We start from the raw sequence: 57,544 nt of genomic DNA on the forward strand, positions 1-57,544 counted from the left end.
CCTGGCTTCGCCCTTTGCGGCTGCGGATCCCGACACAGCACCCGGATCGCATGCTTACGGTGATAGCCGGTCAATTCAATGAATTCGTCCAGGATCTGGCGTTTCTCCGTCCGGTCAGAACGTCGATGCCGCTCGCCAACCGCCTCAGTCAATTCCCGTCGTGTTGTCATGCTGAGCCGCCTCGTCATAAGTCGCCCCTGCCAGCCGTCTGACAGGTAGCAAAATACTTGAGGCAACGAGCCTAGCTCGGTAACAAAAAACCTGAGTCAATGCGCCTGAACGCGACGCCCATTACTGGAAGCGGAGCCGCGCCGGGCGTGTCCATCGACGTATCGCAACTCGGCGGCATGTACGCGAAGCGTATCACGCTGGTCGGTACGGAGAAGGGTGTCGGTGTGGCCAATGCAGGCACGATTGCCACGCAGGCGGGCGACCTCACACTGACGAGTTCGGGCCAGCTCGTGCAGTCCGGCACGATGAACGCAAGCGGCAGCATCGGCATCAGTGCGGCGAGCGTCGCGAATAGCGGCACGATCTACGGGCAGCGGAATACCACGATCGGCGCGACAGGCGCGCTAACGAATTCCGGAACACTTGCGGCGCAGCAAGACCTCATGGCGACGGCGGGCAGCGTCGCGTCGACGGGATTGCTCGGCGCGGGCGTCGATCCTGACGGCAGTCTGGGCAGCAATGGCAATCTGTCGGTGACCTCGGCGGGGCTGCTGTCCGCTACGGGCCAGAACGTCGCCTCCGGCATCGCGACGCTTTACGGCGTGTCGCTCGACCTGGCCAATGCGCAGACGTGGGCAGGTACGGCGCTCGCGCTGACAGCCACAGGCGGCAGTCTCGGTCTCGCTAACGCGACGACGGGCGCTGGTACGTCGATCACGGTCAACGCGGCAGGCACGCTCGACAACAGCGGCGGCACCCTCAACGCGCCGCAACTCGCGATCCGTGCAGGCAACCTCACGAACCGCAGCGGCACGATCACGCAGACCGGCACGGGGCCGACCACGGTTGCCGTCTCCGGCACGCTGGACAACACCCGCGGCTCGTTGCAGACGAACAGCGCCGATCTGGTGCTGAGCCCTGCCACGATCCTCAACGACGACGGCACGATCACCAGTTCGGGCGCCGGAAGGCTGTCCGTGCAGACAGGCGCGCTGTCGAACAATGGCGGCACGCTTGCCACCAATGGCTCGCTCGACGTGCAGGCAGGAGCGGTATCGAACCGGGGCGGCACGCTGGCGGCGCAGTCGTCGGCGGTATTCAGGGTCGGCTCGCTGGACAACAGTGCGGGTGGGCAGATCAGCGCCCGCGACGTATCGATTGCGGACACCGGGGCGTTCAGCAACGCCGGCGGCACCGTGCAGGCGAACGACACGTTAGGCATCAACGCACAGACGGTAGCGAACGACGGTGGCAGCGTTTCCAACGCTGGTACGGGTACGACTACCGTCAGTGCGTCGCGTGCACTGTCGAACACAGCGGGCGGCCTGATTGGTGGCAACGGCGACGTGTCGGTGTCGGGCGGTAGCATCGACAATGGCGGTGGTTCGCTGGTCGCGGGCGGCGCGCTGGCCGCGCAGTCGGGCGGCACACTGAACAACGCGGCGGGACTCATCCAGTCGGATGGTGATGCATCTGTCTCCGCACAAGGTGCGCTCACAAATGCGGGTGGGCAGATCGGCACGAACGGCAGTTCGGCTGCTCTGGAGATTGCCGGCGCATCGCTCGACAATTCTTCGGGCCGTATCGCCAATACCGGTACGGGCGCAACGACGGTCAGCGCTGGATCGATCAGGAACAGCAATGGGAGCGGCGTAGCGGGCGCAGGGGTCATCGGCGGGAACGGCGATGTCATGGTCTCAGGCGCGTCGCTGTCGAATACCCAAGGTGGCCAGATCGTCGCGGGCAACAACCTGACCGTTAACGAATCGCAGTCCGTAGACAATTCGGGCGGTACGCTATCGGGCGCAAACGACCTGACGCTCAACGGTGCAGGCGCGGCGGTTTCCAATGTGAACGGCTCGATCCATGGCAACGGCGTGGTCAGTCTCGATACCGCGTCGCTGGACAACACCTCGGGCAGGATCGGCAACGACCAGGGCAGCGGTGGCAGCGTCGCCATCACGACCGGCACCTTCACAAACCAGAACGGCGCGATCGGCAGCGATCAGAACCTCACGCTCACGACGAACCGGCTCGCGGGCGATGGCAGGATCATCGCGGGTCTCGATGGCGCGGTGACGGTCAATGGCGACTACGTGAACCATGCTGCCAACCAGATGCAGGCCAACCGCAATCTCAGCTTCACGGTCGCGGGCAACCTTACGAACCAGGGCACGCTGGGCGCGGTGAATGTGCTGACGGTGAATGCTGCGAACGTCGACAACCAGGCGGGCGCAGACCTGAACTCGGCCAGCACGACCGTCAATGCAACGAACGCAATCACCAACGAAGGCCGCATCGAGGGCGATACGGTCACGACGAACAGCACGACGCTGACCAATACGGCGACCATCATCGGCAACACGGTGACGCTGACCGGCAGCCAGTCCATCGCGAATACCGGCGCCGCTGCGATCATTGCCGCGGCGGCGCAAGTGAACCTTTATTCGCCCGGCGATATTTCGAACACGGGCGGCGCGAACGTCTTCAGCCTCGCAGACGTGAACCTCGCAGCGGATGGCACGCGCGACGCAAACGGCCTGCTGTCCAACCGCTCGAACACGGTCACGAACGACCAGTCGACGATCCAGGCACAGGGCAACCTCCAAATCGCCGCACAGACGCTGACCAACTCGCGGCCCGCGCCGACGGTTCAGACCGTGACTACCGACGTCGAGACGGTCCACCAGACCAAGCGCGGCAAATACATGGCCTGTGCAACAGGAAATGCCGTGAGCGGTTACTGCTCGCAGTCGATGTGGGATAACGGCTACATCGCGCCGATCGACACGACTTTTTCCGCTTCACAGATCGTTTCACAAACGGCGGGCCCCAATGCGACGGACAAGGTGCTCGTTGTGAACGTCAATGGCACGCAGCAGACGATCTGGTACAACTCGATCACGACCAACGGCGACGGCACGATCACCGTCAACTACTGGGACGACTACAACCCGAATATCAACTACCTGCCGTCGACCGAGTACGCAACCCGCAGCGACGGACACAAGGGCTACCAGCGCGTCGAGTACGCACGCGATACGACCACCACCACGCAGCAGGATCAGATAACGGGCGCGCAGGCACAGCGGGGCCAACTGCTTGCGGGCGGCGACATGACGCTCGCGAACATCGGCACGCTGAACAACAGCTACAGCGCGATTGCGGCGGGTGGCTCGATCCAGATTGGCAGTACCACGCAGGACGGCTCGCTCGATCCGTCGGGCAGCGGCAACTACGGCGGCACCCAGGTGAACAACACCGGGCAGACGCTGTACCAGTACCAGCGCCAGGACATCGTATCGACCTACGCATGGAACCAGAACATCACGCAGGACGTGGGTCAGGTGGTGGAACCGTCGGTCGTGCTCGCGCCGGTGGCGATCGGCGGAACGGGCGGCACGATCATCGCGAACAGGGCGGTGGTCATCAGTGGCACCGACATCAACAATACCAACGTCGCGGCAGCGAACTCGGCAACCGGAGCGACGGGCGGCACGCTCGGCGCCAACCAGGCGCTGGCGGCCCAGAAAGCGAATGCGCCACAGACGGTCGCGGACAGTTCAGGATCGCTGCATGTCACGCTGCCGACGAGCGGCCTGTATTCGCTACGTACGGCACCGAATGCCCCCTACCTCGTCGAAACCGATTCGCGCTTTACGAGCTACACGAAGTTCATCAGTAGCGACTACATGCTTGGGGCGTTGGGCCTGAATCCTCAGACGGTGGAAAAGCGCCTCGGCGACGGACTCTACGAGGCACAGCTGGTACAAAACCAGATTACGCAACTCACCGGTCGCGTCTACCTGCAAGGCTACAGCAGCAATCTCGACGAATACACGGCGCTGATGACGGCGGGCGTGAATGTCGCGCAGCAGTTTGGCCTGGCCGTTGGCGTCGCGCTGAGCGCGGCACAGATGGATGCGTTGACGAGCGATATCGTGTGGCTGGTCAGCCAGACAGTCACGCTGCCGGATGGCTCGACGCAGTCGGTGCTGGTTCCGCAGGTTTATCTGGCACAAATGCACTCCAACGATCTGCAACCTACGGGGGCGCTCATTGCCGCCGACGACGTTGAATTGCACGCGACGGGCAGCGTAAACAACAGCGGAACGATCAGGGGCGGTACGCAGACGGTCGTCACGGGTACCAATATCGTGAACCGCGCGGGCACGATTGCGAGCAGCGGCACTGATGGCACGACGGTCGTCTCGGCGACCAACGACGTGGTGAATGCATCGGGTCTGATCAGCGGCAACCGCGTCGCGGTTCTGACGGGCAATAACATCATCAATACGACGCTGGTCGACGCGACTCGAATCAGTTCGGCGGCCGGTGACAGCAAGGTCGGCCAGACGCTGCTCGGCGCGCTGGGCTCCATCGCCTCGACCGGCGACATGGTCATTGCCGCAGGCAATGACCTGACGGTGCACGGCGCGAACGTCAACGCGGGCGGCAATGCGTCGATCAGCGCCGGTCACGACATTGAAGTCGATGCCGTGCAGTCCACGACCACGCAATCGGTGGCGCTGAACGACCAGCATCACTGGGAGGCGAGCGATACAACGAACCAGACGAGCGCGATTTCGGCCGGTGGCGACCTCGCGATGCAGAGCGGCAACGATGCAACGTTCAGGGGTGCAACCGTGACGGCGGGCGGTGACATGGCGGTCGTCGCGGGTGGCAATCTGACAGCGACCACGGTCACGAACACCGCGAAATTCGACAACGTCGCGACCGACGACAAGACCCGCAAGGAAGTCGACCAGACGTACGACGAACACGCGGCCGGGACGACCTTCACGGCGGGCGGCAATGCGACGCTCGGCGCGGTCAGTACGGATGCTGGCAAGGGCAGTGTGACGCTGACCGGGTCCAGTCTGACCGCTGGCATGACAAACGGGGTGGATAACGGCACGGGTACGGCCACGATCGCGGCATCCGGCAACGTCACCATCAACGAAGCCCGCGAAGAACACGACAGCTATCAGGCCGTCGAGTCAAAGCGCGGCAGTTTCGTCAGCGGATCGACCACGGATACGATGCAGGCCACGCAGGCCAATATCGGTGTGGCGAGTACGGTCTCGGGCGATACCGTCACTGTGCAGGCGGGTCGCGATCTGACCATCCAGGGCAGTAACGTGGTCGGTACCAATGATGTGAAGCTGGGCGCCATCGGCAACGTCAGCATCACGACGTCGCAGGACACGCAGCAGTCGCAGAGTAGTTATCAGAAGAAGGAATATGGCTTCCTGTCGGGCCTCAATCCGCTGAAGCAGCTCGATGGCGGCCTGCAGGGCTACACGATCGGCACGCGCACCACGACCGACGTGCAGCAGGCCACCCAGGTCGCGAACGCCGGCAGCATGATCGGTTCGCTGAACGGCAGCGTAGCGATCTCGGCCGGTAATGATGTGCATGTGACGGGCAGTACACTACACGCCGCGAACAATCTGAATCTCGCGGGCAAGCGCCTGACGATCGATGCCGCGTACGACACCTCGACGCAGACCGAGCAGCAGTCGTTCAAACAGACCGCGATTTCCGCGGGCGTCAGCAACCCGGTCATTGCGGCAGTACAGACCGCGAACCAGATGCGCAAGGACGTCAAGCAAACTAACGGCGACGCGCGCCTGGATGCGCTCGCCGCCGCAACGACGGGACTGGCCGCGAAGAACGCCTACGATGCGGTCATGAGCGACCCGACGGCTGTCGGGGGCGTGGGCATCAACGTGTCGCTGGGCACGAGCCACAGCAACAGCAACTCGACGGCGTCGTCGACTACGGCGGTGGGCAGCACCGTGTCGGCGGGCCATAACCTGACGATCGCGGCAGCTGGCGCGGGAGCGGCCAGCAACATCGATGTCATTGGCAGCAACATCAAGGCAGGCAATGACGCGACGCTCAATGCCGAAGGCGACCTCAATCTTCAGGCAGCGCGGAACACCGATAGCCAGCAGAGCACGAACAGCGGATCGAGCGCAAGTATCGGCGTGACGTTCGGCGTCGGCAAGTCGAACGGCATTTCGTTCCAGGCGGGCGTGTCGGGCACCACGGGCAATGGCAATGGCAGCGATGCGACGTGGACCAGTACGCATGTCGGGGCAGGCAACACGCTGACGCTGCAATCGGGCAGCGACACTAACTTGAAGGGCGTGGTGGCCGATGGCCAGCAGGTGATCGCCAATGTCGGCGGCAACCTGAATATCGAAAGCCTGCAGGACACGAGTACCTACAACTCGAAGCAGCAGAGCGGCGGCGTGTCGGTGAACGTGTGCGTGCCGCCGCTCTGCTACGGCGTATCCAGCGTGGCGGGCAGCATCAGCGAGGAGAAGCTGAACAGCAACTATGCGAGCGTGACGGAGCAGTCGGGGATCAGTGCGGGCGACGGCGGCTTCCAGATCAATGTCAAGGGCAATACGGACCTGAGGGGGGCCGTAATTTCCAGCAGCGATGCGGCCGTGCTGCGCGGCGTGAACAGCCTGACTTCCGCGACGCTTACGCATAGCGACATCGAGAATCGGGCCGAATACAGCGGGCAGTCGGTGGGCATCAGTGGCGGTTACGGTGGCGACATCGGCAAGAGCCAGGCTGGTAAGGCCGACAACGTGAATCCGGTTCCCGGTACGACTCTGCCGAAGAGCGGCGGCCTTTCGATGGCGCCGCCGATCGTCATGAGTGCATCGGGCGATGCCAGCGGTACGACGAAGAGCGCGATCAGCGGCGCGACGATCACGATTACCGACGGCGCCGCACAGCAGCAACTGACCGGACAGACTGCCGATGAAGCAGTGGCAAGCATCAGCCGCGACACGTCGGATACGGTGGGGTCGATCGCACCGATCTTCGACAAGGACAAGATCGAGGCCGGGTTCGATATCACGAGCCAGTTCATCAATCAGGTCGGCACGTTCGTCAGCAACCGAGCGAAGGAAGCGGATGCGGCAAAGGCTGCAGCGAATGATCCGAACCTGACACCCGAGCAGCGTGCAGCGGCGCAGCAGCAGGCTGAACAGCTGAATGCCGAGTGGGGGCCTGGGGGCTCGTATCGGCAGGTGCTGAGCGCGTTGAGCGTGGCGGCGGGCGGGAACGTGACCGGCAGCATGGGGCAGTTCGCGCAGAGTGCGACGGTGGCGTACTTGCAGGAATTGGGCGCGAGCGGGGTCAAGCAGATTGCCGATAGCCTCGACAGTGAGACTGCGCGCGCTGCGCTGCATGCGATCGTCGGTTGCGCTGGTGCGGCGGCGAGCAGCCAGAGTTGTGGCGCGGGGGCGATGGGGGCGGCTACCAGTTCGGTGCTGGGCAGCCTGCTCGCGCCAACCGATGGGATGTCGGCAGAGGACCGTCAGGCACGGGAGAATCTGGTGACGAGCCTGGTGGCGGGGATTGCCGCGGCGTCAGGGGCCAATGCGGCGACCGCAACGGGTGCCGGACAGATCGAAGGGGAAAACAACCAGTTCTCCGTGGCGGTCCCGTCGACTTCGTTATTGCCCGGCTGGCTGGAGGCACTTGGCAAGCGGCCGGGCGTCAAGGGGGAAACGGCCAGAGGGCGATGGTGTGATCGCTGATCCGGCCACTGAGCTCGATCCGACCATCAAGGCAGGCACGCCAACGACGACGCCTTCGGGATCGGGTGTGATCGACGACATCTTCAAAGCGCCTCCGGTTGTGGACGTGGCTAAGGGGTTGGTTGACTATGTCATCACATCAATAAGCGGCAATCAAGGTACGGATTCAACCGGCGCTGTGCCGCCAAACTTGAGTCCGGACGGTGCCGGACGTAGCGGTGCCTTCAATGAGGCCAAGCGAGCTTCTGGCGTGCCTGTTAGTCAACAGCCGTCTGCTGTTCTCCCAAATACAGACAAACGAGGGAATCCACAACCGGGCTATATTTACGTATATGAAATTCCGCTTGAGGGCGGAGGCACGAAAATAGTTAAGATCCGGGACGATGCTTCAGGTCACTTCTTCGGCGAAGGAGATGCGCAAAACCGAGGCCCTCACTTTAATGATCCTGCGGGAAATCACTATGACTATTGAGATCAAAGCTCTGTCAACCCAAGACGTATTTCAGAAAAATGATGTTTTTCGACTTGAGCGTAATGCATTTTCTGAGAATATCTGCTTTGGTGCCATATGCTGGGAGATTTCGCGCGTTTCTTCAAAGGACCCGTTGGCGGAGGTGCTGAGTTTTGTCATGGAGCACACTCTAGGTCGACTAGCCGAGTACGAATTTTGGTTGCTCATAGGCAACTCTGCATGGCAACCCGACACGAGGGTTGTACGCTACAGAAAACTGTTCAATGCTCTCGGTGTTCGCGGAGTGGATTTGTCGGCACTGGACGACCGATCCGAATTTGTGATTGAGAAAGACGGTAAGCTCAAATTTTTTGGATCTGGTAGATTCGATGCAACTCAGACGAGCACAATAGCTTCAGCGATAAAAGAAGAGGATTGCTCATATTTGATCGCACTGCCGAAGCACGCCGAATTGGTATTTGATATCTTGACAGGATGGTCTGGGGACCTGAATAAAGATCGATCGTTAATTGAATCTGTGATCGGAAAAAGAGGGATTGTTTTTCGATGCAGTGGCTATTTCGATGATCCCGAAATCGGCCTGTTAGCTTTGGGGAGCCCAACTGTCTTGCGAAGATTGTGAACTACAGCGAAGGCCAGTGAGTGTCGAAGACGAAACAATGAGTGACATCGCTGTAGCACTTCTGTCGGGGCTGTTTGGACCGAACTTGGCGCGCTGGCTAGCAAGATTCCGATACCGTGTTTTTGTCGCAACGATCTTCGCGATTTACCTGGTGGTGTTCGCTTCACTCTGTACGACGGCGGACTGCGGTACGCGCTGACCGTGTTCCTATCGAAGACATTTTCGTTGGTCGGCGCTTTGGTGCCCGTCGGAATCGCATCGATGGTCCTACGTGAGTATTCATGGCATCCCACGGGTCACACGACGAGTAGGTCCAGGGCGACAACCGCCCGAGCCCTAGAACCAGTTCGATATGCCTATGCGGCCGAGCGGTCCACCGCAGTTGAGTGCCGATTGGCATCAGGATTTGAAGAACAATGACAATCAAGAAAAGGCTGGCGGCGTTGCCGCTTACAGCCGTAATATCTCTCGCCCACGCGCAGCAGACCATCACCGCCGCCGACGAAGCCGTAGCAGGTCGCGCCGACGCCGAGCAGAACCGCCAGGTGCAGCAGCAACGGGATGTCAAGCAACGCGAGGCAACCGTTGCTGCGCCCTCGGTGCGCTCGACGGTACCTGCGAGGGAAGGCTGGCCTCCATTGCCAACCGAAACGCCCTGTTTCCGCATTGATACGTTCGCGCTGGACGTGCCGGCAACACTGCCGGAAGCCGTCCGCTCGCAAGGCGCATCCGCGCTGCCGCAGGACCGCTTCGCGTTCGCGCGCGAATGGCTCGATCACTTCCAGGGCCAATGCGTCGGCCCGAAAGGTCTCGACGTGCTCACGAAGGGGCTGCAGGCAGAGATTCTGAGCCGGGGCTACATCACCACGCGCGTGATGCTGCCAACGCAGGATCTTTCAACGGGCACGCTAAAACTCTCCCTCGTCCCCGGCGTCGTCCGTCATCTTAAGTTCGCCGACGAGTCCACACGCGGCACCTGGAAGACAGCCTTCCCCGCGCGCGACGGCGACGTGCTCCAGCTTCGTGATCTCGAACAGGGACTCGAGCAGATGAAGCGCGTGCCGAATCAGGACACGACCATGCAGATCGTCCCCGGCGACGCGCCCGGAGAAAGCGACGTGGCAATTGCCGTCGAGCGTTCCAAGCCATGGTCGCTTGCCGTGTCGGCCGACAACTCAGGCACGAACGAAACGGGTCGATATATCGGCAATGTGACGCTTGGACTATATAACCTGCTCGGCCTGAACGACATTCTCTCGGCCGGTTACAACCAGGACTTGCAGTTCGGCAATCACGACCTCGGTACACACGGCTGGAACGCTTCTTATTCGGTGCCGTGGGGCTACTGGACCGGCACGCTGTATGGCTACACGAACACCTACTACCAGCAGATCGCGGCGGTCAACGGCACGTTCGTGGCAAGCGGCAATGCGCAGACGGCCGGTCTAAAGCTCGAACGCATCTTTCACCGCAGCCAGAACGATGTGTCGAGTGTCGAATTCCAGCTGATCAAGCGCTTCGGGGCGAGCTTTATCGAGGGCACCGAAATCCCGCAGCAGCAGCGCAACAACACCTTCATCGAGGCGGGCCTCACTAACCGGCATTACCTCGGCGCGGCGCAGTTCGATGGAACACTGGCCTACCGCCAAGGTACCGGTGGGTTCGGCGCGCAGCCCGACACGCCGGGTGGCCCAACTTACCGCTTCCACATGGCGACGCTCGACGCGAATCTCTCAGTGCCGTTCCAGGCGGCAGGCCAGTCGCTGCGCTACGTGGGAACCGTACACGGCCAATTCACCAACGACGAACTGAACTACATCGACGACCTGACGATCGGCAGCCGCTACACGGTGCGCGGTTTCAGTGGCCAGACGATGCTGGCGGCGGAAAAGGGCTTCTACTGGCGCAATGAACTTCAGTATCCGCTCGGGCAGTGGGCACAGGTGCTGTATGCCGGTCTCGACTATGGCCACCTATGGGGACCGTCGGCGGCGAACCTCGCGGGCACGCAACTCGCGGGCGCGGCCATTGGCATGAAAGGCTCTGTGCCGTCGCGTTTCGGCGCATACAGCTATAACGTGTTCGCGGCCACGCCGATCTACAAGCCGGCCGGATTCGATGCCGCAGGCGTCGTATTGGGCTTCCAGGCAACCGCGCAATTCTGAAATTTTCCCCGCCGACGCTATCGGGGTTTCTGTCGTTTCAACAAAGAGGAAAAACAAAATGAAGTCATCAAAAACATATGCGCTTGGAACCGTGGCTGTTGCCGTCGTGGTGGCGTTTGGCGGATGTGCAACCGAGTCCTCACGCTCACTGCCGGTGCCGCCCGTCGCCAGCGCGCAGAAGCCAGCGGTGGGCCAAGCCATCGGCATTTCAGTCGGCAAGTTCGACAACCGCTCGAGCTATATGCGCGGGATCTTCTCGGACGGCGTTGACCGTCTCGGTGGTCAGGCCAAAACGATCCTGAAGACGTCTCTCCAGCAGAGCGGCCGCTTCAATGTGCTCGATCGCGACAACCTCGACGAAATCCGCCAGGAAGCGGGCTTCCTCAAAAAGGCGCAGTCGATCAAGGGTGCCCGCTTCGTCGTCACCGGCGATGTCACGGAATTCGGTCGCAAAGAGGTCGGCGACCGGCAGCTGTTCGGCATCCTCGGCCGCGGCAAGAGTCAGGTGGCCTATGCAAAGGTCAGCCTGAACGTCGTCGATACGACGACATCGGAAGTCGTCGCGTCGAGCCAGGGCGCGGGTGAGTTCAGCCTTTCGAACCGCGAAGTCATCGGTTTCGGCGGCACGGCCAGCTACGACTCCACACTGAACGGCAAGGTGCTCGATCTGGCGATCCAGGAGGCCGTCAATCACCTCGTCGAGCAGGTCGATGCAGGCACGCTCAAGGCCGCACAGTAAGTGCGTGCAGGTCTATTGCGTTCGATCCACTTCCAACCGCACCTGCAATCAACATGATGACGCGATTCACGATGAAACATAACCGCATGATGCGTGGAATCTATTTGCCAGTAACGACGGCAGCCGTGCTCCTCGCGGGATGCGCGGCGAACAGTCCCCAGCCGCTTTATCAATGGACCGGCTACCAGCCGGCCGTGTACGACTATCTGAAGGGAGAAAAGGCACCGCAGGAGCAGATCGAGGCGCTTGAGAAATCCCTCCAGGACATCCGCGGCAAGGGGCACACGCCACCGCCCGGATTTCATGCACAACTGGGCATGTTGTACGCGAGTGTCGGCAACGACACTCAGGCCATGCAGGAGTTCGAGTCCGAAAAGCAGCTGTTTCCGGAATCCTCGACCTACATGGACTTCCTGATGAAGAAACCGAAACAGCCCTGAGCGAGCCACCATGTCCAAGATCCTTTCCTTCAAGCTCGGCTTTGCGCTGTCGACGGTCGCACTGCTGGCCGCGTGCGCGCAACCTGTGAAGCACGCCGACTACACGGCGTTCAAAAACAGCCGGCCGCACTCGATCCTGTTGCTGCCACCGACCAACGAAACGGCGGACGTACAGGCGACCAACAGCATGCTCTCGCAGATGACGATGCCGCTCGCCGAATCGGGCTACTACGTGATACCGGTGGCGGTGATGGATGAAACGTTCAGGCAGAACGGCCTGACCATGGCGGCGGAGATCGAAGCGACCTCGCCTGCGAAGCTGCGCGAAATCTTCGGTGCCGACGCGGCCCTGTATTCGAAGATCACGCAGTACGGCACCGTATATCACGTCGTCGACAGTGCGACAGTCGTCACGGCATCCGCCCGGCTGGTCGATCTCAAGAGCGGTGACGTGCTATGGCAGGGTAGTGCCAGCGCCAACAGCAACGAGGGCAACAACTATGCTGGGGGTGGCCTGATCGGCATGCTCGTCACGGCTGCAGTCAAGCAGATTGCGAATTCGCTGACGGACAGGGGACACGAGATCGCCGGCGTGACGAGCTATCGGCTTCTGCATGCCGGGCCGCCGAACGGACTGCTGTACGGGCCACGGTCACCCAAATACGGCACGGATTGAACGCTGCCAGGTCAGCAAAAAACGGCTTGCGCTTTCTATTGCTTCAATGCAAATGCGCCCGCGAAGCCACTTCGCGGGCGCATAACGGCGAGTGCCGTGAACGACAGAAAGCCAACACTCAATGCTGTACCGGGCGATACGGCGTCCACACGGGCGTATCGGTATCCCAGTTATCGAGTTCCGATGGTGTCATGATGTGCTCCTTGATGAAGAGGCGCGCTTCTCGTGCGGCAGGCGCGCCGGTTTCCGAATCAACCTCTGCCAACTCGTTACTGGCCCTTCGCGACGCGCGTCACTTCGCCGTTGGTCCCTTCCTGCAACGCGATGCGCGCGGCCTGCGTCTGGCCGATCAGGCCTTTGTTCGGATACGAGGTGCGATTCAGCGAGGGCAGCGAGCCGTCGCGATACGCGGCGACCAGTTCGGCCTTGACCTCGGCGCGCGTCTTCGTGCTCGCGCTCGGCGCCGGTTGCGTGTCATAGGTTCCTGCACGGCCGATACCGCCGCCGCCTTCCGCAAATGCCGGAACGCTGACGAGCAGCGACAGGGCGAGGCCTGCCAACAGATTACGTTTCATGATTCACTCCTGTCGATTCATTGGCAGCGTGATGGCGCTGCGACAGGATGAAATGTAGACGTTGACGCGTTGCGGATAAATCGCGGTTTTGCGAAATGAATTGTCGCGATTCAGGAACAATCGCGAGCGAGCCTTGCAGCAACAGTGCAATTGCACGGTTGCCGCGGCATTGGCGCCGCGGCTGGAATTCACTGTTTCAATTAACGTACTTCAGGCGACCCATTCGGACATCACCGGTGTGTCGAGCGCCGGCGCGGACTCGCGCTGCTCGAACGTGCGCTTCGTGCAGGTGGCGTCGAGACTGCCGCGTCCGCTGAGCAATGGGCAACGATCGAACAGCTCCGCAATCCAGTCTACGAAAACGCGGACTTTCGGCGACAGATGACGACTGTGCGGATAGACTGCCGAAATCGGCATCGGCAAAGGTTTCAGTTCCGGCAGTACTTCGACGAGCTGGCCCGAGCGCAGATGTGGCAGCACCATGAAGAGCGCCGGCTGAATCAGGCCGAAGCCTTCGAGTCCGCAGGTCACGTAAGCATCGGCGTCGTTGACCGACACGATGCTCTTCATCTTCACCTCCACCTCGTCGCCGTTCACCAGGAACGCCCAATCAAGCGTGCGTCCCGTGCGGCTCGAGAAGTAATTGACGGCTTTGTGATTTTCGAGATCTTCGAGCGAAGTGGGAATCCCCGCGCGCTTGATGTATTCGGGTGCCGCGCACGTCACGCCCTCGAACAGACCGATGCGGCGTGCGACCAGTGACGAATCCTGCAGCGCGCCGACGCGTACCACGCAATCGACGCCTTCCTGCAGCAGATCGACGGGCCGGTCGGTCAGGCCCAGTTGCAGATCGATGTCCGGATAGCGCGTGTGGAATTCGCACAACGCCGGAATCACGAGCAGACGGCCAATCGAGCCCGGCATGTCGATGCGCAGCTTGCCGTGCGGCTTCTTGTTGCCGCTCTGGAAACTCGCCTCGGTCTCTTCGACGTCAGCGAGGATGCGCACGCAGCGCTCGTAGTACGCGGCGCCATCGGGCGTCAGCGACAGACGGCGGGTGGTCCGGTGCATCAGCCGCGTGCCGAGAAACGCTTCGAGGTTCTGAATAATCGTAGTAACCGATGCGCGCGGCAGGTCGAGCGTCTCCGCTGCGCGGGTAAAGCTGTTGGTGTCGACGACACGTGTGAACACTTGCATGGCCTGAAGCCGGTCCATTGCAAACCTCCAGTAGGGGCAGGTGCGCAGGCGGGAATGGAGTCCGCAAAAACAATCGCAACCGGATTGTTCAAAAGCACCGAATTGTGTTGCCGGATTATAGGCATTTATTTGCGAGTCTGCTGAACCCACAATTCGCACCATTGAAGTTCTATGCGCATTTTGCGCGGCTCGACATGGATGCATTCAAATCGCCGTACCCGTCCGTTTCCATCGGCGTTTCCGCCGAAGACACCGACGCTGAGGCCAGTGACGCAACACTTGAAGTCACCGACGTGGGTATCGATGGGTACGCTCAGCCCATTACGTTACGCCTGTATCGGCTGACGAAAAAAACCGCATTGCCGGTATTGCTTTATTTTCACGGCGGCGGCTTTACGAAAGGTTCGATCGAATGCGCGGACTTCGCCGCACGGTATTTCGCAGAACACTTACCGGCGCTCGTGGTGTCGGTGGGCTATTCGCTCGCGCCGCGGTTTCCGTTTCCAGCCGCGCCGGAAGATGCGCATCGCGCGGCGCTGTGGGTGCAGACGCGGGCGCGAGCGTTTGGTGGCAATAGCAGAAAGATCGGTGTGGCGGGGCATGACGCGGGCGGCCAACTCGCCAATTGTCTCGCGTTCATTGCGCGCGATCGCGGCGACGTGCAGATCAACGCGCAGGCGCTGTTCGGTCCGATGCTCGACCCGAGCCTGACGCGGCTTGGCGACGAGAAGCGGCTCGGTTCGGACATCACCGCGCGCGAGTGCGCCGCGTGTTATCGCGCGTATCTGCCGCAAGCGTCGCAGCGCATGCATCCGTATGCGGCGCCGCTCGAATCGTCGCGGCTCGCCGGCTTACCGGCCACGCTGATCGCGACTGCGCAGAACGACGTGCTGCATGTCGAGGCCGAAAAGTATGCAAGCAATCTGATCGACGCGGGCGTGCAGACCCAGGTGGTGCGCTTTCCGAGCGTGTCGCACGCGGCGCTCGCCGATCATCCGCCCGCTTTGCAGGAAGCGGTGCGCTTTTTCCAGTGGCGCTTCGATGCGCGCGCTCATCGATAAACAGAAATTCAATCAACGATACCGGGAGCTACATATGACTATCCTTCCTCTTTCCCGCCGCCGCGTGGCGCTTGCCGCGCTAGTGGTCGTCGTTCTTGCCGGGCTCGGCACGTTCGGCGCGATCCGCGTGGATGCAAGCTCGCCGGCCGCGCCGACCATCGTGCCGGAAGTCGACGTGGCGACCGTCGTGCAGAAGACGATCACCGACTGGCAATCCTATTCGGGCCGTCTCGAAGCCGTCCAGAAAGTGGACGTGCGTTCGCAGGTGCCAGGCACGATCGTGTCGGTCAACTTCAAGGACGGCGCGCTGGTCAAGCAGGGCGACACGCTGTTCGTCATCGATCCGCGTCCGTACGCGGCCGAAGTCGATCGCGCGGAAGCGCAGCTCGCGGCCGCGCAGGCGCGTACCGGTTACACGCAGAGCGACTGGGAACGCGCGCAACGGCTGATCGTCGACAACGCGATCGCCAAGCGCGACTACGACGAGAAGCAGAACGCCGCGCGCGAGGCGAGCGCGAACCTGAAGGCCGCGCAAGCCGCGCTCGAAACGGCGCGCATCAATCTCGGCTATACGAAGATCGTCGCGCCGGTATCGGGCCGCGTGTCGCGCGCGGAGATTACGGTCGGCAACGTCGTGTCGGCCGGCGCCAGCTCGGCGCCGCTCACCACGCTTGTGTCGGTGTCGCCGATCTACGCATCGTTCGACGCGGACGAACAGACCTATCTGCAATACCTGAGCCGCGCGAAGGACGGCGGCAAGGTGCCGGTGGAACTCGGTCTCGCCGATGAATCCGGCTATTCGCGCAGCGGCACGATCGAGTCGGTCGACAACCGGCTCGACACGTCGTCGGGCACGATCCGCGTGCGCGCGAAGTTCGACAACGCGGACGGGGCGCTGATTCCGGGCCTCTACGCGCGCGTCAAGGTGGGCGGCAGCGCCCCGCATCCGGCGCTACTGATCGACGATGCCGCGGTCGGCACTGACCAGGACAAGAAGTTCGTGCTGGTCGTCGATCAAGGCAACCACGTGGTTTATCGCGAGATCACGACGGGTTCGATGCAGGGCAATCTGCGCGTCGTCAAGGACGGTTTGAAGGCGGGCGACCGCATCGTCGTCAACGGCGTTCAGCGTGTGCGCCCCGGCGATGCGGTGCGCGCGCACATGGTGCCGATGACGACCGACGATGACCCGAACAGCGCCGCGCTCGCACAGTCGCACGGCAAGGCGGCGGACACCGGCGCGAAAGGCAATTCGTGAGCCGCGTGTTCCAACGCGCATGTTCCAAAGTTAAGAGCTTCCAATGAACATATCCAAATTCTTCATCGATCGCCCGATCTTTGCAGGCGTGCTATCGGTATTGATCCTGCTCGGGGGCATCATCTCGCTGTTCAAGCTGCCCATCTCCGAATACCCGGAAGTCGTGCCGCCTTCGGTCGTGGTGCACGCGCAGTATCCGGGCGCGAATCCGAAGGTGATCGCCGAGGCGGTCGCAGCTCCACTCGAAGAACAGATCAATGGCGTCGAGAACATGCTGTACATGCAGTCGCAGGCGAATAGCGACGGCAATCTGACGCTGACGGTCACCTTCAAGCTCGGCACCGATCCCGACCTCGCGACGCAGCTCGTGCAGAACCGCGTCAATCAGGCGCTGCCGCGTCTGCCTGAAGACGTGCAGCGACTCGGCGTGACGACGATCAAGAGTTCGCCGACGCTGACGATGGTCGTGCACCTGATCTCGCCGAACGATCGTTACGACATGACGTATCTGCGCAACTACGCGCTGCTGAACGTGAAGGATCGGCTCGCGCGGATTCAGGGCGTCGGTGAAGTGCAACTGTGGGGCTCGGGCGACTACGCGATGCGGATCTGGCTCGATCCGCAGAAGGTCGCGCAGCGCGGTCTCACCGCGACTGAAGTCGTCAACGCGATTCGCGAGCAGAACATCCAGGTGGCGGCCGGTGTGATCGGTGCATCGCCGTCGGTGCCCGGCACGCAGTTGCAGTTGTCGGTGAACGCGCGCGGCCGGTTGAAGACCGAGAGCGAATTCGGCGACATCATCGTGAAGACCGCGCCCGATGGCGGCGTGACCTATTTGCGCGATATCGCGCGGATCGAGCTCGCGGCGTCGGAATACGGCCTGCGTTCGCTGCTCGACAACAAGCCCGCGGTTGCGCTCGCGATCAATCAGGCGCCAGGCGCAAACTCGCTCGCGATTTCGGAGCAAGTGCGCGCGGCGATGAAGGAACTCGCCCTAGACATGCCGGCCGGCGTCGAATACCGGATCGTCTACGACCCGACGCAGTTCGTGCGTTCGAGCATCGAGGCGGTGATCCATACGCTGCTCGAAGCGATCGCGCTGGTCGTGATCGTCGTGATCGTGTTCCTGCAGACGTGGCGCGCGTCGATCATTCCGTTGATCGCGGTGCCGGTGTCGATCGTCGGTACGTTCTCGCTGCTGCTGGCATTCGGCTTTTCGATCAATGCGTTGTCCTTGTTCGGCATGGTGCTCGCGATCGGTATCGTCGTCGACGATGCGATCGTCGTGGTGGAGAACGTCGAGCGCAACATCGAAAGCGGGCTCAATGCGCGCGATGCGACCTACAAGGCGATGCGCGAAGTGAGCGGGCCGATCATCGCGATTGCGCTGACGCTCGTCGCCGTGTTCGTGCCGCTCGCGTTCATGACGGGTCTCACGGGCCAGTTCTACAAGCAATTCGCGATGACCATCGCGATCTCGACGGTGATCTCGGCGTTCAATTCGCTGACGCTGTCGCCGGCGTTGTCCGCGTTGCTGTTGCGCAGCCACGGCGAGAAGGAGGACTGGCTGACGCGGGTGATGAACCGTGTGCTCGGCGGCTTCTTCAAGCGTTTCAACAAGGTCTTTCATCGTGGTTCGGAAGCCTATGGCCGCGGCGTGACCGGCGTGCTGCGTCGCAAGGGCGCGATGCTCGCGGTGTACGCGATCCTCGTCGGTGCGACCGTATTGATGGCGCGGATCGTGCCGGGCGGCTTCGTACCCGCGCAGGACAAGGAGTATCTGATCGCGTTCGCGCAGTTGCCGAACGGTGCGTCGCTCGATCGCACGGAGAAGGTGATCCGCGATATGAGTGCGATCGCGCTGAAGCAGCCTGGCGTCGAAAGCGCGGTGGCGTTCCCGGGTCTGTCGGTGAATGGCTTTACGAATAGTTCGAGCGCGGGCATCGTGTTCGTCACGCTGAAGCCGTTCAAGGAGCGCGGCGACAAGAAGCTGTCGGCGGGCGCGATTGCCGGTGCATTGAACCAGCAGTACGGCGCGATCAAGGACTCGTTCGTCGCGGTGTTCCCGCCGCCGCCGGTGCTCGGGCTCGGCACGCTCGGCGGCTTCAAGTTGCAGCTCGAGGATCACGACGCGGTCGGCTACGCCGAACTGAACAAGGCAGCGGAAGCCTTCGTGAAGCGCGCGGCGCAAACGCGCGAACTCGGGCCGACCTTCTCCAGCTATCAGATCAACGTGCCGCAACTGAATGTCGATCTCGATCGCGTGAAGGCGAAGCAGCTCGGCGTGCCGGTCACGGACGTGTTCGACACGATGCAGATCTACCTGGGCTCGCTGTACGTGAACGACTTCAACCGCTTCGGCCGCGTGTATCAGGTGCGTGTGCAGGCGGATGCGCCATTCCGTCAGCGCGCCGACGACATCCTGCAATTGAAGACGCGCAACGCGGCGGGCGAGATGGTGCCGTTGTCGTCGCTCGTCACGGTGACGCCGACCTATGGGCCGGAGATGGTGGTGCGCTACAACGGCTACACGGCGGCCGACATCAACGGCGGCCCGGCGCCGGGCTTCTCGTCGGGACAGGCGCAGGCCGCGGCCGAACGCGTGGCTGCCGAAGTGCTGCCGCGCGGCGTGAAGCTCGAGTGGACCGACCTCACCTATCAGCAGATCCTCGCCGGCAACGCGGGCCTGTGGGTGTTCCCGATCAGCGTGCTGCTCGTGTTCCTCGTGCTCGCGGCGTTGTACGAAAGCCTGACGCTGCCGCTCGCGGTGATCCTGATCGTGCCGATGAGCGTGCTGTCGGCGCTGACCGGCGTATGGCTCACCGGTGGCGACAACAACATCTTCACGCAGATCGGTTTGATGGTGCTGGTGGGCTTGTCGGCGAAGAACGCGATTCTGATCGTCGAGTTCGCGCGTGAGCTCGAACACGATGGACGCAGTCCGTTGCAGGCGGCAATCGAAGCGAGCCGTCTGCGTCTACGGCCGATTCTGATGACGTCGATCGCCTTCATCATGGGCGTGGTGCCGCTGGTGCTGTCGAGCGGCGCGGGCTCGGAAATGCGTCACGCGATGGGCGTCGCGGTGTTCTTCGGCATGCTGGGCGTCACGCTGTTCGGCCTGATGCTGACGCCGGTGTTCTATGTGGTGCTGCGTTCGCTCGCGGGCGGGACGATACACGTCGCGCAGAAGGATGCGCCGCGCTATGGGGCGGCCGTTACGGACGCCTGAGGAGAAAACAACAATGAAACGCTTTGAATCTCGCTTTGTATCCTTGCGCGGATGGGGCCGCGCCGCCGCGAGCGGTTTGCTGATTGCGCTGCTGGCCGCTTGCTCGGTGGAGCCGACGTACAAGCGTCCCGATGTCGATACGCCGGCGGCGTTCAAGGAAGCGCCAGCGGTGAAGACGTCGGCTGCGGCGGCGTCGGGCGCGGCGGCTGGTTCGGCCGGGGCGACACAAAACAACGGCACGTGGAAGCCGGCCGAGCCCGCCGACAACGCGCTGCGCGGCGAATGGTGGAAGGTGTTCGGCGACCCGCAACTCGACGCGCTCGAAGAGCAGGCCGCTGCTGCGAACCAGGACCTGAAGGCCGCGGCCGCGCGCGTGCAGCAGGCACGCGCGGTCACGCAGGCCGCGAAGTCCGACTGGTTCCCGAAGCTCGACGCGGGCTTCGGCCCGACGCGCGAACGCGCGTCGGCGGCATCGCAATTCCAGCCGGACAGCGCGGGCGGCACGACCGGCACGATCTGGCGCGCGCAGGTCGGCGCGTCGTATGAAGCGGATCTGTTCGGGCGCGTCAGCTCGAACGTGAACGCGGCGCGCTCGGACGAGCAGCAGAGCGAAGCGCTGTTCCGTTCAGTGCAGCTGTCGTTGCAGGCCGACGTCGCGCAGAACTACTTCCAGTTGCGCGAGCTCGACGCGGACCAGGATCTGTACCGTCGCACCGTCGCGTTGCGCGAGGACACGCTGAAGCTCGTCCAGCAGCGCTTCAAGGAAGGCGATATCAGCGAGCTGGATCTGTCGCGTTCGCGTAACGAGCTCGCCAGCGCGCGTGCCGATGCGGTCGGCGTCGCGCGGCAGCGGGCGGCCTCCGAGCATAGCCTCGCGATTCTGCTCGGCAAGCCGCCCGCGGATTTCACGTTCGCGGAACAGCCGCTCGCGCTGGTGACGGTGCGCGTGCCGGCCGGTTTGCCGTCGGCGCTGCTCGAACGCAGGCCTGACATCGCGGCAGCCGAGCGCGCGATGCAGGCAGCGAATGCGCGCGTCGGGCTCGCGAAGTCGGCGTTCTTCCCGAAGCTCGATATCACCGGTGCGTTCGGCTTTGAATCGGCGACACTCGGCGATCTGTTCATGTGGTCGAGCCGCGCGTTCATCCTCGGTCCAGCCGTGGGTACCGCGCTGACGATGCCGATCTTCGACGGCGGCCGTCGTAAGGCTAATCTCGCGCAGGCGCGTTCGAAGTACGACGAGGACGTCGCGCAATATCGCCAGCAGGTGCTCGTGGCGTTCCGTGAAGTCGAAGACAATCTCGCCGATCTGCGTTTGCTCGACGATCAGATGCGCGAGCAGAACGACGCGGTCGATGCGTCGCAGCGCGCCGCGCATCTGTCGCGCACGCAGTACACGGAGGGCGCGGTCAGCTATCTCGACGTGATCGATGGCGAGCGGCAGGTGCTGCAGTCGCAATTGCAGGCGAGCCATCTGGCGGGCACGCAGGCGGTCGCGACCGTGAATCTGATTCGCGCGCTCGGCGGCGGTTGGGGCGATCTGACGGCGGGGGGTACGGCGGTGGGGGCGGTGCCGGTGCCGATTGGTGCTTCCGGTTCCGCGGCTGAAGCTGCGGCCGTTTCGGCGCAACAGCAAGTGGCGAAGCGCTGAATACCTAACCCTGTAGCAAGCGTTTCATCAGCCTCATCAACCACGCCGGGCCGCGCGCAAGCGCCGCCCGGCGTTTTTCATGCAAATCGTTTTTCGCGCTTTCCTTGTGCAAATCGCTTCGTAGACCACGTGCACGCGGCTCCCTATCATCGTCCGATCCAGCCAATGACGACCCTAGGGCAAACCAGTGACTTTCGTGCATGACGGCATCGAGCAGATTAGCGAGCAGCAGCATATGGATTGCGCGCGCGACCTCACCACACTGCTAGCCGCTCTGCGCGCGAGCGCCGCACAGCGCGATCGCGAAGGCGGTCATGCCGCTCAGCAAAAGCAGTGGATCGCCGACGCGGGCCTGCTGACGCTCGCCGTGCCGCGCGAATTCGGCGGCGCTGGCGCGCGCTGGTCCGCGATCTACGATGTGGTGCGTGAACTCGCGCGCGTCGATAGCGCGCTCGCGCATCTGGTCGGCTTCACCTGTCTGCAGGTGGTCAGCATCGACCTGTGGGGCAATTCACGGCAGCGCGAGAAATATCTGCGCGGCACCGTCGAGCATCGCTGGTGGTGGGGCAATGCGGTGAATCCGCTGGATACGCGCCTCATCGCTACTTCGACGCACGACGGCGGCTACCTGCTCGATGGCCAGAAAGGCTTCTGTTCCGGTACGCGCGGCTCGCAGATGATGACCGTGTCCGCTCACGATCCATCGACCGGCAAACCCCTATTTGCGGCGGTGCCGACCGCGCGCGAAGGCATCACGGTTCACGACGACTGGGATCCGATCGGCCAGCGGCAGACCGACAGCGGCAGCGTGTCGTTCGCGCGCGTCAGGGTCGAGCCGCACGAGGTGCTCGAACGACCCGACACGCCACACGCGAGCTTGCGCACACTGATCTCGCAACAGGTGCTGACCAATCTGTTCGTCGGGATCGCACAGGGTGCACTGGAAGAGGCGCGAGCCTACGTGCACGAACATGGCCGGCCGTGGATCGCGTCCGGCGTCGCCAAAGCGACCGACGACCCCTACCTGATCCAGCGCTTCGGCGAGATGCATATCCAGACGGTCAGCGCCGCGGCGCTGGCCGCGCGCGCCGCGAACGCGCTCGACCAAGCGTGGCAGCAACGCGCAACGCTCGATGCCGAGAGCCGTGCGCGGGTCGCGCTCGCGACCTCGGAAGCGAAGATCGTCGCGCATCGGGCGGCGCTCGACATCGGCGAAAAACTCTTCGACGCCTGCGGCGCGCGCGCGACTCATGCGCCGCTCGCGCTCGATCGATTCTGGCGTAACGCGCGCGTGCACACGCTGCACGATCCGCTCGACTATCGCGTGCGCGACGTCGGCCGCTACGCGCTCAGCGGGACATTGCCGGAAGTTTCTCTGTACACTTGAGGCCGTTTGCGACGCCCGCCCGAGGCGTCGCGTCGATTCCTCCCGAGAGATTTCCGGCTTGCTGTTCAAACTACCTACAACCGCCACAGCGCCGTTCTGCCCGTCCGAGGTACAGGGTTCGGTGGCCGTCTCCGCGGGCGCGCCGTTCTGGAAGAAGATCCTGCAATTCGCGGGGCCCGGCCTGCTGGTATCGATCGGCTATATGGACCCGGGCAACTGGGCCACCGCGATCGAAGCCGGTTCGCGCTTCGGCTACAGTCTGCTGTTCGTCGTGCTGCTGTCGAGCCTCGCGGCGATGGCGCTGCAATGCCTGAGCATGCGGCTCGGCATCGCGACCGGGCGCGACCTCGCGCAACTGTCGAGCACGCGCTATTCGCCAGGCGTCGCGCGTGCGCAGTGGCTGCTCGCGGAGCTGTCGATCATCGCCTGCGATCTCGCCGAAGTGCTCGGCGGCGCGCTTGCGTTTCATCTGCTGTTCAACTGCTCGCTGACCACCGGCGTGTTGCTCACCGCGTTCGACACGCTGATCGTGCTCGGCCTGAAGGGCAAAAATTTTCGCGACCTCGAAGCGATCATGCTCGGCCTGATCGCGACGATCGGCGTCGGCTACATCATCGAGCTTGCGCTCGTCAGGCCGCATTGGCCGTCGGTCGCGCAGGGGCTGATTCCGTCGTGGCAGGCGTTGAATTCGCGCGAGCCGATGTATCTCGCGATCGGCATTCTCGGCGCCACGGTGATGCCGCATAACCTGTATCTGCACTCGTCGATCGTGCAGACCCGCGCGGTGAAGCGCGATTCGGCCAGCATCCGCTCGGCGATCGGCATGTCGCGTATCGACACGATCGCATCGCTCGTGCTCGCGGCGCTGATCAACATGGCGATCCTGATTCTCGCGGCCGCCGCGTTTCATGCGACGGGCCACGACCAGGTCACGCAGATCGAGGACGCCTACCGGCTGCTAGCGCCGATCGTCGGCACCGGCTTCGCCGCGTTCCTGTTCGCGATCACGCTGCTCGCGTCGGGACAAAGCTCGACGTTCACCGGCACGGTGGCGGGGCAGGTCATCATGGAAGGCTTCCTGAAGATGAAGATTCCGTGCTGGCAGCGGCGCTTCGTCACCCGAGCGCTCGCGCTGATTCCGGCGCTGATCGGCGTGCGGATGCTCGGCAATGGCGCTGTCGGCCAACTGCTCGTCGCGAGTCAGGTCGTGCTGAGCCTGCAACTGCCGTTCGCGCTTTATCCGCTGATCCGCATGACGAGCGACCGTTCGCTGATGGGCGAGTTCGCCAACACGCTGCCGACGCGGCTGCTCGTGTGGACGCTGTTTGTTGTGATTAGTGCCGCGAATCTGTGGCTCGTGGTCCAGACGGTGGGGCTGGTCGGTTGATCTGACCGGCGGCGAGGACTTATTCGCAACGCCGGTTGGCCCGGCGCGCAGGCAAAAAAAATCCGCGCAGTTCAATCACTGCGCGGATCCACCTGAGCTTCGGTTTGAATCGGAATCGGCTTGGCCGCGTCTCGCGACGGGCGCCTCGAACGGTCAGGCGGCCTGCGCGGCCTGCGCCGCACCGAGCGCTTCCCGGCGCGCGGCGGCTGCCTTCTTCGTCTTGCCGGCACGCGACGGCGGCTGGCACGCGCCGCATACGACGTTGTGCTGCAGGTCGTGCTTATGCGCGACGAACTTGCCGGTGCAGCGGCAGCACCTGGTCAGCTGCAGGATGTCCGCGTCGAAGAAACGCACGAGCGTCCACGCGCGCGTCAGATCGAGCACCGGCTCGGTTTCGCTGTGCTGACAGTGTTCGAGATACAACCGATATCCCTTGGTCAGCGCATCGAGATGCGAGCAGCGCGCTTCGTTCTTCAGGAACAGGTACGTGTTGTAGAACAGCGACGCGTGAATGTTCGCGAGCCACGTCATATACCAGTCCGCCGAAAACGGCAGCATGCCCTTGGGCGGCGATACGCCCTTGACCTCGCGATACAGGCGGATCATACGGTCGCGCGACAGCGTCAGCTCGCTCTCGAGCACCTGCATGCGGGCGCCGAGCTCGATCAGTGCGATCGCGCGAAATACTTCCTGTGCATCTTCGGTCAGGCTTCGCTTGAGCATTGCAGTCATCTCGATCAGGCAAATTGCTCGGCGGGCTGGCCTGCAAGCAGGATCGCCGTGTGGGTCGGTGCAACTGCGGCGTGCTTCGTCGTTTGCGTCAACGCCGACAACATCGCGTGGTCGTTGAAACGGAAGAAGCACAAAAGCTGGTCGGAAGAGGCCAGTTTGACGATTTGCGCGAGCGACAGCCCGGCGAGCAAATCAGCCAGTTCCGACGACAGTCCCAGCCGGAACATTCCGACCGGTTTGTCCTCGCGCAACATGCGTTGCGCGAGCATGATGTAAGACAAATTGATCTCGCGGATTGAATCCAGCGTCTCGCTGCTACGGTCCATTTTCTCTGTTTCCGAAGCCCCGAATTTCTATGTCGGCTTTGCGCCGTTATGTCTTTTCTGCCTCGCCGGAAACGCTGCCTCCGGCTACATGTTGCTACCTGCTACAGACGGCGAACATTTGATACAAGACGTTACATTTCGTAACAGCTCGGGACGAATTGTATGAAGGGTAAAACCAGAAATCAATCCCTCCACAAAAAAATATCTCAAAAAACCACATTATTTTTCGGTAACTTTTTCACGCCGTTGTAATGAATGATGCGACGTGGATTTTTAGCCTTTCGAGAGTCGTCGCTAACCCATGAAAACCCTTGCTGGGTGGGCGTCGAGCGTACTTGGTCGCGCCACGCATCTGCCACCGTGCGGCGATTGGAAAATTCGTTTTGAATAGGAAAGGAAATGGAAAGCGATGGAATAGACGGTAATAAATACTCGTCTTGCGCCCCGGGCGAGGGACGGATGAGGGGTGTAACGGCAAGATGCGCCCCCAGTTACAAGTGCGCAAACCAGGGCGGGATTTGTAACGGCTCCGTGCGGTCGGCAGGCGGACGGGCGGATGCGTTCGGCCCCGAGACCGAAAAGCGGTCGCAAACGTGTGCCGATTTACATTGCCGACGAGGATGGCGAGGAGCAGAGCCGTGCAGGATGCCTGACAGATATGTTGCTGCAATGGGCGCCGATATTTACAACCTTGCCGAGGCACCGGAATCGGCCACAGGGGGGCGCTGTCAGTACTTCCGGGGCGCTATGCGAGGAATCTCGCCATCAGATCCTCGTCATGGAATTCGCCGTCGACGTCCAACGCGCCGACTTCGCATCCATATTTGCGAAAGCCGAGCGATTCATACAGCTTGCGCGCCGCGTCGTTGCGGCTACCCACCGTCAGTTGCACCTGCCGCAAACCGTCGACGCGTGCGGCGCGCGTCAACAACTCGCTGAGCAGCGCACGCCCGACCCCACGACCAGCCGCTTCCTGTGCGACATACATGCCGACGACGTTTGCCTTGTGCCGTTCCTTGTGGGCCTGGTTGCGCAGCAGACCGACGACGCCGATCAGCGGAGCATCCGCCGATGCATACGCGCCGAGTAGGAACGAGCCTTCCGCCTCCGAGCCCAGCAACGTCGCATCATGCTGCGCGGCGCCTTTCGCGAGCGCTTCGTCGTAGCTTTGTCCGAACGAAGCGGGGTGCGCCTTCAGCCCGCGCAGACGAAACTGGAAATAGACGTCCCGGTCGGCGGGTCCGAGTTGGCGGATGAGCAGGGTGTCGGCGTTGACGGACATATCACTTGTTCGTGGTGAGTCGGGACTGGGTACGCGGGGGACTAGCCGCGCTGGTGTTCGGCAAACTCGCGCAGCGCGGCCGCGGTTTGCTGATCCGCCGGAAAGAACGCCTCGATAGCGAGTTCCGACAGCGTAACGTCAACCGGCGTGCCGAACACCGTGGTGGTGCTGAAAAACGACAGCACGCCAAGCGGCGTACGAAGCCGCAAAGGCACGGCGATCTGGTTGAGGACTGCATCGTCCCGCATCGACGCGTCTGCATCAGGCGGCGCGGGATAGCCGGCCAACTCGTCGCGCAGCGCGCTCAGCGTGTCGTCGCCGCTGACGTCGATCTGCCGTTGCAGCCGGGCCAGCACATGCTCGCGCCATGCATGCCAGTTGACGATCGACGCCGCGATGCCTTGCGGATGCAGGCTCAGTCGCAGCGCGTTGACCGGCGGCTTCAGCAGTTCGGGACTCGCGCCGCTCAACAACGGCGCAAGCGCATTGTTGGTCGCGACGATGGTCCAATGCCGGTCGATCGCGAGGGCCGGGTAGGGCTCGTGTCCCTTGAGCACCAGTTCGACGGCTTCGCGCGCGGCGGAGAGCTGCGGGTCGGAGAGCGGACGTTCGCGAAACAGCGGCGCGTAGCCGGCCGCGACGAGCAGGGCATTGCGCGCGCGCAACGGCACGTCGAGACGCTCGGCGAGATGCATGACCATTTCCCGGCTCGGTAGCGCGCGCCCCGATTCGACAAAGCTCAGATGGCGCGTCGAAATGTCGGCCTCCGTGGCGAGCAGCAGCTGACTCATGCGCCGCCGTTGCCGCCATTCGCGGAGAAGTTCGCCGACCGCCCGAGTGCCTCTCGACGGGGATGACGGAGCCGTTGGTGCGATAGAGAGTGTGTTCATGCCACCGATGATAGCCAAAGCGTGCAAGCAATCGATTACCTGAGAGGTAATGCCCCGCCAATTTCAACCAACGCGATGCGCGGCCGATACCGTCGATTCGCACCAACGATTGCACCGGCCTCGGCCGCCACGTGCGAACGCGGGCGGCACCGTGGCCAGCGCGGCGCCCCGCTCAGGGGGCGGCCAGGCGCAGCGGCACGGCGGTGAATTTGACGCCGATCGCACTCGCCAGCTTGAGGACCGTGTCCATGCGTGGCTTGGAGCCGGGCGCGAGTGTCTTATACAGGCTTTCGCGGCCCAGGCCCGCTGCCGCGGCGATCTTCGTAATGCCGCGTGCCTTGGCGATGTCCGCAATGGCGGCGAGCAGCAGATCGGAGTCGCCCTGGTCGAGCGCGGCGTTCAGATAGGCCGCGACCATTTCGTCGTTGTCGAGGTACTTCGATGCGTCGAAGCGTGCCGTTTTGATCTTGCTCATGACCGTTCCTTTCTGATGGTTGCCCACATTGTTCCGGCATGCCTGATATCGGCCTGCTGCGTGGACTTGTTACCCCCGCAAAGCAGCAGATACATCATGCGCCCCTCGCGCGCGTAGTAGACCCGGTAACCCGGGCCGCAATCGATGCGCATCTCGAACACGCCGTTTTCCAGCAACTTCGCGTCGCCGAACAGCCCGCGTTCCGCGCGCCGGATTCGCACGAGAATTTGCGCCTTCGCCTTGAGGTCGGTGAGGCCGTGAAGCCAACGATCGAACTCATCGGTGCAGTTGATCGTGTACACGCGCGGTGTTTCGATCTGCGGATGATTGTATCCCCCAGGATACGGTCGCGCAAGCGAAAAAAGTGTCTCGATAAAGCGGTCCAAGCCGTCCTCCTGTTCATTGCATTGCCCGCCTCGAGATGTCATCGGCAGGCTTCGTGAGGTTAGCGATGCGAAGGTTTCTTGACGACTCGGCCGAATGGCCTATTTGACGTGAAGGACAGTGAAAGACGCTGCATCCGCTTGATTACCTCTCACGTAATCGACGCAATGCACGCGAACAGTCAATCTTCACTCCGAGCCCGCCGCATGCGATGCGTATGACGCGCGAAGTGCTCAGTCCTGCCAATCGAGGAGTTTGAGATGAATGCACATACCGATCTGATCGACCGTTATTTCGATACCTGGAACGAAACCGATGGCGCGCGTCGTCGCGAGTTGATTGCGGCCACGTGGAGCGCCGACGCCGACTATCGCGACCCGCTGCTGGCGGGGGCGGGCCACGATGGCATCGACGCGATGATCCGCGCGGTGCACGAGCGTTTTCCGCATCACACGTTTCGCCGCACGACCGACGTCGACGGTTTCGCGGATCGTCTGCGCTTCTCTTGGGCACTGACGACGCCTGCCGGCGAGGCGATCGTGAAGGGCTCGGACTTCGGCGTGGTGGACGCGCATGGACGCTTGCAAGCGGTCACCGGTTTCCTCGACGAAACCCCCGGCGCCGCCTGAGGCGCTTTTCACGGAGACGATCATGCACGACCCCGCCGCCGCCAGGCCCGCACAAGTCCATCTCGCGTTGCTGCGCGTCGCGGCCGCGTTCGATGCGGTATCGAGCGCGATCGCCGGTTTTGCGCTGCTCGGCGGCGCGCGGGCGTTCATGTTCATCGCACTGTTCGGTTGGCGCGAGCCGGTGCTCGGCGGCGCGGGGCTCGTGCTGCTCGCCGTGGTCGGATGGCTGCGCTGGCAATGCGGTGCGAGCGCAGCGCCGCAAGAGCCGCGACGCGCTTGCTACAATCGATCGTCGTGCGGATGATTGCGTGACACGCACGACCTCACCGCCGCGGCATGTTCCCAACCGAACGACCAGGAGACCCCGTGCTGAAAAATCTGGACCCGCTGCTGAACGCCGATATCCTGCACGCGCTGCGCTCGATGGGCCACGGCGACGAGCTCGTGATCTGCGACGCCAACTTCCCGGCCGACGCGGTCGCGCGCGAGACCGTGCTCGGCAGGCCGCTGCGCCTCGACGGCGTCAGTTCGCCGCGCGCGATCCGCGCGGTGCTGTCGGTGCTGCCGCTCGACACCTTCATCGAGCATCCCGCCTCGCGCATGGAAGTGGTGGGCGAGCCGCACGCGATTCCCGCGGTGCAGCGCGAAGCGCAAGCCGAAGTCAATGCGGGAGAGGGGCGCGAGGTGCCCTTCGTGTCGATCGAGCGGTTCGCGTTTTACGAGCGTGCGCGCCGCGCATACTGCGTGATCGCGACAGGCGAAGAGCGCGGCTATGGTTGCTTCGTGTTCACGAAGGGCGTGTTGCTCGCGCCGGACGCGCCGCACGCAAAACCATGAGCTTTCAGCTAGACAGTCTCGATCATCTCGTTCTGAACGTCGCTGACGTCGAAGTGAGCGCGGCGTGGTACGCGCGGATGCTCGGCATGCGACGCACCGAGTTCATGTCGCGCAGCGGCATGCGCGTGGCGATGACCTACGGCAACCAGAAGATCAATCTGCGTCCCGCGTCGGCCGATACCGTCGTCTGGTTCACGTCGCGCGAGGCGGTGCCGGGCACGGCGGACCTGTGCTTCGTGACCACCGCGAGCCCGGACGAAGTCAAGGCGCACTGGCTCGCGCAAGGCGTAGCGATCGAGGCGGGGCCGGTGGAGCGCGACGGCGCGCGCGGCAAGATGACCTCGGTGTATTGCCGCGATCCGGACGGCAACCTGATCGAGGTCGCCACCTATCCATCAGCCTGAGCGGGCTTGGAAATCGTCGCCATTGCACATATGCTCAGGGGCGAGGCGGGGAACTGAGCCCGTCTATTCGGGTCTGCTGCTTATTCATTACAGGAGTCCCCCATGTCGCGTCCCGTCGATTTCGGCATTATTTTCATCGCCCGTCTTGCGCTTTCCGTGCTGTTTCTGTGGAGCGGTGTGATGAAACTGCTGGGCTATGCGGGCTTCGTCGGATACCTGCATTCGAAGGGCGTGCCGTTCGTGCAGATCGCCGCGCCGATCGCAACCGCGGTCGAGGTGCTCGGCGGCCTGCTGCTCGTGATCGGCTTCAAGGTGCGACCGCTCGCGCTGATCATGGCGGTGTATACGGTCGCGACCGCGGTGCTCGGCCACGACTTCTGGAATATCACCGACCCTGCGTTGCAGCACGACATGGTGATTCATTTCTGGAAGAACATCGGAATCGCGGGCGGTTTTCTGCTGCTGTTCGTCACCGGCGCGGGGCGTCTGAGCGTCGACAACGCGCGCGCGCCGCGCAGCGGACTCGGCGGCCTGTAGGGCGCGGCCCGGATCCTGCTACCAGCAGGGTTCCAATCCGCGCCATTCAAGGGAGCAGATGATGATTCAGAACTTCGAGCAAATGATCGGCGGCAAGGTCACGCAACTGTGCGCGAGTCTCGGCGAAGGGGCGACGCCGCATCGCGTGATCATCAGCCTCGCCGATTCTGCTAAGACGCTGGTGGTTCTGGATGCGTCCGGATTCATCGGCACGCTGAAGGCGGAGATCGAGGACCCGGAAAAACTGGTCGCCGATGCGATTGCGAAGGCGCGCAACGAAGGCCTGATCGAGCGCGCAATCGATACCGGCACGATTCAGGAGGCGTCGCTATAGGCGCCTGCGTGACACGCACCGTTTACTTACTCGCGGCTCTCGCCCCGCGTCCCGACGATGCCGTCGCGTGCGGCTCCGGATGCACGAAACACGCAAGCACCAGACCCAGCACCAGCAATCCCACCGAGATAGCCGTCGCCGCCTGCATTCCCGGCACGATCTGGGTCGCGGCCGCGCCACCCGCGAGCGCGCCGAACGCCGCCACGCCTACTGCGCCGCCAGCCTGCCGCGCCGTGTTCAATACCGCCGACGCCGTGCCCGCGCGCCGCGCTTCGGTCGATGCGAGCACCGCCGTGGTCATCGCGGGCACCGCGAGTCCCATGCCCGACGGAATCAGCAAAAACGGCAGCAGCAGGCCAATCAGCGGCGTGTCGGCATCGACCAGATGCAGCAGGCCGTAGCCGAGACCGGCCGTGATCGCACCGAGGATCATCGGCACGCGCACCCCGAGGCGGCCGATCACCCAGCCGCTCGCGACGTTCGAGATCAGGAAGCCGCCCGTCAGCGGCAGGAACGCGAGGCCCGCCTGCAGCGGCGTATAGCCGCGCACACGCTGCAGGTAGAGGCTCAGCACGAACACCATGCCGTAATACGTCAGGTTCACGCAGATGCCGAACAGCACGGCGGCGCTGAACGTGCGCGTGCCGAACAGAGACAGCGGCAGCATCGGGCTCGCGACATGCGCTTCGACGAACACGAACGCGACCGCCGCCAGCAGCGCCAGCACGAAGCCGCCGGCGACCAGCGGATGCGCAAGCCCGAGCGGCCGCCATTCGATCACCGCGGCGACGAACGCGGTCAGCGCGACGATCGCGAGACACTGGCCGCCGAGATCGATGCCGCGCGGTATCGCGCCGGTGTTGCCGCGAGCGGCGGCGGGCGCGCCGCGCTGCGCGGTTTGCGGACGCGGAATCCACAGCAGCGTCGCCAGCAGGCCCGCCGCACAGATCGGCAGATTGACGAGAAAGATGCTGCGCCAGCCGAACGCGGCGATCAGCAGACCGCCGGCCACCGGCCCGGCCGCGATCGAAATCGCGCCGGACGCGGTCCACAGGCCGACCGCGCGCGCCCGCAGCTTCGGTTCGTGGCCGAACGACTGATTGAGCAGCGCGAGCGAATTCGGCAGCATCGCGGCCGCGCCGATGCCTTGCACCGCGCGTGCGGCGACGAGCATCGGGGCGTCGATCGCGAGTCCGCAGGCCAGCGACGCGAGCGCGAACAGCACGATTCCGCACGCATACATGCGCCGCGCGCCGAAGCGGTCGCCGAGCGCGCCGGCCGACAGCATCAGCACGGCGAACGCGAGCGTGTACGCATCGACGACCCATTGCAGTCCCGCGACGTTCGCGTGCAGATCCGCGCCGATTCGTGGCAGCGCGATATTGACGATGGTCACGTCGAGTTGCGTGACCACGAAGCCCACGCTGACGGTCGCGAGAACGCGGCCGAGGGCGGACGAAAAGGAGGGTGTGGATGAGTTCATGACTGCATCGTATGCCCGATGCAGCGTGCCACGTTTCGGTGTGGCGTGAAGTATGGATGTCGCCCGTGCGAGCGACGGCGCGTCGAAGGCCGCGCCGTCGCGGAGCGCCTCGTCGACGGGCTGGATGCGGATCGACGAAGCGAGCTCCGGCGTCGGCTCTTCAACGCCCCTGCGGCGCGTCCTTGATGAACAGCGTGGTCAGCGCGCCCAGCACGCAGATCGCCGCGACATACAGCGGCGCGGCCAGCGGGTTCGACTTCATCATCAGCGACACGGCGATCGGCGTCAGACCGCCGAACACCGCGTACGCGACGTTGTACGAGAACGAAATGCCCGAGAAGCGCACCACCGGCGGGAATCCACGGACCATCACGAGCGGAATCGCGCCGATCACGCCGACGAACAGCCCGGCCAGTGCATACAGCGGCACGAGCAGGGACGTGTCGACGGCCAACTGGCGAAACATCACGTAGTACGTGATTGCAAGCGCAACGCCGCCGACGAAAATCGTGCGACCCGCGCCAATGCGGCCGGCGATCGAACCCGCCATCACGCAGCCGATCGTCAGGCACAGCGTCGCGACACAGTTCGCGAGCAGCGCGGTGGCCGGCTCGATATGGAATTGCTTTTGCAGCAGCGTCGGCGTCATCAGGATCACGACGACGATCGCCGCCGACAGCATCCACGTGAGCAGCATCGACACGATCACCGCGCGGCCGTGATCGCGCAGTACGGCCTTCAGCGGCACTTCCGCGGCGATCGCCTTGCGCTGCTTCAGCTCGGCGAACACCGGCGTCTCGTGCAGCCAGCGGCGCAGATACACCGAGAACATGCCGAACACGCCGCCGATGAGGAACGGAATGCGCCACGCAAAATCGGAAATATCGGCGGGCGTGAAATGGCGATTGACCGCGGACGCGATCAGCGAGCCGAGCAGAATGCCGGCCGTGAGGCCGGCCGTCAGCGTGCCGCACGCATAGCCGACGTGCCGCCCGGGCACATGCTCGGACACGAACACCCATGCGCCCGGCACTTCGCCGCCGACCGCCGCGCCCTGCATCACGCGGAACAGCAGCAGCAGCACCGGCGCGAGCACGCCGATGCTCGCGTAGGTGGGCATCAGGCCCATCAGCAGCGTCGGCACCGACATCAGCAGCACGCTCAGCGTGAACATGCGCTTGCGGCCGAACAGGTCGCCGAAGTGCGCCATGATGATGCCGCCGAGCGGCCGCGCCAGATAACCGGCCGCGAAAATGCCGAAAGTCTGCACCTGACGCAGCCAGTCCGGCATCGCCGCCGGGAAGAACAGCTGGCCGATCGCGGGCGCGAAGAAGACGAAGATGATGAAGTCGTAGAACTCGAGCGCTCCGCCGAGCGCGGCGAGACCGAGTGTCTTGTAATCGCTGTGCCCAAGCGGGCGTGGGGTGACAGCCTGTGCTCCACCCAGATTTGTTGCTTGCATTGCCATGTCTTTTGTTGAATTGGGAGCCACGCGGGTCACGCGTGGACATATGGCGGTCGTCGGGCGAGAAGTGTGGCAAGCGCTGGGTAGAGCACGGAACACGGGCGCGCCGTCCGGATAGGGCGGGCGCGCTGACGACTGAGGCCGGCGCGGATTTTACAGGATGAAAGGGGAAGTGCCGCGGAAGTGCCCAATTGAGCGAAGAAAGCGCGGAAATTAGGAATGCTCCGAAGGGAGGGACCGGGGTGCGTCCCGGAGAATGGCTCGCGAGTCCTTATCGAGAGTTCATTCCATGCGCGTTGCTGTCCTTCAGCGTGACCCGGTCATGCGTCGGTCCATTGAATCAATGCTGGTGAGAGCCGGCCATTTCTGCGCGGCGTATGACGACGGCCGCGCGATGTCGAAATCGCTCGTGCACTCCACGATGGATCTGCTGGTGCTCGACTGGCAGGATACGCGGCCCGCCGGCGCGGACCTGTTGCGCTCGATGCGCGTCGTGGCAGGCGAGCACGTGCCGATCATGTTCGTGTCGAACGACAGATCGGAGGAAAGCATGGTGCGCGCGCTCGCTGGCGGTGCCGACGAATACCTCGCGTTGCCGTTGCGGGACGCCGAGTTTCGCGCGCGAGTCGCGGCGCTGCTGCGGCGCGCTTACCCGGTGAGTTTCAGCGCCGCGACCTGCTTCGAGATCGGCCCTTACCGTTTCGACACGGTCCGCCGGGCCGTCGCGCTGCGCGGCAAGCCGGTGCCGTTGTCGCCCACGCAGTACCGGATCGCGGTGCTGCTCTTTGCCAACATCGATCGCGTGATGTCGCGCGACCATATCTTCGCGACGGTGTGGGGCCGCGAGCCGCGCGAATACACGCGGACCATCGACAGTCACGTGTCGCGGCTGCGTCTGCTGCTCGCGATCGAGCCGCGTAATGGTTTTCGGCTGCAACCTGTATACAGGAGCGGCTACCGGTTGCTGCGGGTCGGCGACCCTGTGCTCGGGGGGTGAAGATTTGCAGTCGGCCGGGTATATGCTGAAATCCGCGTTATAGGCCGTTGGGCTGGCCAGTGGCGTTCGGTGCCGTGTCCGGAGTGATGTTTGTCGACGCCGATACCGAATAGCGGCACGTTCCCCGCGCCGCGCGCGCGGCGGATCAAGCATCGTCCCGGTATGCCGAAATCGTCTCAATCCGCGCGCACGCGCACCAAGACCCACCCGCCCGCGATTCCTACCATGGGCGACATGAAAACCCTCAATATCATCGACTCGCACACCGGCGGTGAGCCTACCCGCCTCGTGGTGTCGGGTGGCCCAGACCTGGGCGGCGGCACGCTCGCGCAACGGCTCGACGTTTTCCGCACCCGCTTCGACGACTGGCGTGCCGGCATCGTCACAGAACCGCGCGGCTCGGACGTGGTGGTCGGCGCGCTGCTCTGCGAGCCCGACGATCCGAGCTGCGCGGCCGGCGTGATCTTCTTCAACAACGTCGGCTATCTCGGCATGTGCGGACACGGCACGATCGGGCTCGTCGTGTCGCTCGCGCACATGGGGCAGATCGGGCCGGGACGGCACTGCATCGAAACGCCGGTCGGCGTGGTCGAGGCGGCGCTGAACGAAGACGGCGCCGTCGCAGTGCGCAACGTGCCCGCGTATCGCCACCGCAAGGCCGTGCAGGTCGACGTGCCTGGCTATGGCGTGCTGACCGGCGACATCGGCTGGGGCGGCAACTGGTTTTTCCTCGTCGCCGAGCATGGCCAAGAGCTCGAAGCCGCGAACATCGCGAGCCTGACGGCATTCAGCTCGGCGATTCGCGACGCGCTGATCGCACAGAACATCACCGGCGCGAACGGCGCGCTGATCGACCATATCGAGCTGTTCGGACCGGGCTCGCGCAAGGGCCTCGACAGCCGCAGTTTCGTGCTGTGTCCGGGCAATGCGTACGACCGCTCGCCGTGTGGCACCGGCACGAGCGCGAAGGTCGCGTGTCTCGCGGCCGACGGCAAGCTCGCCGAAGGCGCGGTGTGGCGCCAGGAGAGCATCATCGGCAGCGTGTTCGAGGCGAGCTATCGCGCCGCGGGCGACGGCGTCCATGTGATTCCAACCATCACCGGTCACGCGCACGTGATGGCCGAGGGGCGTCTGTGTTTCGATGAGCGCGATCCGTTCGCGTGGGGTATCCGCACCGCATGAGCCCGGACGCGCTGATCATCGGAGCGGGTATCGTCGGTGCCGCGTGCGCGGCGGAACTGGCCGCGCTCGGCATGCGCGTCGACGTGCTCGACGCGCAGCGCATCGGCGGCGGCGCGACGGCGGGCGGCATGGGCCACATCGTCGTGATGAACGACTCGCCCGCCGAATTCGCACTGAGCCGCTATTCGCGCGAGCTGTGGCTCGAACTCGCGCCGCAGCTGCGCGCGCGTGACGCGTTCGCGCGCTGCGGCACACTGTGGGTCGCAGCCGACGACGAAGAGTGGCAAGCCGCGCGCGCAATGCATGCGGCGTTTGGAAGCCAAGGCGTTGCCGCACAACTGGTGGATTCTGCCGGGTTGCGCGCCTGCGAACCGGCGCTCGCACCATCGATGGCCGGCGGCTTGCGCATCGAGCACGACAGCATCGCGTATGCGCCGACCACTGCCGAATGGCTGCTCACCCAATCGCCGCACGCGGCGAATATCAGCGTGCGGCTCGGTGCGCAAGTCATGTCGATCGATGCGGGCGGTGTGACGCTGGCGAGCGGCGAGTGCATCAGCGCGGCGCACGTGGTCGTCGCGAACGGCCTCGGCGCGGCGCAATTGCTGCCGTCGCTGCCGATGCAGCCGAAGAAAGGCCATCTGCTCATCACCGACCGGTACCCGGGGCTGATCCGTCATCAACTGCTGGAGCTCGGCTACGTCAAGAGCGCACATCACGCGACCGGCACGTCGGTCGCGTTCAACGCGCAGCCGCGTCCGACCGGGCAATTGCTGATCGGCTCGTCGCGCCAATTCGGAACGACCGATCCCGCCGTCGAGATGCCCGTGCTCGCGCAGATGCTGCAACGCGCAGCGCTGTATCTGCCGGCGTTGCCGACGCTCAGCGGCATCCGCGCGTGGACGGGCTTTCGTGCGGCGTCGCCGGACGGCCTGCCGCTGATCGGCCCGGCCGGCGAGTTTGCGCCCGAGGTTGGCTCTGGTTCCATGTCCCGCGTGTGGCTTGCGGTCGGTCACGAAGGGCTTGGCGTAACGACCTCGCTCGCGACCGCGACACTGCTCGCCGCGCAGATCGCGGGCCACGCCGCGCCGATTCCGTTCGAACCTTATCTGCCGGTCCGTTTTGCTGAACAGGTGGCCCATGACTGATCCTGACGCGGCTAGCATCCGATTGACGGTCGACGGTTGCAGCATCGAAGTGAAACCCGGCACGATCGTGGCCGCGGCGCTCGCTATTGCGGGTATCCGCGGCTCGCGTCTGTCGGTCAAAGGCGAGCCGCGCGCCGCGCTATGCGGGATGGGCGTGTGCCAGGAGTGCCGCGTGACGATCGACGGTTGCTCGCACGTGCTCGCGTGCCAGACGCTGTGCCGCGACGGCCAGTGCGTGCAGACACGAAACGGGACAGTACACGCATGACGCGGCACTTCGACATCGTGGTGATCGGCGGTGGTCCGGCCGGGCTCAATGCCGCGCGAGCGGCGGCGCAGGCAGGCGCGACGGTCGCACAGATCGATGACAACCCGCGCGCCGGCGGCCACATCTGGCGCCAGGGGCCCGGCTATCCGCCGCAAGCGCCGCTGCATGCGTTGCTCGCGGCGTTGCTATCGCAGCGAAACTTCACTTACTGGCCAGCGACGCGCGTGATCGCGCCGCTCGGCGCTCAAGCTTTGCTGCTCGAATCCGCCGAACAAGGCGGCGTGTCGATCACTTACGACAGGCTGATTCTTGCGACCGGCGCGCGCGAGCGTCTTCTGCCATTTCCCGGCTGGACCTTGCCCGGCGTGACCGGCGCGGGCGCATTGCAGGCGCTCATCAAAGGCGGCATGCCGGTGCGCGGCGAACGCATCGTAATCGCCGGCAGCGGCCCGCTGCTGATGGCGGCGTTCGCCACCGCGCGAGAGGCCGGCGCGCATGTGATCGCGGTGGTCGAGCAGGCATCGGCGGCGAAGGTCGCGCGGTTCGGTGTGTCGCTGCTGCGCGAGCCTGCGAAGCTGCGTCAGGCGGTCAGTCTCACGCGCGGCTTCGCGGGACTGCGCTACTGGAGCGGCAGCATCGTGCGCGAAGCCCGCGGCGCCGAGCGCGTTGAGCAGGTGACGATCCGGCGCGGCGAGCGCGACGTGACGCTCAATTGCGAGCGCGTCGCGTGCGGCTACGGACTGCTGCCGAACATCACGCTTGCCCAGGCGCTCGGCTGCGCGATCAACGACGCGGGCGAAATCGCCGTCGACGCTGGGCAGCGCACCTCGCTCGAACGCGTTTATGCGGCGGGCGAGTGCACGGGCGTCGGCGGCGCGGAACTCGCTTGCGCGGAAGGCGAGATCGCCGGTCTCGTGGCGAGCGGCGCGGTGGCTACCCAACGCGCCGCACTGGCGGCGCTCGTTACGCAGCGCGCGCGCTGGCGGGGCTTTGGCGCGCGTGTCGCGGCGTCGTTCGCATTGGGCGAGGCGGCTCGCACGCCGCCTGCAGATGCGACGCTGCTGTGCCGTTGCGAGGACGTGAGCGTCGGCGAGGTGCGCCGCTGCGCCGACTGGCGTGACGCGAAGCTGCAGACGCGCTGCGGCATGGGCCCTTGCCAAGGGCGCATCTGCGGCGCGGCCGCGAGCCTGTACTTCGGCTGGCCGGCCGCCGCGCCGCGTCCGCCATTCAGCCCGGCGCAAATTGGCACGCTGATGAGCGCCGCCGAGCCGCCGACAGCGGCGCTGTGACGGCTCCGCGGTTACCCTCGACAGATATTGGCAGGCGGCGCGCCGCTCTATAATCGATCGCTATCGACTGCACGAGCAGGCTGCGCGGCCTCACCGGCGCAGTAATCCGCGAACGCACCTAACGCAATCAACCAGGCACGCACCAACGGAACCGCATGATGAACACGCTGGCTCATCCGCTCGAACCGGGCGATACGACGCTGTCAGGCATGCTGTCGCATTTCAGGTTGCTCGAGCCGGTATTCGATGCAATGCCGGATGTCGTGTTCTTCGTGAAGGACGCGGACGCGCGCTACGCGCTCGTCAACCGCACGCTCGCTTCGCGTTGCGGCTTCAAGGAAAAGGCGGCGCTGCTCGGCAAGACCGCGGAAGACGTGTTTCCGCGCCGCTTCGGGCGCATCTATACCGCGCAGGACAAGGCGATCATCGGCGTCGGCAACCAGATGCTCGATCAGCTCGAATTGCATCTGTATCCGGGCCGTCAACCGGGCTGGTGCCTGACCTGCAAACAGCCGTTGCGCGATGCGAGCGGCAAGGTGGTGGGCCTTGCCGGCATCTCCCGCGATCTGAAAGCCGACGAAAGCACCCACCCGGCCTACAGCCGGCTTGCGGCCGTCGTGCGGTCGATCCAGGAGAATTACGTGCAGCCGCTGAACCTGAAGCAGCTTGCGGCGATGGCGGACATGTCGGTCGCGCAGCTGGAGCGCTACTTTCACAAGGTGTTTCATCTGACGCCGCGCCAGGTGCTCCTGAAAACGCGACTCGATGCGGCGACCGCACTGCTGGTTTCGCATGACAAGGTCACCGACGTCGCCGCGCGTTGCGGCTACACCGATCACAGTGCGTTCACGCGGCAATTCAAGGCGACCGTCGGCGTCACACCGACCGAATACCGGATGTTGCTGCACGGCACGCTGCGCGGCTGAGCGGCGTCGGGCGTGTCATGGCCGGTCGCGGACATCACTATTACGTGTACGTCGTCGCGCTCGACGACAAGGTGTGGAGCGAGGCGCGCTTTCGTCGCGCGAATCCCGATTACAGTTTCGGCAAGCCGTGCGTGTACGTCGGCATGACCGGGCTCGATCCGGACTTGCGCTTCGATCGGCATAAGGCGGGTATTCAGGCGAATCGATATGTGCGCGACTACGGCTTGCGTCTGATGCCCGAACTGTACGAAGTGTTCAACCCGATGCCTTACCGCGGCGCGCAGGATATGGAAGTCGAGCTGGCGATCGGATTGCGCGAGGCGGGGTATGGGGTGTGGCAGGCTTGAGAGGCCTGAATGAAAAAGGCCGCGGTAACGTCGATCGTTGCCGCGGCCTCAAACAGTTACGATGGTCGTGCTTTACTTCACTCCAAGCCCCCGCAACACCGCATTACCCTCGGACGTCAGGCGGATATGCTGCGTGCCCGCGTCGTTCGAAATGGTTTCGACGAGGCCTGCTTCGTAAAGCTGCGGAATTTCGGGTTTTGCGGATGCATCGATCGGTGCGTGCAACAGCAGCAGCAGCGTCGCGAGTTCGTGATGGCTCAACAGACGGCGCAGGATCGTGGGCCGCTTGGCCGGCGTTTCGTTGGTATTCGGTTCGGGCTGGTTCATGGAGCACACCTCGTGCGGGGACATGTCCGGGGATGTTGCGGACGAAGTCTTAAACGATTCTTAAGACTCCATTGTCCTGTAACACCGTGACATGAACGTTGCAATGGGTCAGATTCCGGCCCCCGCAACTTCGCCTTTATGCGCCACCGAGCCTTATGGCGCGCAGGTCTTGGCTGCCGATTCGATCCACAGGTTGCTTACATGACGCTTGCCCGCATAGAAACGGTAAGTTGTCGCGCCATTGTCGCTGCGTACCTTGATGATGTTCGAGTCGCCAAAATCGAGCATCTGGCCTTGCGGGATGCCGGTCGACTTGAACGCGGCGTTGTGCTGATTGGCCAACTGCGTCAGACAGGCGACCACGTCGTCGACGGAGCGCTGCGTCGTCGTGTCCGTGACGGGTTCGCCGGAATCGGGGTCCTTCTGGAAATACGCGCAAGCGTTGAGAAGCAGCGAAAGGGACAGGACTGCAGCGAACTTCTTCATATCTCTCCTGGCGTTGATTGGGCGATTCGGCCGCGGGTCCACGCGTCGCGCGGGCTGGACCCCAAAACAGCCGCCATTATATCGAGACGGCGAACCTGACCGACCGGGGGTGCAAATCGCGTGCCTGAAACACCAAATCCGTATCGTCGCGGCGACGTTCCAATGACGAAGGCGCCGCCGTGCCTCGCGTGTCTGCCTGCCCGTTACTTGCGGCGCTGTGCCTGAGCCGCGAGCCGCACCGCCGCATTGGCCGCGCCGTAGCCGTCATAACCACCGCGCCGCTCGACGATTTCGAGGAAGAAGCGCTGGTCGAGTTGCTCCGTATAAGCGTGGAAGAACTCGCCGCCGCGTTCGTCGCGGTCGTACAGGATATTGTTCGCGCGCATCGCTTCGAGCAGCGTGTCGGACAGCGCGTAGCGGGCCGCGAGGTCGTCGTAGTAATTGCGCGGAATGCGCAGGACCGGCACCCCATCGGCGACGAATTCGGGGATCGCGCTGAAGATGTCGCCGGTACTGAAAGCGACGTGGTTCAGTCCCGAGCCGTGATAAGTGTGCAGCGCCTCGGCCACCGCCGTGTGGCGATCCACCGATGCATTCAGCGCGATCCGCACCGAGCCGTCGGCGCTGCGCAGCGCGCGGCTGCGCACGAGGCCGTACGGATCGGGCACGAGCACCCCCGGCTCGGCCTGGAAGCCGAACGCGGTGCGCAAAAACAGCACCCACGTGTCGAGCGCACTCGCCGGCACCGACAGGCACACGTGATCGATGCGCTCGAGCGGTCCCACCTCGGTCGGCCCGTTGATGTCAGTCAGCACGAAATCGGCCTCGAACAGCGTGGGCTGATCCGGCGTTTCGTCGACGAAATAGTTGAGGCTGCCGTCCGGTGCCTGCACGGCCGGCAACACGCGTTCGTTCGGCCCGATCTGGCCGGAGAACGGCGAGTAGCCAAAGCCGGCGGCGCGCTCGAACGCCTGGCTCGCGTCGTCGACGCGAAACGCCGATGCGCACAGCGACAAGCCATGCTGCTGAAAAAACGCGTTCGCGAACGAATCGGGCTCCGCGTTCAGCACGATCGATGCCGCGCCGTGCTGATACAGCGTCACGTCCTTCGAACGATGCTGGCCGGCCTGGCGAAAGCGCAGCTTGCCGAGCCAGTCGGCGAGTTGCGCGCGGGTGGTGTGATCGACCGCGAATTCGAGGAACTGATAGCCGACGTGCGCGGGTGCGGCGGCCGAGCGGTACAGCTCGCCCGTCGTTTTCTGCGGCTGCTGCTCTTCGAGCAGCGCACGAGTTTGCTCTTCGAGGAACAACAGCGAGCGATGGCCATCGGCGGCCGTAATCGTGGTGGGGGCGGCGCGAAAGCCGTCGTTGAAGATTTCCAGCGAGAGCGGGCCCTTGTAGCCGGCTTTGACGACCTGCGCGGTGAAGTTCGCGAGGTCGAAGTCGCCCTGGCCGGGGAAGCAGCGGTAGTGGCGGCTCCATTCGAGCACGTCCATCGCGAGCTTCGGCGCGTCCGCGATCTGCACGAACGCGATGCGCTCGCCGGGAATGTCGGCGATCGCGTCGGGCGTGTCGTTCAGCGAGAGCGTATGAAAGCTGTCGAGCACGAGCCCGAGGCTCGGATGGTTCACGGCGTCGACGAGCTTCCACGCGTGGCGGTAGGTCTTCACGTGCTTGCCCCAGGCGAGCGCCTCGTAACCGGCGATCACGCCGGCCGCTTCGGCCGCGCGCGCCAGCGCGCCCAACTGGTCGATCATCAGCGAGTCGTCGCAGATCGTCTCGGGCGACACGTTGCTGCACACGAGGATGCGGTCCGTGCCGAGCTCATGCATCACGTCGAACTTGCGCTTCGCGCGGTCGAGATTGCGCTCGAGCCGCTCGGGACTGACGCCGTCGAAATCGCGAAACGGCTGGAACAGCATGATCTTCAGGCCGAGGTCGTCGGCGATGCGGCGCACGTCGGCCGGCGAGCCGTCGAAATACAGCAGGTCGTTCTCGAAGATTTCGACACCTTCGAAGCCCGCCGCGCGGATCGCGCTCAGCTTCTCGACGAGGGTGCCGCTAATCGACACGGTGGCTATCGAACGTTGCATGAACGGCTCCTGCAAAGACGGACAAACGAAGGGGAAACAAGGAGACAAACCGCTGCGGCGCGCCTATGGGCGCTGCCTGTCGGGCTTGCTGCAGTGCGCAAAGTGAGCGAGTTCGTTACGCACTGCAGCAAGGCGCAGACCAGAATACCCCACACTAGACGGCGAGTTTCGACAGTTTATACAAACTAACTAGATGGTACAAATTCGTAGAAACCCCGAATGACGGTAACGGCCGATGAGCGCACACTTCGCCATGCGTCGAAGAACCGTCGCGAGTGCCGCGGTTCGAGTCGCGCTTTATTTTGTGGGAGTCGTTGTCATGAGCTTTGCCTCCGTACTGGTCCTGAACGGACCGAACCTCAATCTGCTGGGCACGCGCGAGCCGGCCATCTATGGCTCGGAAACGCTCGACGACGTCGCGAAGCTGTGCCGCGACGCGGGCGAGCGCCTCGACCTCGCGATCGACTTCTGCCAGTCGAACGCCGAGCATCAACTGATCGACTGGCTGCACGCGGCGCGCACCAAGGTCGACGGCATCGTGATCAATCCGGCCGCGTACACGCACACGTCGGTCGCGATCGCCGACGCGCTGACGGCGATCGAAAAGCCCGTCGTCGAGGTGCATATTTCGAACGTGCATCGGCGCGAAGCGTTCCGGCATCACTCGTACGTGTCGGCGGTGGCGGACGCGATCATCGTCGGCTGCGGCACGCAGGGCTATGTGCTCGCGCTGGAACGGATGGCGACGATTCTTAAGAATAGGGCGGCCAAATGAACACTCAAGCGAACACTCAAGCGAACACTCAAGCGAACACTCAGGAAAATCCCCGGTCCGACGCGCAGATCACCGCGTTGGCCAATGCGCAGGCGAGTTTGCGGGCCACGCCCCAGTCCTTTCTGGTCGGACTGATCGGCTCGGGCATCAGCGGTTCGCTCACGCCCGCAATGCACGAGGAAGAGGGCAGCAAACTCGGTCTGCATTACGTGTACCGACGCATCGATCTGGATGCGCAGAAGCTCGATACCGCCGCGCTGCCGGAGCTGCTGACCGCGGCCGAACGGATGGGTTACAACGGCCTGAACATCACCTATCCGTGCAAGCAGGCGGTGATTCCGCTGCTCGATGAACTGTCCGACGACGCCCGCGCGCTCGGCGCGGTCAACACCGTGCTGTTCAAGGACGGCAAGCGTATCGGTCACAACACCGACTGGTCCGGTTTCGCGCGCGCGTTTCAGCGCGGCCTGCCGGACGTGTCGCTGGAACGCGTCGTGCAACTGGGCGCCGGCGGCGCCGGCGCGGCGGTCGCGCACGCGGCGCTGAACATGGGCGCGCAGTCGCTGACGCTGTTCGACGTCGATGCCGCCCGCGCGCAATCGCTCGCCGACGAATTGCAGGCGCGTTTCCCGAAAGCCAAGGTCAGCGCGGGCACCTCGCTCGAAGAATCGCTCGCCGCCGCCCAAGGGCTGATTCATGCGACGCCGACCGGCATGGCTAAAATGCCCGGCCTGCCGCTGCCGGCCGAATTGCTGCACCGCGACCTGTGGGTTGCCGACATCGTCTATTTCCCGATTCGCACGGCGCTGCTGCAGGCAGCCGAGGCGCTCGGCTGCCGCACGCTGAGCGGCGGCGGCATGGCGGTCTACCAGGCGGTCGACGCGATGCGCATTTTTACGGGGCTCGAGCCGGACGCCGAGCGCGTCTACACCCATTTTCAATCGCTGTTGCAACGCTAACCGGCCGCGTAGAGACCGGCATCCAAGCTGATCGAGGAGACCAGTACGACATGACGCAATCGTTCCAATCCAGTTCCGCGGGCTCGCCCGCGCAGAGCAAGTCGGCCAGCTCCGCGCGCCGTTCGAAAGCCCGTTATCAGATCCTCGGACTGCTCGCAGTCGGCACGATGATCAACTATCTCGACCGCACCGTTCTGGGCATCGCGGCGCCGCAGTTGACGAAGGAGCTCGGCATCAACGCCGCGCTGATGGGCTTGCTGTTCTCCGTGTTTTCATGGAGCTACGTGGCTTCGCAGATCCCGGGCGGCCTGTTTCTCGACCGCTTCGGCAGCAAGCTCACGTACTTCCTGTCGATGACGTTCTGGTCCCTGTGCACGCTCGCGCAGGGGCTCGTGGGTGGCATCGCCGGCTTGTTCGCGTTCCGTCTCGGCCTTGGCGTTTCGGAAGCACCGTGCTTCCCGACCAATAGCCGCGTGGTCGCCACGTGGTTTCCCCAAAGCGAACGCGCGATGGCGACCGGCACCTACACGGTCGGCGAATATATCGGCCTCGCGTTTTTCAGCCCGTTCCTGTTCATGCTGATGGGCGCGTTTGGGTGGCGCTCGCTGTTCCTCGTGGTCGGCGGCGTCGGTATCGCGTTTGGCGTGGTTTGGTGGCTGATGTATCGCGAGCCGCGCGATCATCCGTCGGCGAATCAGGAAGAGCTCGACTATATCGAGGCGGGCGGCGGTCTCACGCAACGCCACAAGGATGTCGCGGGTGCGGCCGATACGGCGGCATCGAAGACGAGCGGCTTTCAATGGCGCACGATCGGCCAGCTGCTCAAGCATCGTCAGCTGACCGGCATCTGCCTCGGCCAGTTCGCGGGCAATTCGACGCTGGTATTTTTCCTCACATGGTTCCCGACGTATCTCGCCACCGAGCGTCACATGGCGTGGCTGAAGATCGGCTTCTTCGCGATCATGCCGTTCATTGCGGCGTCGATCGGCGTGATGTTCGGCGGCGTGTTCTCCGACTGGCTGCTGCGTCGTGGCAAATCGCCGAACGTCGCGCGCAAGCTGCCGATCATCGCCGGTCTGCTGCTCGCGTCGACGATCATTCTCGCCAACTATGTCGAGAGCAACGTGGTCGTGATCGCGATTCTGTCGGTGGCATTCTTTGCGCAAGGTATGGCCGCGCTCGGCTGGACGCTGGTGTCGGATATCGCGCCCGAAGGCCTGCTTGGCGTGACCGGCGGCATCTTCAACTTCGCCGCGAATCTGGCGGGTATCGTGACCCCGCTGGTGGTGGGCCTGATCGTCGCGGCGACCGGTTCGTTCGTCGGTGCGCTGGTGTTCATCGGTGTCATCGCGTTGATCGGCGCGCTGTCGTATATCTTCATCGTCGGCGATATCAAGCGGATCGTGCTGGCGGATTGAGGCTTCCTGTTGAGACGTCGCTTCAGGTGACGGGTGTCGAAGCGAAAAAAAACGGGATGTGGTGAAAGCCACATCCCGTTTTTCATTTTGAGCCGGTCGCTACCCAACCGGCCTCAATCGTCCTTCTTCACGAACCGCAAGATCGCATCGACGATCATCGCCCGATGCCGCGCGCGCAATCGAGGATGCGACGGATCGCGCCCGAACGCGGTGCCGAACGTATGCCGGTTGCCCACGCGATGAAAGCACAGCGAACTGATCATCAGATGCAGATCGATCGGATCGATGTCGCTGCGGAACTGGCCAGCCGCGATGCCGCGCGCGAGCAGATCTTCGATCGTGTGAATCACAGTGACGTTGCGTCCTTTGAACGTCTTCACCTGCTCGACGTACTTTGCGCCGTGAATGTTTTCGATGGTCACGAGGCGCACGAAGTCGCGCTGCCGGTCGTGGTAGTCGAACGTGAATTCGACCAGCGCGCGCATGCCCTCGACCGGATCGAGTTCGCTGATGTGCAGATCCTGTTCGAGCGCGCGAATGTCTCCATACACCTTTTCCAGCACCGCCTGGTACAGCCCTTCCTTGCTGCCGAAGTAGTAGTACAGCATGCGCTTGGTGGTGTTCGTGCGCTCCGCGATCGCGTCGACGCGTGCGCCCGTCAGTCCCATCGCGGAGAACTCCTGGGTCGCGACGTCGAGGATGTTGCGCTTCGTCTGCTCGGGATCGTATTTGCGTGGGGCGTCCGCACGCCGGGCTTCAACACGCCGGGCGTCGGCTCGCTTGGTGTCGGTACGTCGCGCGTCGGCGTGCGGTGCGCCGGACACGATGCCGTTGGTATCAGGCTCGGCGGCCTTGCTTCCCTTTTTCATTGTGGTTTCGAGCGGCAGTGACGGCGCATTCTAGCATGGCGAAATGGGCCTCTGGCGCGGGTCTCGGGCATCGGTGCAGGTATTTCGGAGGGGCCTGGGTGGCGCTTACGCGACCGGTCGCGCGGGCCGGCGGCGCACGGCGAGGGCGTCGCGTGTTTGCATCGCGGTGTACGTGAGCTGCGCGGCCGCGAGACCGAGCGCGCCGTATGTGCGCGTGAGGCCGAAGCTCGCGAATGCATCGGGCACCGGCCGTTCACCGCAGATTGCCGCGGCCAGCAATTCGCCCGACACCGTGGTCGGCGCCATGCCGTGTCCGCCGAAACCGACCGCGTACCAGACGCCGTCCGTGCTTTGGCCGATCTGCGGCATCTTGTGCCGCGCGTAGCTCATCAGCCCGCCCCACGCATGCTCGATGCGCACGTCGCGCAGCTGCGGATACACCTTCAGCAAGTCCTGCCGCAGAAGATGCGCGATCGCCTCGGGTTCGCGATCACGCACCGAGATGCGGCCGCCCCACAGGATGCGCGTATCGGGCAGCGGCCGGTAGTAGTCGAATGCGAAGCGGGTGTCGTAGACCGCGGCGCGCGTCGCGATCGCGTCGTGCAAGCGTTCGCCGAGCGGCTCGGTCGCCATCACGTAGGTGGCGATCGGCAGCACCGCGCGCTCGACGCGCGCGTACACGTTGCGCGCATAGCCGCCGCCCGCCATCACGACATGACGCGCGTCGAGCGCACCTTGCGGTGTCTCGACGACGAAGCCCGCGCCGTCGCGCCGCAAGCCGACGACCGGCGAGCGCTCGTGGATCGTCACGCCCGCTTGCGCGGCCGCCGCGGCGACGCCGACGACGTACTTGAGCGGATGAAAATGGAACGCGTTGCGCTCGAAAAGTCCGCCGTGATAGCGGTTCGTTTTCAGTTGTGCGGCGAGTTCGTCGGCAGCGATCGGTTCCCAGTCGACGCCGAACGAATCGCGCATCAGACGCCGTTGCGCTTCGAGACGTGCCGGTTCATCGAACCAGTTCGCGAGGATCACCCCGGCATCGGTTGCGTCGCAATCGATCCGATAGCGCGCAATGCGTTTGCGCATCAGCTCGACCGCGTCAGTGGTCAGCGCATAGAGTTCACGCGCCCGTGCCGGGCCGAGCGTCTTCAGCAGGTCGGCGCAATCGAGGCTATAGCCGCCGAACACGAAGCCGCCGTTGCGTCCCGATGCGCCGAAGCCGACTTGCTGCGCTTCGAGCACGACGACGTTTTCGACGCCGCGCTCGGCGAGTCCCAACGCGGTGGAGAGTCCCGCGAGCCCGCCGCCGATGATGCAGACGTGTGCGCTGCGTCGACCGTTGAGGGGCGCATAGGTGGAGGAGCGGGTGACGGTGGCTTCGTAGAAACTTTGCATGGGGCGCGAGCTCGTGGACACGCCCTAGGTTAGCGGCAATCGCGTGTTGCCGTCCAGCCCGCGGAAGCCCGCACGTCGGCGGGCGCCCCGCTGCATTTCAACGTGTGTTATCGACCCCAGCGCAACACCAGCGGATTGAGCCGGCGCGCGATCTTCAACAGCCCTTCGCGCGTCGCCGGATGCATCTGCGGCAGCGGATGACGCACCGCGTCCGAAGCGATCACGCCGCCTTCCTTCATCAGCGCCTTGCACGATGCGAGGCCGCCCTGGCGGTTCTCGTAGTTGATCAGCGGCAGCCACTGCTGATAGTGCGCGGCGGCGGCCTCGGTATCGCCGGCCGCATAGGCATCGATGATCAGGCGGATGCCATCGGCATAACCGCCGCCCGTCATCGAGCCGGTCGCGCCCGCATCGAGATCGGCCATCAACGTGATCGCTTCCTCGCCGTCCCACGGACCGACGATCGCGTCGCCGCCCAGTTCGATCAGCTCGCGCAGCTTGTTGGCGGCCTGTGGCGTTTCGATCTTGAAGTACGACACGTTGTCGATCTCGCGCGCCATGCGGGCGAGGAACGGCGCGGATAACGGCGTGCCGCTGACCGGCGCATCCTGGATCATGATCGGAATCTGGATCGCATCGGACACCGTGCGATAGAACTCGTAGATGCCGCGCTCGCCGATGCGGATCGTCGCGCCGTGATACGGCGGCATCACCATCACCATCGCGGCGCCCGCGGCCTGCGCGGCGCGGCTGCGTTCCGCGCACTGGTACGAACTGAAGTGCGTGGTCGTGACGATCACCGGCACGCGGCCCGCGACATGTTCGAGCGCGAGATGCATCAATGTGCTGCGCTCGTCGTCGGACAGCGCGAACTGCTCGGAGAAGTTCGCGAGAACGCACAGGCCGTTCGAGCCGGCATCGATCATGAAATCGAGGCAGCGCTTCTGGCCTTCGAGGTCGAGGCGCCCGGCGTCGTCGAAGATCGTCGGCACGACGGGGAAGACGCCGCGCAGGGCGGGGGAGTGTGACGCTTGGCTCATGGCGATGTGGTCCGTGCTGGGATAGAAGGATTGCGCTCGAGCCCGCGAACGAGCGGCGCAACTGGATCAATGTCTCCTACGGCGACTATACGGCGCCGGGCGTCGCAGGTATATTGAATTGTTTCCATATCGTGATCGCTTTTGCGACTCACCCGCCCGATGAAAGACACGCTCAACGTCCTGTTGTCGAAGCTGCGCATGAAGCAACTGCATCTGCTGATCGCGCTCGACGATCACAAATCGCTGCACAAAGCGGCCGGCGTGATGTCGATGACGCAATCGGCGGCGAGCAAGGCGCTGCAGGAGCTCGAATCGATGCTCGACGCACCGCTTTTCGAGCGCTCGAAAAGCGGCATGATCCCGAACCAGCTCGGCCATTGCGTGATCCGCTATGCGCGCGTCGTGACGTCGGACCTCACCGCGCTGTGTCAGGACGTCGCGGAAATACGTTCGGGGCGTGGCGGGCGGCTCGCGCTCGGCGCGATCATGGGCGCGATTCCCGACTGCGTGGTGCCCGCGCTGAACCAGTTGCATGCGGCGCAACCGGGTCTGTCGATCGAGGTGGTCGAAGACACCAGCGCGCGGATGCTCGCGCAGCTCGACGACGGCCGGCTCGATCTGGTGGTCGGCCGCGCGGCGGTCGCGGCCGATCCGTCGAAGTATCAGTATCGCCCGCTCGGCGACGAGCCGTTGGCGGTGGTGGTCGGGTATCAGCATGCGCCGTTGCCGCGTCGCGAGATGACGTTGAGCGAGCTCGGCGGGCATCGCTGGGTCATGTATCCGTCACATATGCCGCTGCATGCGCTGCTCGAACGCGAGATGGATCTCGCCGGCCTCGATATGCCCGACAATCCGATTTCGACGGCTTCCACTTTCGTGACAGTCGCGCTGCTGCAAAGCAGCGCCGAACTCGTTTCGCTGCTGCCGAGCGCGATTGCCGGGCCGTTCGTGCGGCACAAGATGCTGCGCGTCGTGCCGGTCAGGCTCAAATCGCCATCGCAGACTTTCGGCATCGTCACGCGCAAGGGCGGCGTGCTGTCGCCGCCGGCGGAGCGGTTCATCGCGCTGTTGCGCGCGCAGACGCAGCGGACGCAGACGAAAACACGAGCTTAGCCGCACCGCCACCGGCTTGTTCGGTCGTTCGCCCGGTTGCCGGTAAGAATGCCAGCCCAAAAGCGACTTTATTTCGGCAAGCGCCGCCAGAAACGGCAAAACCGCCCGAAAAGGCGGTTTGGTATTCGGGTGAAAAGACCTTCAATATCTCATGCCGGTTCGCGTTTTGTCATTCGACGCCAGCGGGTGTTGTAGCCGCGACACTGTCGCGTCAATCTGAGCCGATGACGGTTTCTCGTTCCGAGCTACACTGGTTTATATGAACTGAGCCAGGCTGGACATCCTGGCCATCGCTCGGGGAGAGCAGCCATGAATCGGCCACCGCTTCGGTTTCCGCTTCGCGCGACCAGCACCGTGACCGTGCGGAGTTGGCGTTGGCTCAAATGGGGCCTGGCCGCATTTTTTCTGCTCGCGATGGCGCTGATTGCGCGGCTCGTGCAGATCGAGATCGAGACCTCGCGGCTGCAGGCGCGCTACCTTTCGGAGCTGACCCGCGACGTCGGTTTCTCGGTCGCCGACGGTCCCAGTCATTCCATCCGCTTTCCGCAAGCCGACAAGGGCCCGTACGACGCGCGCCTCGGCTACGCGCTGTTGCCTGCCATTCAGCAGCGCCTGTTGCAGCATGGCTTCGAAATCAGCTCGCAGGCGCGCGATTCAGAACGCATGCTGTCGCTGGCCGATGACGGCCTGTTCCTGCCTTACGACGAAAAAGACACGGCAGGCCTGCAATTGTTCGACGGCACTGGCGTGCCGCTATACAGCGCTCAGTTTCCGGGCCGCGTGTACGACAGCTTCGACGCGATTCCGCCGCTCGTCGTGAACTCGCTGCTGTTCATCGAAGACCGCTATCTGCTCGATCCGGGTCAGCCGAACCGCAATCCGGCGATCGACTGGGGGCGCTTCAGCCGCGCGCTCGTCGACCAGGGCGCGCGCGTTTTCAATCGTCATCAGCAGACGCCGGGCGGCAGCACGCTCGCAACGCAGATCGAGAAATTCCGTCACTCGGCGGGCGGCCGCACCGCGACGCCGCCGGAAAAGCTGCGGCAAATCGCGTCTGCGTCGGTGCGCGCGTATCTGAATGGACCGCAAACGCTGCCCGCGCGCGAACAGATCGTCATGCACTATCTGAACTCGGTGCCGCTCGCCGCGCAGCCCGGCGTCGGCGAAATCAACGGGATTGGCGATGGTCTCGCCGCCTGGTATGGGCGCGATTTCCGCGAGACCAACCGTCTGCTGAAGGCGCCGTCGACCGACGCGAATCTGCCCGACCAGGGCCTGGCGTTTCGGGAAGTGCTGTCGCTGATGATCGCGCAGCGCGCGCCGTCGTTTTTCCTGCAGCGCGGCTATCCGGAACTCGAACGGCTGACCGACAGCTATCTGCGGCTGCTCGCGAGTGGCGGCGTGATCACCGCGCAGTTGCGCGACGCGGCGTTGGCGGCGCATGTCGAACTGCACCGCGCGCCGCGCAGCACGCCGGATCTCGGTTCGTTCGTGTCGCGCAAGGCCGTGACGTCGATGCGCTCGCATCTGCTCGCCGCGCTCGGCGTGCGCAGCTTCTATGAACTGGACCGCCTCGACGTGCAGGCGACGGGCACGCTGAACAATGACGTGCAACAGGCCGTCGCCGAGCGCCTCGCCGCCGCCGCGACCAAAGACGGCGCGAAGGCCGCGGGGCTCGTTGGCTACGAAATGCTGCGCGGGTCCGACGATCCGACGCATATCGCCTACAGCTTCACGCTTTTCGAACGGCACGGCGACGCGAACCTCGTGCGCGTGCAGACCGATAGCGTGAACCAGCCGTTCGACATCAATTCGGGCGCGCGCCTGAACCTGGGTTCGACCGCGAAACTGCGCACCGTCATCACGTATCTGCAGATCGTCACCGACCTGCACGCCCGTTACGCCTCGCTGAGCAATGCCGAGCTGAAAGCAGTCACGCCCGATCCGAACGATCGGCTGACGCACTGGGCGATCGACTATCTGCTGCACACGCGCGATCACTCGCTGCAGCCGATGCTCGACGCCGCCGTCGAGCGTAAATACTCGGCGAGCCCCGGCGAAACGTTCTTTACGGGCGGCGGCGCGCAGACCTTCACGAACTTCGAGTCCGACGACAACAGCCGCATCCTGACCGTGCATCGTGCGTTCCAGCATTCGGTGAATCTCGTGTTCGTGCGCCTGATGCGCGATATCGTGCACTATGAAATGGTGCAGACCACCGGGCCGTCGTCGGAATGGCTCGGCGATACGGCGACCCGCAAGATGTATCTGACGCGTTTCGCCGATCAGGAAAGCCGCGTGTACATGAAGCGTTTCTACACGAAGTATCACGGCAAGACGCCCGATCAGCAGATCACGCTCTTGCTGCTCGGCGTGCGCAAATCGCCGCCGAAAGTGGCGACCGCTTTGCGCAGCGTCGCGCCGGATCAATCGAACGCCTGGTTCAACAAGATGATGTACGCGGCGCTGAAGAACACCCCGTCGGCTTCGATGCTCGACGACGAAGACCTCGCGAATCTGTACGACAAGTACGGCATCAACCGTTTCAATCTGAACGACCGCGGCTATATCTCCAGCGTGCATCCGCTCGAACTATGGACGCTGAATTATCTGCGCAAGCATCCCGATGCGACGCTCGCGCAGATCGAAACCGCAAGCCAGGACGTGCGACTGTCCACCTACTCGTGGCTCTTCAAGACGCGCTATCACGCGACTCAGGATCGCCGTATCAAGCGCATGGTCGAACTGCGCGCGTTCGACGCGATCGGCAAATCGTGGCAGGCGCTCGGCTATCCGTTCGCGTCGCTGACGCCGTCGTATGCGGCGGCGATCGGCGCGTCGGGCGATCGTCCGGCGGCGCTCGCGCAACTGATCGGCGTGATCGCGAACGGCGGCAACAAGGTGCCGACCGAAACGCTGACGCAAATCGACTTCGCGAAGGATACGCCGTACGAAACGCATTTCAGGCGCGCGGTGATCGCGCCGCAGCAGCAGGTGTCGCCGGAGATCGCGAGCGAGGTACGGATGCTGTTGCGTGACGTCGTGACGGGGGGTACCGCGAGGCGCCTCGCGCAAGGTATGACGTTCCCGAACGGCGAAACGCTCGAAGTCTATGGTAAGACCGGCACCGGCGATCAGCGCTTGAACGTGTATGCGAAGGGCGCGCGCTTGATCGAGTCGCGCAAGGTGAATCGCAGCGCGACCTTCGTGTTCGCGCTCGGCGACCGCTTCTATGGCACGCTGACCGCGTGGGTGCACGAGCCCTACGCCGCGCGTTACGACTTCACGAGTGCGCTGGCGGTGCAGTTGCTGAAGTCGATGGCTCCGGCGTTGCAGCCGTTGCTCGATAAGCCGGTTCAGAAAACCGTGACGACGGTGCCGGCGCAAGCGCCGCCAGCAGCGACGAAAGTTGCCGCGCACTGAACCGCTTAGCGCTCGTCAAAACCCGCCTCCGACGCCGCCGGCTTCAGAAACAGCTCATGGACCGGTGCGAAATGCCCATAGAGCGGCAGAATCGCACCGCCCATCGCACGGGCGTCGGCGCCGATCGCGCCTTCCAGCAATTGCGGCCGCACCATCCCTTCCCATTCGAAACGATCGAGCACGCGCTCGGTGCGGCGAATGATCTCGCGCAGCAATAGCCGGTCGAACTCGCCGTCGATCACGACGGCTTCGAGATCGAGCAGCGCGGCCGCGTTGGTCAGCGCGTTTGCGATCGCCGGGCACGCGCTATCGAGCCATTGCTCGGTATGCCGCCACAACTCGGGCGACAGTGCGCGATGATCGTGCGCCGCGGCGGCCGGCGCGCCCGCATCGCTGAACAGTTGTTCGAGCACGAAGCCCGATGCCGCGTGCAGCAGCTGCCGCGCGGGTTTGCGTGCGCTGCCTTCGCGCAGCGGGATCGAACCGACCGCGCCGGCGTTGTCGTGCGGACCGCCATGCAGACGGCCGTCGATCACGAGTCCGCCGCCGATGAACGTGCCGACGAACAGATACAGGAAGTTGTGGATGCCGCGGCCCTGGCCCATCACGAGTTCGGCCGCGCAAGCGGCCGTGGTGTCTTTGGCGAACTCGACGGGCAGGCCGGTTATCGTCGCGATGCGCGCGCGCAGATCGATGTCGTTCCAGGCTTCGAGCGCGCCGGGCGGCGCGCCGAGAAAGTCGCGCCAGCCGCCGAGCCACAACGGCGCCGCGACGCCGACGCCAACCACTTTGCCGGCCTTCGCACCGAGCGTCTGGTTCACGCGCGCGAGTTTGCTTTCGAGCGCGGGGAACAGCGTTCGCGGGTCGGGATACGCATACTCGAACACGTCGCGGCACACGATGCGCCCGGCGAAGTCCATCGCGAGCACGTCGAGACTGCGGCGTCCGACCTTGATGCCGATCGTATACGCGCCGTCCGCGCGCAACGCGATCGGCACCGACGGCTGGCCGATCTTGCCGCGCACGCGCGCCTGTTTTTCGAGCAAGCCGTCGGCGATCAGCCGGTCGACGATCATCGACACCGTCTGCATCGAAAGACGCGTGAGGCGGCCGACCTCGGCCTTCGGCAGCGGGCCATGCAAGCGGATCGTTTGCAGCACGATCCGCTCGTTGAATTGCCGCATGCCGACCTGATTCGAGCCGACCGTGCGTTTGACCGGCGAACGCGGGCTGGTGCTGGAAGTGTCCATCGTCGTGTATCGGCCTCGTGGCTCAGCGGGTTGAGCGGCGCGTCACGCGATTGCCTTCACGTCGGCTTCCTTCGCGCCGGTCATGATCGCGACCGCTTCCGACATGTGCACGTCCTTCGTATTGACGAGCGCCGCGCGCCGGCCGAGCCGCTGAATATGGATGCGATCGGCGATCTCGAACACGTGCGGCATGTTGTGGCTGATCAGGATGACCGGTAAACCACGATCGCGCACGCGCCGTATCAGTTCGAGCACCATGTTGCCTTCCTTCACGCCGAGCGCGGCGGTGGGCTCGTCGAGAATCACGACGTGACGCGCGAACGCCGCGCTGCGTGCCACCGCGACACCCTGGCGCTGGCCGCCGGACAGCGTTTCGACCGCCTGGCGCATCGAGCGGATGCCGATTTGCAGATCTTTCATGGCCGCGGTCGCTTCGTCGAGCATGCGGCGCTTGTCGATCATCTTGAACAGCGAGCCGCGCCAGCCTGGCTTCAGCAATTCGCGGGCGAGAAACAGGTTTTCGGCGATGCTCATCGCCGGCGCAACCGCGAGTTCCTGGTACACGGTCTCGATGCCTTGCGCGCGCGCGTCGAGCGGACTGCGGAACTTGACTGGTTTGCCGTCGAGCAGAATCTCGCCTTCGTCGGGCACCGTCGCGCCGGAAAGCGCCTTGATCAGCGACGATTTGCCCGCGCCGTTGTCGCCGATCACCGCGAGGATTTCGCCCGGCAGCACTTCAAAATCGCAACCGTCGAGCGCGGTCACGTTGCCATAACGTTTGACGAGCCCGCGTGCTTGCAGAACCGGCATCGCGGCGGACGTGGAAGGGGAGGTGGAAGTCAGCATGACAAGGCTCCTGTGCGGGATCAACGGCCGCGGTGCGAGAGTTTATCGGCGGCGACCGCGAGAATCACGAGGATGCCGGTGATCAAGACCTGGTACACCGAGGACACACCGATCAGCGTCAGGCCGTTACGGAACACGCCGACGATCAGCGCTCCGAGCAAGGTGCCGACGATCGACCCGCGTCCGCCGAACAGACTCGTGCCGCCGAGCACGACCGCGGTGATGCTGTCGAGGTTCTCGGTTTGCCCGGCCTGCGGATCGCCGACGCCGGTGCGCGCTACCGACAGCAGCGCGGCGATGCCATAGATCGCGCCGGCGAGCGTGTAGACGATCAGCAGAATCCGCTGCGACGACAGGCCCATCAGCCGCGCGGCCTCGGCGTTGTTGCCGAGCGCGTACAGATGCCGGCCGGGCACCGTGTCGCGCAGCACGAACCACGTGGCCAGATACATCAGCAGCGTCAGCACGGTGCCGTACGTGACTTCCGCCGGTCCGAGCCTGAACGTGCTGCCGAAGAACATGATCGCGTCGGGCAGGTTCGACACGCTTTCCGCGTTCGAGTAGATCTGCGTGAGCGCAAACGCGATGTTCAGCGTACCCAGCGTGACGATGAACGCGGGAAGCTTGATGCGTGTGATCAACAGACCGTTCAGTAAGCCGAACAATGTGCTGGCGCCGATGCCGCATAGGATTGCGAGAATGGGTGGCACGCCGAGCACGACCGCGAACTTGGTCATGATGATCGAGCCGAAGGCCATCACCATGCCGCAGGACAAATCGATGCCACCGGTCAGCACGATCAGCGTCTGGCCGATCGCGATGACCGCGACGACCATCGTCTGTTGCAGGATCAGCGACAGGTTCTGGAACGATAGAAAGCGGCTGCTCTGCGAAATAAAGAATGCGCAGGCCAGCACCAGCGCGATCAACGGTCCGATTTCGGTCAGCGATGGCAGATGCTCGGAGAAAGACGGGCGCGGGCGGCCGGCGGGCGCGGAAGGGGTCGACATGATGGCAGTC

At 64.0% G+C, this 57,544-nt stretch carries 50 protein-coding genes and 1 pseudogene; 31 read left to right on the forward strand and 20 right to left on the reverse strand.

Features of this window, described 5'->3' with window-relative positions:
* A pseudogene (locus AB3X86_RS32285) lies at window positions 1-188 on the reverse strand (transposase); the annotation flags it as partial.
* A 129-nt stretch (window positions 189-317) separates the two neighbouring features.
* Between AB3X86_RS32285 and AB3X86_RS32290 the strand changes: the two are divergent.
* From AB3X86_RS32290 to AB3X86_RS32320, 7 genes are all read left to right on the forward strand, one after another.
* Entirely contained in the window at window positions 318-7,739 is a 7,422-nt protein-coding gene (locus tag AB3X86_RS32290; RefSeq protein WP_368599099.1) for a hemagglutinin repeat-containing protein, read from the forward strand.
* A complete protein-coding gene (locus tag AB3X86_RS32295) occupies window positions 7,729-8,211 on the forward strand; it encodes an HNH/endonuclease VII fold putative polymorphic toxin (protein WP_368599100.1) in 483 nt (160 codons plus the stop codon). The genes AB3X86_RS32290 and AB3X86_RS32295 overlap by 11 nt, the downstream gene beginning before the upstream one ends.
* Window positions 8,201-8,833, forward strand: coding sequence for a hypothetical protein (locus AB3X86_RS32300; protein WP_368599101.1), 633 nt, complete (start codon window positions 8,201-8,203; stop codon window positions 8,831-8,833). Before AB3X86_RS32295 ends, AB3X86_RS32300 begins: the two co-directional genes overlap by 11 nt.
* A gap of 416 nt (window positions 8,834-9,249) precedes the next feature.
* On the forward strand, window positions 9,250-10,998 hold the full coding sequence (locus AB3X86_RS32305) for a ShlB/FhaC/HecB family hemolysin secretion/activation protein (protein WP_368599102.1): 1,749 nt from the start codon (window positions 9,250-9,252) through the stop codon (window positions 10,996-10,998).
* A 58-nt stretch (window positions 10,999-11,056) separates the two neighbouring features.
* The gene (locus tag AB3X86_RS32310) at window positions 11,057-11,737 is read left to right on the forward strand and encodes a CsgG/HfaB family protein (protein ID WP_368599156.1); all 681 of its coding nucleotides are present in this window, start codon (window positions 11,057-11,059) and stop codon (window positions 11,735-11,737) included.
* 71 nt (window positions 11,738-11,808) lie between these two features.
* Complete coding sequence (locus AB3X86_RS32315) at window positions 11,809-12,177, forward strand: DUF4810 domain-containing protein (RefSeq protein ID WP_368599103.1); 369 nt, start codon at window positions 11,809-11,811, stop codon at window positions 12,175-12,177.
* Between the two features lie 10 nt (window positions 12,178-12,187).
* Window positions 12,188-12,853 (forward strand): DUF799 domain-containing protein, encoded by a 666-nt coding sequence (locus AB3X86_RS32320; RefSeq protein WP_368599104.1) that lies wholly within the window; start codon window positions 12,188-12,190, stop codon window positions 12,851-12,853.
* A 269-nt stretch (window positions 12,854-13,122) separates the two neighbouring features.
* Here AB3X86_RS32320 and AB3X86_RS32325 read toward each other — a convergent pair whose 3' ends face one another.
* Together AB3X86_RS32325 and AB3X86_RS32330 are read right to left on the reverse strand one after the other, a co-directional pair.
* A complete protein-coding gene (locus tag AB3X86_RS32325) occupies window positions 13,123-13,428 on the reverse strand; it encodes a DUF4148 domain-containing protein (protein WP_176106557.1) in 306 nt (101 codons plus the stop codon).
* A gap of 210 nt (window positions 13,429-13,638) precedes the next feature.
* A complete protein-coding gene (locus AB3X86_RS32330; RefSeq protein WP_176365981.1) occupies window positions 13,639-14,643 on the reverse strand; it encodes a LysR family transcriptional regulator in 1,005 nt (334 codons plus the stop codon).
* Between the two features lie 176 nt (window positions 14,644-14,819).
* On the opposite strand from AB3X86_RS32330, the gene AB3X86_RS32335 reads away from it, so the two are divergent.
* From AB3X86_RS32335 to AB3X86_RS32360, 6 genes are all read left to right on the forward strand, one after another.
* Window positions 14,820-15,686, forward strand: a complete 867-nt coding sequence (locus AB3X86_RS32335; protein WP_368599105.1) for an alpha/beta hydrolase — start codon at window positions 14,820-14,822, stop codon at window positions 15,684-15,686.
* Between the two features lie 34 nt (window positions 15,687-15,720).
* Window positions 15,721-16,944 (forward strand): efflux RND transporter periplasmic adaptor subunit, encoded by a 1,224-nt coding sequence (locus AB3X86_RS32340; RefSeq protein ID WP_176379330.1) that lies wholly within the window; start codon window positions 15,721-15,723, stop codon window positions 16,942-16,944.
* Window positions 16,945-16,987: 43 nt separating this feature from the next.
* Complete coding sequence (locus AB3X86_RS32345) at window positions 16,988-20,173, forward strand: efflux RND transporter permease subunit (RefSeq protein WP_368599106.1); 3,186 nt, start codon at window positions 16,988-16,990, stop codon at window positions 20,171-20,173.
* 13 nt (window positions 20,174-20,186) lie between these two features.
* A complete protein-coding gene (locus AB3X86_RS32350; protein WP_368599107.1) occupies window positions 20,187-21,821 on the forward strand; it encodes an efflux transporter outer membrane subunit in 1,635 nt (544 codons plus the stop codon).
* A 235-nt stretch (window positions 21,822-22,056) separates the two neighbouring features.
* Window positions 22,057-23,208: an acyl-CoA dehydrogenase family protein gene (locus AB3X86_RS32355; RefSeq protein ID WP_368599157.1), complete on the forward strand. Its 1,152-nt coding sequence runs from the start codon at window positions 22,057-22,059 to the stop codon at window positions 23,206-23,208.
* A 58-nt stretch (window positions 23,209-23,266) separates the two neighbouring features.
* Window positions 23,267-24,595, forward strand: a complete 1,329-nt coding sequence (locus AB3X86_RS32360) for an Nramp family divalent metal transporter (protein ID WP_368599108.1) — start codon at window positions 23,267-23,269, stop codon at window positions 24,593-24,595.
* 153 nt (window positions 24,596-24,748) lie between these two features.
* On the opposite strand, the gene flhC is transcribed toward AB3X86_RS32360, so the two are convergent.
* The 6 genes from flhC to AB3X86_RS32390 all read right to left on the reverse strand — a co-directional run bounded on the left by flhC (window position 24,749) and on the right by AB3X86_RS32390 (window position 28,686).
* Entirely contained in the window at window positions 24,749-25,318 is a 570-nt protein-coding gene (gene flhC, locus AB3X86_RS32365) for a flagellar transcriptional regulator FlhC (protein ID WP_176106550.1), read from the reverse strand.
* Window positions 25,319-25,332: 14 nt separating this feature from the next.
* Complete coding sequence (flhD, locus tag AB3X86_RS32370; protein ID WP_018434215.1) at window positions 25,333-25,653, reverse strand: flagellar transcriptional regulator FlhD; 321 nt, start codon at window positions 25,651-25,653, stop codon at window positions 25,333-25,335.
* 745 nt (window positions 25,654-26,398) lie between these two features.
* The gene (locus AB3X86_RS32375; protein ID WP_368599109.1) at window positions 26,399-26,935 is read right to left on the reverse strand and encodes a GNAT family N-acetyltransferase; all 537 of its coding nucleotides are present in this window, start codon (window positions 26,933-26,935) and stop codon (window positions 26,399-26,401) included.
* Between the two features lie 41 nt (window positions 26,936-26,976).
* Window positions 26,977-27,825: a helix-turn-helix domain-containing protein gene (locus AB3X86_RS32380; protein ID WP_368599110.1), complete on the reverse strand. Its 849-nt coding sequence runs from the start codon at window positions 27,823-27,825 to the stop codon at window positions 26,977-26,979.
* A gap of 172 nt (window positions 27,826-27,997) precedes the next feature.
* Complete coding sequence (locus tag AB3X86_RS32385; protein ID WP_368599111.1) at window positions 27,998-28,300, reverse strand: addiction module antidote protein; 303 nt, start codon at window positions 28,298-28,300, stop codon at window positions 27,998-28,000.
* Complete coding sequence (locus tag AB3X86_RS32390) at window positions 28,297-28,686, reverse strand: type II toxin-antitoxin system RelE/ParE family toxin (RefSeq protein WP_368599112.1); 390 nt, start codon at window positions 28,684-28,686, stop codon at window positions 28,297-28,299. Before AB3X86_RS32390 ends, AB3X86_RS32385 begins: the two co-directional genes overlap by 4 nt.
* 258 nt (window positions 28,687-28,944) lie before the next feature.
* Here AB3X86_RS32390 and AB3X86_RS32395 point away from each other — a divergent pair, with 258 nt between their 5' ends.
* The 6 genes from AB3X86_RS32395 (at window position 28,945) to AB3X86_RS32420 (ending at window position 31,425) form a co-directional block, all read left to right on the forward strand.
* On the forward strand, window positions 28,945-29,313 hold the full coding sequence (locus AB3X86_RS32395; protein ID WP_368599113.1) for a nuclear transport factor 2 family protein: 369 nt from the start codon (window positions 28,945-28,947) through the stop codon (window positions 29,311-29,313).
* Window positions 29,314-29,335: 22 nt separating this feature from the next.
* A complete protein-coding gene (locus tag AB3X86_RS32400) occupies window positions 29,336-29,617 on the forward strand; it encodes a hypothetical protein (protein ID WP_368599114.1) in 282 nt (93 codons plus the stop codon).
* Window positions 29,618-29,679: 62 nt separating this feature from the next.
* Window positions 29,680-30,150, forward strand: coding sequence for an RbsD/FucU family protein (locus AB3X86_RS32405; protein ID WP_368599115.1), 471 nt, complete (start codon window positions 29,680-29,682; stop codon window positions 30,148-30,150).
* Window positions 30,147-30,554: a VOC family protein gene (locus AB3X86_RS32410; protein WP_368599116.1), complete on the forward strand. Its 408-nt coding sequence runs from the start codon at window positions 30,147-30,149 to the stop codon at window positions 30,552-30,554. Before AB3X86_RS32405 ends, AB3X86_RS32410 begins: the two co-directional genes overlap by 4 nt.
* Before the next feature lie 102 nt (window positions 30,555-30,656).
* Complete coding sequence (locus tag AB3X86_RS32415) at window positions 30,657-31,091, forward strand: DoxX family protein (protein WP_176379340.1); 435 nt, start codon at window positions 30,657-30,659, stop codon at window positions 31,089-31,091.
* Between the two features lie 61 nt (window positions 31,092-31,152).
* The gene (locus tag AB3X86_RS32420; RefSeq protein WP_013092174.1) at window positions 31,153-31,425 is read left to right on the forward strand and encodes a hypothetical protein; all 273 of its coding nucleotides are present in this window, start codon (window positions 31,153-31,155) and stop codon (window positions 31,423-31,425) included.
* 22 nt (window positions 31,426-31,447) lie between these two features.
* Here the strand turns inward: AB3X86_RS32420 and AB3X86_RS32425 are convergent, their stop codons facing one another.
* Together AB3X86_RS32425 and AB3X86_RS32430 are read right to left on the reverse strand one after the other, a co-directional pair.
* Window positions 31,448-32,908: an MFS transporter gene (locus tag AB3X86_RS32425; RefSeq protein WP_368599117.1), complete on the reverse strand. Its 1,461-nt coding sequence runs from the start codon at window positions 32,906-32,908 to the stop codon at window positions 31,448-31,450.
* Window positions 32,909-33,068: 160 nt separating this feature from the next.
* A complete protein-coding gene (locus AB3X86_RS32430) occupies window positions 33,069-34,370 on the reverse strand; it encodes an MFS transporter (protein WP_368599118.1) in 1,302 nt (433 codons plus the stop codon).
* Window positions 34,371-34,662: 292 nt separating this feature from the next.
* Here AB3X86_RS32430 and AB3X86_RS32435 point away from each other — a divergent pair, with 292 nt between their 5' ends.
* The 7 genes from AB3X86_RS32435 (at window position 34,663) to AB3X86_RS32465 (ending at window position 40,530) form a co-directional block, all read left to right on the forward strand.
* Window positions 34,663-35,370: a response regulator transcription factor gene (locus AB3X86_RS32435; RefSeq protein ID WP_368599119.1), complete on the forward strand. Its 708-nt coding sequence runs from the start codon at window positions 34,663-34,665 to the stop codon at window positions 35,368-35,370.
* Window positions 35,371-35,595: 225 nt separating this feature from the next.
* The gene (locus AB3X86_RS32440) at window positions 35,596-36,552 is read left to right on the forward strand and encodes a 4-hydroxyproline epimerase (protein WP_368599158.1); all 957 of its coding nucleotides are present in this window, start codon (window positions 35,596-35,598) and stop codon (window positions 36,550-36,552) included.
* Window positions 36,549-37,700: an NAD(P)/FAD-dependent oxidoreductase gene (locus AB3X86_RS32445; RefSeq protein WP_368599120.1), complete on the forward strand. Its 1,152-nt coding sequence runs from the start codon at window positions 36,549-36,551 to the stop codon at window positions 37,698-37,700. Before AB3X86_RS32440 ends, AB3X86_RS32445 begins: the two co-directional genes overlap by 4 nt.
* Window positions 37,693-37,968, forward strand: a complete 276-nt coding sequence (locus AB3X86_RS32450; RefSeq protein WP_368599121.1) for a (2Fe-2S)-binding protein — start codon at window positions 37,693-37,695, stop codon at window positions 37,966-37,968. Before AB3X86_RS32445 ends, AB3X86_RS32450 begins: the two co-directional genes overlap by 8 nt.
* The gene (locus AB3X86_RS32455) at window positions 37,965-39,257 is read left to right on the forward strand and encodes an NAD(P)/FAD-dependent oxidoreductase (protein ID WP_368599122.1); all 1,293 of its coding nucleotides are present in this window, start codon (window positions 37,965-37,967) and stop codon (window positions 39,255-39,257) included. The genes AB3X86_RS32450 and AB3X86_RS32455 overlap by 4 nt, the downstream gene beginning before the upstream one ends.
* Window positions 39,258-39,415: 158 nt before the next feature.
* A complete protein-coding gene (locus AB3X86_RS32460; protein WP_368599159.1) occupies window positions 39,416-40,183 on the forward strand; it encodes a helix-turn-helix domain-containing protein in 768 nt (255 codons plus the stop codon).
* A 17-nt stretch (window positions 40,184-40,200) separates the two neighbouring features.
* Complete coding sequence (locus AB3X86_RS32465; RefSeq protein ID WP_368599123.1) at window positions 40,201-40,530, forward strand: hypothetical protein; 330 nt, start codon at window positions 40,201-40,203, stop codon at window positions 40,528-40,530.
* A 72-nt stretch (window positions 40,531-40,602) separates the two neighbouring features.
* Here the strand turns inward: AB3X86_RS32465 and AB3X86_RS32470 are convergent, their stop codons facing one another.
* From AB3X86_RS32470 to AB3X86_RS32480, 3 genes are all read right to left on the reverse strand, one after another.
* Complete coding sequence (locus AB3X86_RS32470; protein WP_368599124.1) at window positions 40,603-40,857, reverse strand: hypothetical protein; 255 nt, start codon at window positions 40,855-40,857, stop codon at window positions 40,603-40,605.
* A gap of 153 nt (window positions 40,858-41,010) precedes the next feature.
* On the reverse strand, window positions 41,011-41,343 hold the full coding sequence (locus AB3X86_RS32475) for a hypothetical protein (protein WP_368599125.1): 333 nt from the start codon (window positions 41,341-41,343) through the stop codon (window positions 41,011-41,013).
* 203 nt (window positions 41,344-41,546) lie between these two features.
* A complete protein-coding gene (locus AB3X86_RS32480) occupies window positions 41,547-43,436 on the reverse strand; it encodes a bifunctional sugar phosphate isomerase/epimerase/4-hydroxyphenylpyruvate dioxygenase family protein (RefSeq protein ID WP_368599126.1) in 1,890 nt (629 codons plus the stop codon).
* 319 nt (window positions 43,437-43,755) lie between these two features.
* Between AB3X86_RS32480 and aroQ the strand changes: the two genes are divergently transcribed.
* The 3 genes from aroQ to AB3X86_RS32495 are packed head-to-tail and all read left to right on the forward strand — an operon-like array spanning window position 43,756 to window position 46,588.
* Complete coding sequence (gene aroQ / locus AB3X86_RS32485; RefSeq protein WP_176106530.1) at window positions 43,756-44,211, forward strand: type II 3-dehydroquinate dehydratase; 456 nt, start codon at window positions 43,756-43,758, stop codon at window positions 44,209-44,211.
* Complete coding sequence (locus AB3X86_RS32490) at window positions 44,208-45,170, forward strand: shikimate dehydrogenase (RefSeq protein ID WP_368599127.1); 963 nt, start codon at window positions 44,208-44,210, stop codon at window positions 45,168-45,170. Before aroQ ends, AB3X86_RS32490 begins: the two co-directional genes overlap by 4 nt.
* 50 nt (window positions 45,171-45,220) lie before the next feature.
* Window positions 45,221-46,588: an MFS transporter gene (locus tag AB3X86_RS32495; protein WP_368599128.1), complete on the forward strand. Its 1,368-nt coding sequence runs from the start codon at window positions 45,221-45,223 to the stop codon at window positions 46,586-46,588.
* A gap of 113 nt (window positions 46,589-46,701) precedes the next feature.
* Here the strand turns inward: AB3X86_RS32495 and AB3X86_RS32500 are convergent, their stop codons facing one another.
* The 3 genes from AB3X86_RS32500 to AB3X86_RS32510 all read right to left on the reverse strand — a co-directional run bounded on the left by AB3X86_RS32500 (window position 46,702) and on the right by AB3X86_RS32510 (window position 49,892).
* The gene (locus AB3X86_RS32500) at window positions 46,702-47,457 is read right to left on the reverse strand and encodes a TetR/AcrR family transcriptional regulator (RefSeq protein ID WP_176379355.1); all 756 of its coding nucleotides are present in this window, start codon (window positions 47,455-47,457) and stop codon (window positions 46,702-46,704) included.
* Window positions 47,458-47,562: 105 nt separating this feature from the next.
* Window positions 47,563-48,852 carry an NAD(P)/FAD-dependent oxidoreductase gene (locus AB3X86_RS32505; protein ID WP_368599129.1) on the reverse strand — a complete coding sequence of 430 codons (1,290 nt, stop codon included), beginning with the start codon at window positions 48,850-48,852 and terminating at the stop codon, window positions 47,563-47,565.
* A gap of 107 nt (window positions 48,853-48,959) precedes the next feature.
* A complete protein-coding gene (locus AB3X86_RS32510; protein WP_368599130.1) occupies window positions 48,960-49,892 on the reverse strand; it encodes a dihydrodipicolinate synthase family protein in 933 nt (310 codons plus the stop codon).
* A gap of 159 nt (window positions 49,893-50,051) precedes the next feature.
* Between AB3X86_RS32510 and AB3X86_RS32515 the strand changes: the two genes are divergently transcribed.
* Together AB3X86_RS32515 and AB3X86_RS32520 are read left to right on the forward strand one after the other, a co-directional pair.
* A complete protein-coding gene (locus AB3X86_RS32515) occupies window positions 50,052-51,005 on the forward strand; it encodes a LysR family transcriptional regulator (protein WP_368599131.1) in 954 nt (317 codons plus the stop codon).
* 309 nt (window positions 51,006-51,314) lie between these two features.
* Window positions 51,315-54,428, forward strand: a complete 3,114-nt coding sequence (locus AB3X86_RS32520) for a transglycosylase domain-containing protein (RefSeq protein WP_368599132.1) — start codon at window positions 51,315-51,317, stop codon at window positions 54,426-54,428.
* A 5-nt stretch (window positions 54,429-54,433) separates the two neighbouring features.
* Here the strand turns inward: AB3X86_RS32520 and AB3X86_RS32525 are convergent, their stop codons facing one another.
* From AB3X86_RS32525 to AB3X86_RS32535, 3 genes are read right to left on the reverse strand one after another with little or no spacing between them, the layout of a single operon-like run.
* A complete protein-coding gene (locus tag AB3X86_RS32525) occupies window positions 54,434-55,678 on the reverse strand; it encodes an ROK family transcriptional regulator (RefSeq protein ID WP_176120224.1) in 1,245 nt (414 codons plus the stop codon).
* 42 nt (window positions 55,679-55,720) lie between these two features.
* Entirely contained in the window at window positions 55,721-56,524 is an 804-nt protein-coding gene (locus AB3X86_RS32530; protein WP_368582361.1) for an ATP-binding cassette domain-containing protein, read from the reverse strand.
* 20 nt (window positions 56,525-56,544) lie between these two features.
* Complete coding sequence (locus tag AB3X86_RS32535) at window positions 56,545-57,534, reverse strand: ABC transporter permease (RefSeq protein WP_176106521.1); 990 nt, start codon at window positions 57,532-57,534, stop codon at window positions 56,545-56,547.
* Window positions 57,535-57,544: the final 10 nt, after the last annotated feature.

The sequence above is a fragment of the Paraburkholderia sp. BR14374 genome, from assembly GCF_040948685.1.
Taxonomy (GTDB): domain Bacteria; phylum Pseudomonadota; class Gammaproteobacteria; order Burkholderiales; family Burkholderiaceae; genus Paraburkholderia; species Paraburkholderia youngii.

Excerpts from the sequence above, each read along its gene's own strand:
- AB3X86_RS32310 (WP_368599156.1), top strand. The coding sequence starts at position 11,057 with ATGAAGTCATCAAAAACATATGCGCTTGGAACCGTGGCTGTTGCCGTC.
- AB3X86_RS32315 (WP_368599103.1), top strand. The coding sequence starts at position 11,809 with ATGAAACATAACCGCATGATGCGTGGAATCTATTTGCCAGTAACGACG.
- AB3X86_RS32330 (WP_176365981.1), bottom strand. The coding sequence starts at position 14,643 with ATGGACCGGCTTCAGGCCATGCAAGTGTTCACACGTGTCGTCGACACC.
- AB3X86_RS32340 (WP_176379330.1), top strand. The coding sequence starts at position 15,721 with ATGACTATCCTTCCTCTTTCCCGCCGCCGCGTGGCGCTTGCCGCGCTA.
- AB3X86_RS32515 (WP_368599131.1), top strand. The coding sequence starts at position 50,052 with ATGAAAGACACGCTCAACGTCCTGTTGTCGAAGCTGCGCATGAAGCAA.
- AB3X86_RS32440 (WP_368599158.1), top strand. The coding sequence starts at position 35,596 with ATGGGCGACATGAAAACCCTCAATATCATCGACTCGCACACCGGCGGT.
- AB3X86_RS32520 (WP_368599132.1), top strand. The coding sequence starts at position 51,315 with ATGAATCGGCCACCGCTTCGGTTTCCGCTTCGCGCGACCAGCACCGTG.
- AB3X86_RS32415 (WP_176379340.1), top strand. The coding sequence starts at position 30,657 with ATGTCGCGTCCCGTCGATTTCGGCATTATTTTCATCGCCCGTCTTGCG.
- AB3X86_RS32530 (WP_368582361.1), bottom strand. The coding sequence starts at position 56,524 with ATGCTGACTTCCACCTCCCCTTCCACGTCCGCCGCGATGCCGGTTCTG.
- AB3X86_RS32325 (WP_176106557.1), bottom strand. The coding sequence starts at position 13,428 with ATGAAACGTAATCTGTTGGCAGGCCTCGCCCTGTCGCTGCTCGTCAGC.
- AB3X86_RS32320 (WP_368599104.1), top strand. The coding sequence starts at position 12,188 with ATGTCCAAGATCCTTTCCTTCAAGCTCGGCTTTGCGCTGTCGACGGTC.
- AB3X86_RS32525 (WP_176120224.1), bottom strand. The coding sequence starts at position 55,678 with ATGGACACTTCCAGCACCAGCCCGCGTTCGCCGGTCAAACGCACGGTC.
- AB3X86_RS32510 (WP_368599130.1), bottom strand. The coding sequence starts at position 49,892 with ATGAGCCAAGCGTCACACTCCCCCGCCCTGCGCGGCGTCTTCCCCGTC.
- AB3X86_RS32505 (WP_368599129.1), bottom strand. The coding sequence starts at position 48,852 with ATGCAAAGTTTCTACGAAGCCACCGTCACCCGCTCCTCCACCTATGCG.
- AB3X86_RS32385 (WP_368599111.1), bottom strand. The coding sequence starts at position 28,300 with ATGAGCAAGATCAAAACGGCACGCTTCGACGCATCGAAGTACCTCGAC.
- AB3X86_RS32465 (WP_368599123.1), top strand. The coding sequence starts at position 40,201 with ATGGCCGGTCGCGGACATCACTATTACGTGTACGTCGTCGCGCTCGAC.
- AB3X86_RS32495 (WP_368599128.1), top strand. The coding sequence starts at position 45,221 with ATGACGCAATCGTTCCAATCCAGTTCCGCGGGCTCGCCCGCGCAGAGC.
- AB3X86_RS32450 (WP_368599121.1), top strand. The coding sequence starts at position 37,693 with ATGACTGATCCTGACGCGGCTAGCATCCGATTGACGGTCGACGGTTGC.
- AB3X86_RS32380 (WP_368599110.1), bottom strand. The coding sequence starts at position 27,825 with ATGAACACACTCTCTATCGCACCAACGGCTCCGTCATCCCCGTCGAGA.
- AB3X86_RS32480 (WP_368599126.1), bottom strand. The coding sequence starts at position 43,436 with ATGCAACGTTCGATAGCCACCGTGTCGATTAGCGGCACCCTCGTCGAG.
- AB3X86_RS32335 (WP_368599105.1), top strand. The coding sequence starts at position 14,820 with ATGGATGCATTCAAATCGCCGTACCCGTCCGTTTCCATCGGCGTTTCC.
- AB3X86_RS32410 (WP_368599116.1), top strand. The coding sequence starts at position 30,147 with ATGAGCTTTCAGCTAGACAGTCTCGATCATCTCGTTCTGAACGTCGCT.
- flhC (WP_176106550.1), bottom strand. The coding sequence starts at position 25,318 with ATGCTCAAGCGAAGCCTGACCGAAGATGCACAGGAAGTATTTCGCGCG.
- AB3X86_RS32300 (WP_368599101.1), top strand. The coding sequence starts at position 8,201 with ATGACTATTGAGATCAAAGCTCTGTCAACCCAAGACGTATTTCAGAAA.
- AB3X86_RS32345 (WP_368599106.1), top strand. The coding sequence starts at position 16,988 with ATGAACATATCCAAATTCTTCATCGATCGCCCGATCTTTGCAGGCGTG.
- AB3X86_RS32475 (WP_368599125.1), bottom strand. The coding sequence starts at position 41,343 with ATGAAGAAGTTCGCTGCAGTCCTGTCCCTTTCGCTGCTTCTCAACGCT.
- AB3X86_RS32490 (WP_368599127.1), top strand. The coding sequence starts at position 44,208 with ATGAACACTCAAGCGAACACTCAAGCGAACACTCAAGCGAACACTCAG.
- AB3X86_RS32455 (WP_368599122.1), top strand. The coding sequence starts at position 37,965 with ATGACGCGGCACTTCGACATCGTGGTGATCGGCGGTGGTCCGGCCGGG.
- AB3X86_RS32375 (WP_368599109.1), bottom strand. The coding sequence starts at position 26,935 with ATGTCCGTCAACGCCGACACCCTGCTCATCCGCCAACTCGGACCCGCC.
- AB3X86_RS32395 (WP_368599113.1), top strand. The coding sequence starts at position 28,945 with ATGAATGCACATACCGATCTGATCGACCGTTATTTCGATACCTGGAAC.
- AB3X86_RS32535 (WP_176106521.1), bottom strand. The coding sequence starts at position 57,534 with ATGTCGACCCCTTCCGCGCCCGCCGGCCGCCCGCGCCCGTCTTTCTCC.
- AB3X86_RS32445 (WP_368599120.1), top strand. The coding sequence starts at position 36,549 with ATGAGCCCGGACGCGCTGATCATCGGAGCGGGTATCGTCGGTGCCGCG.
- AB3X86_RS32470 (WP_368599124.1), bottom strand. The coding sequence starts at position 40,857 with ATGAACCAGCCCGAACCGAATACCAACGAAACGCCGGCCAAGCGGCCC.
- AB3X86_RS32305 (WP_368599102.1), top strand. The coding sequence starts at position 9,250 with ATGACAATCAAGAAAAGGCTGGCGGCGTTGCCGCTTACAGCCGTAATA.
- AB3X86_RS32400 (WP_368599114.1), top strand. The coding sequence starts at position 29,336 with ATGCACGACCCCGCCGCCGCCAGGCCCGCACAAGTCCATCTCGCGTTG.
- AB3X86_RS32430 (WP_368599118.1), bottom strand. The coding sequence starts at position 34,370 with ATGCAAGCAACAAATCTGGGTGGAGCACAGGCTGTCACCCCACGCCCG.
- AB3X86_RS32435 (WP_368599119.1), top strand. The coding sequence starts at position 34,663 with ATGCGCGTTGCTGTCCTTCAGCGTGACCCGGTCATGCGTCGGTCCATT.
- AB3X86_RS32350 (WP_368599107.1), top strand. The coding sequence starts at position 20,187 with ATGAAACGCTTTGAATCTCGCTTTGTATCCTTGCGCGGATGGGGCCGC.
- AB3X86_RS32420 (WP_013092174.1), top strand. The coding sequence starts at position 31,153 with ATGATTCAGAACTTCGAGCAAATGATCGGCGGCAAGGTCACGCAACTG.
- AB3X86_RS32460 (WP_368599159.1), top strand. The coding sequence starts at position 39,416 with ATGAACACGCTGGCTCATCCGCTCGAACCGGGCGATACGACGCTGTCA.
- flhD (WP_018434215.1), bottom strand. The coding sequence starts at position 25,653 with ATGGACCGTAGCAGCGAGACGCTGGATTCAATCCGCGAGATCAATTTG.
- AB3X86_RS32425 (WP_368599117.1), bottom strand. The coding sequence starts at position 32,908 with ATGAACTCATCCACACCCTCCTTTTCGTCCGCCCTCGGCCGCGTTCTC.
- aroQ (WP_176106530.1), top strand. The coding sequence starts at position 43,756 with ATGAGCTTTGCCTCCGTACTGGTCCTGAACGGACCGAACCTCAATCTG.
- AB3X86_RS32355 (WP_368599157.1), top strand. The coding sequence starts at position 22,057 with ATGGATTGCGCGCGCGACCTCACCACACTGCTAGCCGCTCTGCGCGCG.
- AB3X86_RS32500 (WP_176379355.1), bottom strand. The coding sequence starts at position 47,457 with ATGAAAAAGGGAAGCAAGGCCGCCGAGCCTGATACCAACGGCATCGTG.